At 65.4% G+C, this 56,997-nt stretch carries 53 protein-coding genes and 1 pseudogene (2 of these 54 running past the window's edge); 45 read left to right on the top strand and 9 right to left on the bottom strand.

All coding sequences use genetic code 11. The features are described 5' to 3' along the window. The 12 genes from ACCQ15_RS07145 to bamA all read left to right on the top strand — a co-directional run. Positions 1-224, top strand: the 3' portion of a protein-coding gene (locus ACCQ15_RS07145) for a hypothetical protein (RefSeq protein WP_031421854.1). It extends 109 nt beyond the left edge of the window; 224 of the gene's 333 nt are visible here — the last part of the coding sequence; the start codon falls outside the window, past its left edge; it ends in the stop codon at positions 222-224. A gap of 2 nt (positions 225-226) precedes the next feature. Then, positions 227-952, top strand: a complete 726-nt coding sequence (locus ACCQ15_RS07140; protein WP_057680907.1) for a fimbrial biogenesis chaperone — start codon at positions 227-229, stop codon at positions 950-952. Between the two features lie 383 nt (positions 953-1,335). Beyond that, positions 1,336-2,133 carry a 30S ribosomal protein S2 gene (gene rpsB, locus ACCQ15_RS07135; protein ID WP_011346896.1) on the top strand — a complete coding sequence of 266 codons (798 nt, stop codon included), beginning with the start codon at positions 1,336-1,338 and terminating at the stop codon, positions 2,131-2,133. A gap of 169 nt (positions 2,134-2,302) precedes the next feature. Continuing rightward, positions 2,303-3,181, top strand: coding sequence for a translation elongation factor Ts (gene tsf / locus ACCQ15_RS07130; RefSeq protein ID WP_014089751.1), 879 nt, complete (start codon positions 2,303-2,305; stop codon positions 3,179-3,181). A 277-nt stretch (positions 3,182-3,458) separates the two neighbouring features. Then, positions 3,459-4,982: a sensor domain-containing diguanylate cyclase gene (locus ACCQ15_RS07125; protein ID WP_109298606.1), complete on the top strand. Its 1,524-nt coding sequence runs from the start codon at positions 3,459-3,461 to the stop codon at positions 4,980-4,982. A 106-nt stretch (positions 4,983-5,088) separates the two neighbouring features. Next, positions 5,089-5,811: a UMP kinase gene (pyrH, locus tag ACCQ15_RS07120; protein ID WP_005911727.1), complete on the top strand. Its 723-nt coding sequence runs from the start codon at positions 5,089-5,091 to the stop codon at positions 5,809-5,811. 186 nt (positions 5,812-5,997) lie between these two features. Beyond that, positions 5,998-6,555 carry a ribosome recycling factor gene (gene frr, locus ACCQ15_RS07115; RefSeq protein ID WP_005921623.1) on the top strand — a complete coding sequence of 186 codons (558 nt, stop codon included), beginning with the start codon at positions 5,998-6,000 and terminating at the stop codon, positions 6,553-6,555. 17 nt (positions 6,556-6,572) lie between these two features. Beyond that, a complete protein-coding gene (uppS, locus tag ACCQ15_RS07110; protein WP_372381369.1) occupies positions 6,573-7,331 on the top strand; it encodes a polyprenyl diphosphate synthase in 759 nt (252 codons plus the stop codon). Further along, positions 7,328-8,155 carry a phosphatidate cytidylyltransferase gene (locus ACCQ15_RS07105; protein ID WP_011346893.1) on the top strand — a complete coding sequence of 276 codons (828 nt, stop codon included), beginning with the start codon at positions 7,328-7,330 and terminating at the stop codon, positions 8,153-8,155. The genes uppS and ACCQ15_RS07105 overlap by 4 nt, the downstream gene beginning before the upstream one ends. A 2-nt stretch (positions 8,156-8,157) precedes the next feature. Then, positions 8,158-9,348 (top strand): 1-deoxy-D-xylulose-5-phosphate reductoisomerase, encoded by a 1,191-nt coding sequence (locus ACCQ15_RS07100; protein ID WP_031421851.1) that lies wholly within the window; start codon positions 8,158-8,160, stop codon positions 9,346-9,348. 26 nt (positions 9,349-9,374) lie between these two features. Beyond that, entirely contained in the window at positions 9,375-10,721 is a 1,347-nt protein-coding gene (gene rseP, locus ACCQ15_RS07095) for an RIP metalloprotease RseP (RefSeq protein ID WP_372381368.1), read from the top strand. Positions 10,722-10,804: 83 nt separating this feature from the next. Further along, positions 10,805-13,171, top strand: a complete 2,367-nt coding sequence (bamA, locus tag ACCQ15_RS07090) for an outer membrane protein assembly factor BamA (RefSeq protein WP_008578281.1) — start codon at positions 10,805-10,807, stop codon at positions 13,169-13,171. A gap of 76 nt (positions 13,172-13,247) precedes the next feature. On the opposite strand, the gene ACCQ15_RS07085 is transcribed toward bamA, so the two are convergent. Then, entirely contained in the window at positions 13,248-13,439 is a 192-nt protein-coding gene (locus ACCQ15_RS07085; protein ID WP_005911715.1) for a hypothetical protein, read from the bottom strand. A 127-nt stretch (positions 13,440-13,566) separates the two neighbouring features. On the opposite strand from ACCQ15_RS07085, the gene lpxD reads away from it, so the two are divergent. From lpxD to ACCQ15_RS07040, 9 genes and pseudogenes are all read left to right on the top strand, one after another. Further along, positions 13,567-14,580, top strand: coding sequence for a UDP-3-O-(3-hydroxymyristoyl)glucosamine N-acyltransferase (lpxD, locus tag ACCQ15_RS07080; RefSeq protein WP_008578280.1), 1,014 nt, complete (start codon positions 13,567-13,569; stop codon positions 14,578-14,580). Then, positions 14,577-15,035, top strand: a complete 459-nt coding sequence (fabZ, locus tag ACCQ15_RS07075; RefSeq protein WP_003485378.1) for a 3-hydroxyacyl-ACP dehydratase FabZ — start codon at positions 14,577-14,579, stop codon at positions 15,033-15,035. Before lpxD ends, fabZ begins: the two co-directional genes overlap by 4 nt. 25 nt (positions 15,036-15,060) lie before the next feature. Further along, positions 15,061-15,852: an acyl-ACP--UDP-N-acetylglucosamine O-acyltransferase gene (gene lpxA / locus ACCQ15_RS07070; protein WP_011346889.1), complete on the top strand. Its 792-nt coding sequence runs from the start codon at positions 15,061-15,063 to the stop codon at positions 15,850-15,852. A gap of 29 nt (positions 15,853-15,881) precedes the next feature. Next, on the top strand, positions 15,882-17,168 hold the full coding sequence (gene lpxB, locus ACCQ15_RS07065) for a lipid-A-disaccharide synthase (RefSeq protein ID WP_372381367.1): 1,287 nt from the start codon (positions 15,882-15,884) through the stop codon (positions 17,166-17,168). Then, entirely contained in the window at positions 17,165-17,902 is a 738-nt protein-coding gene (rnhB, locus tag ACCQ15_RS07060) for a ribonuclease HII (RefSeq protein WP_051876393.1), read from the top strand. Before lpxB ends, rnhB begins: the two co-directional genes overlap by 4 nt. 217 nt (positions 17,903-18,119) lie before the next feature. Continuing rightward, on the top strand, positions 18,120-21,710 hold the full coding sequence (gene dnaE / locus ACCQ15_RS07055) for a DNA polymerase III subunit alpha (RefSeq protein ID WP_218502186.1): 3,591 nt from the start codon (positions 18,120-18,122) through the stop codon (positions 21,708-21,710). A gap of 190 nt (positions 21,711-21,900) precedes the next feature. After that, on the top strand, positions 21,901-22,860 hold the full coding sequence (locus ACCQ15_RS07050) for an acetyl-CoA carboxylase carboxyltransferase subunit alpha (RefSeq protein ID WP_008578271.1): 960 nt from the start codon (positions 21,901-21,903) through the stop codon (positions 22,858-22,860). Positions 22,861-22,917: 57 nt separating this feature from the next. Beyond that, the gene (locus ACCQ15_RS07045) at positions 22,918-23,673 is read left to right on the top strand and encodes a tetratricopeptide repeat protein (protein ID WP_218541693.1); all 756 of its coding nucleotides are present in this window, start codon (positions 22,918-22,920) and stop codon (positions 23,671-23,673) included. A gap of 24 nt (positions 23,674-23,697) precedes the next feature. Further along, positions 23,698-24,212 (top strand): annotated as a pseudogene (locus ACCQ15_RS07040) (hypothetical protein). Positions 24,213-24,416: 204 nt separating this feature from the next. Here ACCQ15_RS07040 and ACCQ15_RS07035 read toward each other — a convergent pair. Continuing rightward, positions 24,417-24,863, bottom strand: a complete 447-nt coding sequence (locus ACCQ15_RS07035; protein ID WP_008578268.1) for a HemJ family protein — start codon at positions 24,861-24,863, stop codon at positions 24,417-24,419. 73 nt (positions 24,864-24,936) lie between these two features. On the opposite strand from ACCQ15_RS07035, the gene ACCQ15_RS07030 reads away from it, so the two are divergent. Next, positions 24,937-25,539 carry a methyltransferase gene (locus tag ACCQ15_RS07030; RefSeq protein ID WP_031421839.1) on the top strand — a complete coding sequence of 201 codons (603 nt, stop codon included), beginning with the start codon at positions 24,937-24,939 and terminating at the stop codon, positions 25,537-25,539. Positions 25,540-25,805: 266 nt separating this feature from the next. Continuing rightward, on the top strand, positions 25,806-27,149 hold the full coding sequence (locus ACCQ15_RS07025; RefSeq protein ID WP_008578266.1) for a polyhydroxyalkanoate depolymerase: 1,344 nt from the start codon (positions 25,806-25,808) through the stop codon (positions 27,147-27,149). A 128-nt stretch (positions 27,150-27,277) separates the two neighbouring features. Here the strand turns inward: ACCQ15_RS07025 and ACCQ15_RS07020 are convergent, their stop codons facing one another. Both ACCQ15_RS07020 and ACCQ15_RS07015 read right to left on the bottom strand, forming a co-directional pair. Beyond that, a complete protein-coding gene (locus ACCQ15_RS07020; protein WP_011346882.1) occupies positions 27,278-28,195 on the bottom strand; it encodes a sensor domain-containing protein in 918 nt (305 codons plus the stop codon). Then, positions 28,192-28,554 carry a PadR family transcriptional regulator gene (locus ACCQ15_RS07015; RefSeq protein ID WP_008578264.1) on the bottom strand — a complete coding sequence of 121 codons (363 nt, stop codon included), beginning with the start codon at positions 28,552-28,554 and terminating at the stop codon, positions 28,192-28,194. Before ACCQ15_RS07015 ends, ACCQ15_RS07020 begins: the two co-directional genes overlap by 4 nt. A 372-nt stretch (positions 28,555-28,926) precedes the next feature. Here ACCQ15_RS07015 and ACCQ15_RS07010 point away from each other — a divergent pair, with 372 nt between their 5' ends. Then, on the top strand, positions 28,927-30,480 hold the full coding sequence (locus ACCQ15_RS07010) for an alginate export family protein (protein WP_008578263.1): 1,554 nt from the start codon (positions 28,927-28,929) through the stop codon (positions 30,478-30,480). 419 nt (positions 30,481-30,899) lie between these two features. Here the strand turns inward: ACCQ15_RS07010 and ACCQ15_RS07005 are convergent, their stop codons facing one another. Beyond that, complete coding sequence (locus tag ACCQ15_RS07005; RefSeq protein WP_136733869.1) at positions 30,900-32,276, bottom strand: hypothetical protein; 1,377 nt, start codon at positions 32,274-32,276, stop codon at positions 30,900-30,902. Positions 32,277-32,712: 436 nt separating this feature from the next. Between ACCQ15_RS07005 and ACCQ15_RS07000 the strand changes: the two genes are divergently transcribed. The 3 genes from ACCQ15_RS07000 to ACCQ15_RS06990 all read left to right on the top strand — a co-directional run bounded on the left by ACCQ15_RS07000 (position 32,713) and on the right by ACCQ15_RS06990 (position 36,381). After that, a complete protein-coding gene (locus ACCQ15_RS07000) occupies positions 32,713-33,387 on the top strand; it encodes a DUF502 domain-containing protein (RefSeq protein WP_011050890.1) in 675 nt (224 codons plus the stop codon). A 4-nt stretch (positions 33,388-33,391) separates the two neighbouring features. Then, a complete protein-coding gene (locus tag ACCQ15_RS06995) occupies positions 33,392-34,168 on the top strand; it encodes a queuosine precursor transporter (RefSeq protein ID WP_008578260.1) in 777 nt (258 codons plus the stop codon). A 275-nt stretch (positions 34,169-34,443) separates the two neighbouring features. After that, positions 34,444-36,381: a DUF885 domain-containing protein gene (locus ACCQ15_RS06990; RefSeq protein WP_008578259.1), complete on the top strand. Its 1,938-nt coding sequence runs from the start codon at positions 34,444-34,446 to the stop codon at positions 36,379-36,381. A gap of 80 nt (positions 36,382-36,461) precedes the next feature. Here ACCQ15_RS06990 and mmuM read toward each other — a convergent pair whose 3' ends face one another. From mmuM to ACCQ15_RS06970, 4 genes are all read right to left on the bottom strand, one after another. Continuing rightward, entirely contained in the window at positions 36,462-37,427 is a 966-nt protein-coding gene (mmuM, locus tag ACCQ15_RS06985) for a homocysteine S-methyltransferase (protein WP_008578257.1), read from the bottom strand. Beyond that, positions 37,424-38,821 carry an S-methylmethionine permease gene (gene mmuP, locus ACCQ15_RS06980; RefSeq protein ID WP_372381366.1) on the bottom strand — a complete coding sequence of 466 codons (1,398 nt, stop codon included), beginning with the start codon at positions 38,819-38,821 and terminating at the stop codon, positions 37,424-37,426. Before mmuP ends, mmuM begins: the two co-directional genes overlap by 4 nt. A 140-nt stretch (positions 38,822-38,961) precedes the next feature. Then, positions 38,962-39,387, bottom strand: coding sequence for a hypothetical protein (locus ACCQ15_RS06975; protein WP_372381365.1), 426 nt, complete (start codon positions 39,385-39,387; stop codon positions 38,962-38,964). 56 nt (positions 39,388-39,443) lie between these two features. After that, the gene (locus ACCQ15_RS06970) at positions 39,444-40,124 is read right to left on the bottom strand and encodes a hypothetical protein (RefSeq protein WP_071117422.1); all 681 of its coding nucleotides are present in this window, start codon (positions 40,122-40,124) and stop codon (positions 39,444-39,446) included. Between the two features lie 625 nt (positions 40,125-40,749). Between ACCQ15_RS06970 and gloA2 the strand changes: the two genes are divergently transcribed. From gloA2 to ACCQ15_RS06880, 18 genes are all read left to right on the top strand, one after another. After that, positions 40,750-41,139: an SMU1112c/YaeR family gloxylase I-like metalloprotein gene (gene gloA2, locus ACCQ15_RS06965; protein WP_008578253.1), complete on the top strand. Its 390-nt coding sequence runs from the start codon at positions 40,750-40,752 to the stop codon at positions 41,137-41,139. A gap of 202 nt (positions 41,140-41,341) precedes the next feature. After that, positions 41,342-41,887: a hypothetical protein gene (locus tag ACCQ15_RS06960; RefSeq protein ID WP_071117421.1), complete on the top strand. Its 546-nt coding sequence runs from the start codon at positions 41,342-41,344 to the stop codon at positions 41,885-41,887. Beyond that, complete coding sequence (locus ACCQ15_RS06955; RefSeq protein ID WP_029819011.1) at positions 41,877-42,440, top strand: hypothetical protein; 564 nt, start codon at positions 41,877-41,879, stop codon at positions 42,438-42,440. The genes ACCQ15_RS06960 and ACCQ15_RS06955 overlap by 11 nt, the downstream gene beginning before the upstream one ends. 89 nt (positions 42,441-42,529) lie before the next feature. Then, positions 42,530-42,979 (top strand): DUF2147 domain-containing protein, encoded by a 450-nt coding sequence (locus tag ACCQ15_RS06950; RefSeq protein WP_003485424.1) that lies wholly within the window; start codon positions 42,530-42,532, stop codon positions 42,977-42,979. 246 nt (positions 42,980-43,225) lie between these two features. Continuing rightward, positions 43,226-45,310, top strand: coding sequence for a methionine--tRNA ligase (metG, locus tag ACCQ15_RS06945; protein WP_372381364.1), 2,085 nt, complete (start codon positions 43,226-43,228; stop codon positions 45,308-45,310). A 366-nt stretch (positions 45,311-45,676) separates the two neighbouring features. After that, on the top strand, positions 45,677-46,267 hold the full coding sequence (locus ACCQ15_RS06940; RefSeq protein WP_008578249.1) for an HAD family hydrolase: 591 nt from the start codon (positions 45,677-45,679) through the stop codon (positions 46,265-46,267). A gap of 1 nt (position 46,268) precedes the next feature. Beyond that, the gene (gene rnfB, locus ACCQ15_RS06935) at positions 46,269-46,697 is read left to right on the top strand and encodes an Rnf electron transport complex subunit RnfB (protein ID WP_008578248.1); all 429 of its coding nucleotides are present in this window, start codon (positions 46,269-46,271) and stop codon (positions 46,695-46,697) included. A 609-nt stretch (positions 46,698-47,306) separates the two neighbouring features. After that, positions 47,307-48,095: a hypothetical protein gene (locus tag ACCQ15_RS06930; RefSeq protein WP_033479578.1), complete on the top strand. Its 789-nt coding sequence runs from the start codon at positions 47,307-47,309 to the stop codon at positions 48,093-48,095. Between the two features lie 85 nt (positions 48,096-48,180). Beyond that, positions 48,181-48,549 carry a hypothetical protein gene (locus ACCQ15_RS06925; RefSeq protein ID WP_008578245.1) on the top strand — a complete coding sequence of 123 codons (369 nt, stop codon included), beginning with the start codon at positions 48,181-48,183 and terminating at the stop codon, positions 48,547-48,549. Between the two features lie 58 nt (positions 48,550-48,607). Next, complete coding sequence (locus ACCQ15_RS06920) at positions 48,608-49,171, top strand: sigma-70 family RNA polymerase sigma factor (RefSeq protein ID WP_008578244.1); 564 nt, start codon at positions 48,608-48,610, stop codon at positions 49,169-49,171. Further along, a complete protein-coding gene (locus tag ACCQ15_RS06915) occupies positions 49,168-50,001 on the top strand; it encodes an anti-sigma factor (RefSeq protein WP_372381363.1) in 834 nt (277 codons plus the stop codon). The genes ACCQ15_RS06920 and ACCQ15_RS06915 overlap by 4 nt, the downstream gene beginning before the upstream one ends. Positions 50,002-50,223: 222 nt before the next feature. Next, on the top strand, positions 50,224-51,222 hold the full coding sequence (locus ACCQ15_RS06910) for an acyl-CoA desaturase (RefSeq protein ID WP_372381362.1): 999 nt from the start codon (positions 50,224-50,226) through the stop codon (positions 51,220-51,222). Continuing rightward, positions 51,219-52,469, top strand: coding sequence for an NAD(P)/FAD-dependent oxidoreductase (locus tag ACCQ15_RS06905; protein ID WP_057680919.1), 1,251 nt, complete (start codon positions 51,219-51,221; stop codon positions 52,467-52,469). The genes ACCQ15_RS06910 and ACCQ15_RS06905 overlap by 4 nt, the downstream gene beginning before the upstream one ends. Beyond that, entirely contained in the window at positions 52,469-53,353 is an 885-nt protein-coding gene (locus tag ACCQ15_RS06900; protein ID WP_008578240.1) for a DUF1365 domain-containing protein, read from the top strand. The genes ACCQ15_RS06905 and ACCQ15_RS06900 overlap by 1 nt, the downstream gene beginning before the upstream one ends. Beyond that, the gene (locus ACCQ15_RS06895; RefSeq protein WP_008578239.1) at positions 53,350-54,645 is read left to right on the top strand and encodes an SAM-dependent methyltransferase; all 1,296 of its coding nucleotides are present in this window, start codon (positions 53,350-53,352) and stop codon (positions 54,643-54,645) included. The genes ACCQ15_RS06900 and ACCQ15_RS06895 overlap by 4 nt, the downstream gene beginning before the upstream one ends. Next, positions 54,642-55,187, top strand: a complete 546-nt coding sequence (locus ACCQ15_RS06890; RefSeq protein WP_008578238.1) for a DUF2878 domain-containing protein — start codon at positions 54,642-54,644, stop codon at positions 55,185-55,187. The genes ACCQ15_RS06895 and ACCQ15_RS06890 overlap by 4 nt, the downstream gene beginning before the upstream one ends. Further along, positions 55,184-55,966 (top strand): DUF1295 domain-containing protein, encoded by a 783-nt coding sequence (locus ACCQ15_RS06885; RefSeq protein WP_372381361.1) that lies wholly within the window; start codon positions 55,184-55,186, stop codon positions 55,964-55,966. The genes ACCQ15_RS06890 and ACCQ15_RS06885 overlap by 4 nt, the downstream gene beginning before the upstream one ends. Positions 55,967-55,983: 17 nt before the next feature. Next, positions 55,984-56,997, top strand: partial view of an SAM-dependent methyltransferase gene (locus tag ACCQ15_RS06880; protein WP_372165619.1) — the 5' portion only. The gene runs 57 nt beyond the window's last position; only the first 1,014 of its 1,071 coding nucleotides appear in the window; the start codon lies at positions 55,984-55,986; the stop codon falls past the right edge of the window.

Below are 56,997 nucleotides of genomic sequence, written 5' to 3'. Positions count from 1 at the left end.
GGCCGGAAAATTCCACCCTCCACATCGGCCTGCGCCTGCTCAGCGGTTGCGAACTGCGTACCGCGCCGCCGCGCGCCAGTTGCTCCAGGGGCACGCCGATGGCGATCGCCGAGCCGCCCAGCAGCAATGAGGCACCCGCCGTCACCAGCACCGGCCAGGACGCCAGCGCGCTTGCCGGGCCGCTGCCCGCCGGCAGCGCGCGCATCACCACCATTGCGTTCTGAGCATGGCCACTGCTCGCCACCTTCGCGATCTGTTGGCCCGGGTCCTGGCCCTGGGCTGTATGGCAGCAAGCGGCGCCGCCAGTGCTGCCGAGATCGCCATCGCGCCGACCACCGCGCACATCCCGGCCGACAGCGACCAGGCAACGGTCTGGCTCTACAACCAGGCCGCGCAACCATGGCGTGCCGACGCCAAGCTCTACCGCTGGCGCCAGGACGGTGAGCGCGAACTCCTCGAGCCAGCCACCGGCGTCACGATCAGCCCGTCGCACTTCGAAATTCCGTCGCAAGGCCGGCAGCTGTTGCGCGTGATCCGCCTCGGCCCCAGCCCCACGCAGGCCGAAGACAGCTACCGGCTCGTGGTGACCCAGCACGCGATCGGCAACGAGACCGACCTGCTGCGTTATTCCACCCCGGTGTTTGCACAGCCCAGCCAGGCCAGCGCAGCGCAACCGGCGTTGCACGCCAGCCTGGCCGGGCACGGCAGCCAGCGCGCGTTGCGTATCCACAATTCCGGCTCCAGCCATGCGCGCCTGGCCGACCTGGCCTATATCGATGCCGGCGGCACCCGCCGCAATATCCGCGGCGACCTGGCCGGCTACGTCCTCCCCGGCCAGACCCGCCAATGGGCCCTGCCCGCCAACCTGCCCGCAGGCAGCGGCCGCTTCGTGGCGCGTATCAACAGCGATATCGAAAGCACGTTGGCGCTGGAGCCGGGAATCGGGAATTGAGAATTGGGAATGGGTCAAGCCGATTGCGCTAGCTGATCGTGGGCTGGTGAAGGCCCAAGCGAACCAGGCTCTCCGATTCCCGATCCCGATTCCCGATTCCCGCCAATTGCGCCACGCCCACTCGCCAGCTATACTCCGCCGGCTGTTTTGCGTCTCTTGCGCATTGCGTCGTCCACGTCGGACGTCACCGACGAATTCACACCTGCTGCCGCCATCCGCGCCGGGGTGCCCTCACACAGGGTTCGTCGCGGAGGCAACAGGGAAGCCCAACCCCGGAATCGTGTGCGTTTTGATGCGAGCCCCTCGCAACAGCCCGCACATCCATGTGCGGATTTTTCAACAATAAGCCGCGCACGGCGATTCCGCTATCAGGAGTTTTTTCAATGCCCCAAGTCACCATGCGTCAGATGCTGGAAGCCGGCGTCCATTTCGGCCACCAGACCCGCTACTGGAACCCCAAGATGGCGCCGTACATCTTCGGCGCGCGCGGCAAGATCCACATCATCAACCTCGAGAAGACCGTTCCGCTCTTCAACGACGCGATGAACTTCCTCTCCTCGGTTGCGCAGAAGCGCGGCACCGTGCTGTTCCTGGGCACCAAGCGCAGCGCGCGCGAGTCCATCAAGGAAGAAGCCGAGCGTTGCAACATGCCGTTCATGACCCAGCGCTGGCTGGGCGGCACGCTGACCAACTTCCGCACCGTCAAGCAGTCGGTTGCCCGCCTGAAGGAACTGGAAGCCGCTGAAACCGACGGCACCTTCGACAAGCTGGTCAAGCACGAAGTGCTGGGCCTGCGTCGCGAGCGCGAGAAGCTGGACGCCTCGCTCGGTGGCATCAAGGAAATGAACCGCCTGCCCGATGCGATCTTCGTGATCGATATCGGCCATGAAGACATCGCCATCAAGGAAGCCAAGAAGCTCGGCATTCCGGTGATCGCCGTGGTCGACACCAACTACGATCCGGCCCTGGTCGACTACGCCATCCCGGGCAACGACGACGCCATCCGCGCCGTGCAGCTGTACGCACGCGCCGCTGCCGACGCCGTGCTGGAAGGCAAGGCGGCTGCGCCGAACTCCGCTTCGGTGCGCGAAGAAGAGTTCTCGGCCGAGTCCGCCGACGAAGGCAAGGGCCGTCGCGCTCCGGCCAAGAAGGGCGACAAGAAGGCTGACGCCGCCGAGTAATCGGCGTGCAATGCGGCCGCACCATGCTGTGCGGCCGCAGTCCCGACGGCGCCCTCGCGCTCCGTCGCTGAGGCTACTGCATACATCTACGGGGGCGGCGGCATGCCGCACCGTCTCCTACTGGCGGAATCGCTTCCGCCGCACGCATTCGTCCATATGAGGTAATTCCATGGAAATCACTGCTTCCCTGGTCAAGGAACTGCGCGAGCGCACCGGCGCCGGCATGATGGAGTGCAAGAAGGCACTCGTCGAAAACGCAGGCGACATCGACGCCGCGGCCGAGTGGCTGCGCAAGTCGGGCCTGGCCAAGGCCGACAAGAAGGCTGACCGCGTCGCCGCCGAAGGCCGCATCGCCACCGCCCAGGCCGGCGGCAAGGCCGTGCTGGTCGAAGTCAACTCCGAGACCGACTTCGTCGCCAAGGACGAGAACTTCCTGGCCTTCACCGAGGTCGTGGCCAATGCCGCACTGAACTCGAACGCTGCCGATGCCGAAGCGCTCAAGAGCGTCAAGCTCGACAGCGGCGAGACCATCGAAGAGCGTCGCGCTGCGGTGATCGCCAAGGTCGGCGAAAACCTGCAGGTGCGTCGCCTGGTCCGTATCGACAGCGCCAACAACGTCGCGGCCTATGTGCACGGCGGCCGTATCGGCGTGCTGGTCGAACTGAAGGGTGGCGACATCGAGCTGGCGCGCGGCATCGCCATGCACATTGCGGCGATGAACCCGCCGCACGTCAAGGCCTCCGACGTTCCGGCCGAATTCGTTGCCAAGGAAAAGGAAATCGAACTGGCCAAGATGTCCGAAAAGGACAAGGCCAAGCCGGCCGAGATCCTGGAAAAGATCATCAGCGGCAAGATCAGCAAGATCGTCAACGAAGTGACGCTGTACGGCCAGCCGTACGTGCTCAACACCGACCAGACCGTCGAGCAGGCAGTCAAGGCCGCCGGCGCCGACGTGATCGGCTTCCAGCGCCTGGCCGTTGGCGAAGGCATCGAGAAGGTGGTGGAAGACTACGCCGCCGAAGTGATGAAGCAGGCCGGCCTGGCCTGATCTTCCCCGCTCGGAAAAAGCCGCGGCATGCCGCGGCTTTTTTTTTTGCCTGTCGCTCGCGCATCCGCACACTGGCGCGAACCTGAAGCGAACGCATCCGGCACGGCGGCAAGCGGCCTCAACTCTACAGATGTCATCGGCATTGCCGTTACCTGAAGATGCCGACCAGGTTCTGGCGTTCCATCACGCATGTTTTGTGGCGCGGCGATGGCGGAGCATGGCGCGCCCTACTCAACGACCGCAGCTGTATGCTTGTGGCCACTGTTGGCGATGACTCATGCAACCAGATCTCCAGGCCGCCCTGCACTACTGCCGTAACCTGCCCTCGCCGCCCGGCGTTGCGTTGCGCATCATCGAACTTGCGCAGGATCCGGACGTGGACATGACCACCACGGCCAAGGTCATCGGCATGGACATGGCATTGAGCGCACGTATGCTGCGGGTGGCCAATTCGCCGCTCTACGCCAGTCGCCGCCGCATCGACAATCTCGGCCAGGCGCTGACCATGCTCGGCCTCAACGCGACCTTGAGCCTGGCACTGGGCTTTTCGATGGTGCACGGCGTGCGCAGCACCTTCATCGCCCACCCCTTGCACGAGCGCATCTGGCGCCGCGCCGGCCTATGCGCGCTGGCCAGTCGCATCCTCGGCCAGGCCTACGGCATTCGCAAACCCGAAGAATTGATGCTGGCGGGCCTGCTGCAGGACATCGGCAAGCTGGCCCTGCTGCAGGGCGCGCCCGATCTGTACGGGCCGCTGCTGGAACAGGCCGCCGACAACACCGCGCTGCTGGTTGCCGAACGCGAACAGCTGGGCGCCACGCATGCCGAAATCGGCGCCTGGCTGGCGCATCAGTGGCAGCTGCCGCCGTATCTGCAGAATGCGATTGCGCAGAGCGAAGAAGAACCGGCAGGCCTGGAACCGTTCATGGCCTGCGTGGCGCTATCCGGGCGCCTGGCCGATATCTGGCTCTCGGCCAGTGCGGTCACTGCAACCGAACATGCGCAGCAGCAGGCGCAGGACGTGCTGGAGCTCGATGCCGAACGCTTCGAAAAAGTGATCGAACGCATCGCCGAATCGCTGCCGGAACTGGAGGCGCTGTTCGACATCCGCGTGCCGCAGCCCGAGCACATCCAGATGATCTTCGAGCAGGCGCGTGAACTGGCGATGCTGCGCAGCCTGCGCGAATTGCAGGACGTGGCCGAAGCGCGCCGGCATGCCGACGAATCGGAAAACCGCATGCGTCACCTGGCCGAACAGGCCAGCCGCGATGCGTTGACCGGGGTATTCAATCGGCATCAGCTCGGTACCGCGCTGACGCATGAGTTCGAACTGGCCTCGCGCCAGGGCTGGCCGCTGTCGATCGCCTTCATCGACCTGGACGAGTTCAAGCGCGTCAACGATGCGCACGGACATCTGGTCGGCGATGAAGTGTTGCGCAATTTCGCGCAAACGCTGCAACGCATGGTGCGCACCAGCGACCTGGTGGCGCGCTACGGCGGCGAAGAATTCCTGGTGATCCTGCCCAATACACCTGCCGATGCGGCGCTGATGGTGATCGAACGCATCCTGGCCGAAACCGCGCGTACGCCGATGGCGCAACTGCAGGGCGGCCCATTGCACATCACCTTCTCTGCGGGTCTTGCCACGCACGGCGGTGCCGAGCGCCAGTTCGACAGCATCGACCATTTGTTGCAGGCCGCCGACAGCACGCTGTATCGCTCCAAGCATCGCGGCCGCAACCGCGTCACCGCGTACGATGCGACCGATGTACCAACGCCGCCGAACCCGCGCGCGCATTGAGCAACCGGTCACGCCACTGCCAACAAAGGAATTTTTACCACGCCAGGTGACAGGCTTCCGCTAGAATTGCCGGCGTTTGCCGATCCCCCACCCCCGAGGTTTCCCCATGTCCGAACTTTCCTATCGCCGCATTCTTCTCAAACTTTCCGGGGAGGCGCTGATGGGGGACGGGGATTACGGCATCGACCCCAAGGTCATCAATCGCCTGGCGCATGAAGTGATCGAAGCCCAGCAGGCCGGCGCGCAGGTGGCGCTGGTGATCGGCGGTGGCAACATCTTCCGCGGCGCCGGCCTGGCTGCCAGCGGCATGGACCGCGTCACCGGCGACCACATGGGCATGCTGGCCACGGTGATCAACGCGCTGGCGATGCAGGATGCGCTGGAAAAGCTCGGCGCCAAGGTGCGCGTGATGAGCGCCATCAAGATCAACGATGTCTGCGAAGACTTCATCCGTCGCCGTGCGATCCGTCACCTGGAGAAGGGCCGCATCGCGATCTTCGCCGCCGGCACCGGCAACCCGTTCTTCACCACCGACTCGGGCGCAGCGCTGCGCGCGATCGAGATCGGTGCCGACCTGCTGCTCAAGGCAACCAAGGTCGACGGCGTGTACGACAAGGACCCGAAGAAGCACACCGATGCGGTGCGCTACGACAGCCTGACCTACGACCAGGTGATCCTGCAGGGCCTGGAAGTGATGGATACCGCCGCCTTCGCACTGGCGCGCGACAGCGACCTGCCGCTGCGCATCTTCGGCATGAGCGAACCGGGCGTGCTGCTGCGCATCCTGCACGGCGAGCAGATCGGCACGTTGGTGCAGGGCCGCAGCTGAGGTCGGGAATCGGGATTGGGGAATCGCAAGAGCGCACGGCCGCAGGCTGCACAGCGATCTCCAACCCGGCGCCCGGCGTGAAAAGGGCGCCAGGTGAACCGGCTGCGCGGGTGCTGACGGCCCGCGAGTCGTGAAACCCCAGTCCCGGCTATAATCCCCGGATTCAGCTCCACACGGATTCCGGCGATGCTCACCCAGATCAAACAAGACGCGCAGACGCGCATGACCAAGAGCATCGATGCTCTGCGCCATTCCCTCACCACCATCCGCACCGGCCGTGCCTCGCCGGCGCTGCTGGACGGCATCAAGGTCAAGGCCTACGGCGCCGATACGCCCCTGAATCAGGTTGCCAGCATCAGCGTGTCCGAAGGCCGCTCGCTGGTCATCAGCCTGTTCGACAAGGGCATGATCAAGGACGTGGAAAAAGCCATTTACGCTTCGGATCTTGGCCTGACCCCGACCGTGGTCGGCACCGTGATCCGCCTGAACCTGCCGCCGCTGACCGAGGAGCGCCGCAAGGAGCTCAGCAAGTCCGTGCATGGCGAGGGCGAAGACAGCAAGGTCGCCATTCGCAACATCCGCCGCGACGCCAACCAGCAGGTCAAGGATCTGCTCAAGGACAAGGCCGTCACCGAAGACGAAGCCCGCAGCGCCGAGGACGATATCCAGAAGCTCACCGACAAGGCCATCAAGGACGTGGATGAGGTCGTCAAGGGCAAGGAACAGGAATTGATGACGGTCTGATCGTGGCATCGCCTGCCATGCATCCAGTCCCTTCTGCTGCTGTGCCGCGCCACATCGCCATCATCATGGATGGCAATGGGCGTTGGGCGCAGCGTCGGCGGCGTCCGCGCATGATCGGCCATCGCGCCGGCGCGCGCGCGGTCAATCGCACGATCGATTTCTGCCTTGAAAAAGGCGTGTCGGCGCTGACCCTGTTCGCGTTTTCCAGTGAAAACTGGGGCCGTCCGCAGGATGAGGTCGACGCGCTGATGAAGCTGTTCCTGCATGCGCTCGACCGCGAGGTCGAAGAACTGCAGCGACGTGGCGTGCAGGTGCGCTTCATCGGCGACCGCAGCCGCTTTGCCGCACTATTGCGCGAGCGCATGGCCGGCGCCGAGCGCAGCACCGCAACGAACTCGCGGCTGGTGCTGAGCATCGCAGCCAGCTACGGCGGCCGCCAGGACATCGCAGCGGCTGCCCGCGCATTGGCCGAAGACGTCGCTGCAGGCCGCCTGCAGCCAGAGCAGATCGACGAAGCGCTGCTGTCCAGCCGGGTCGCCCTGGCCGACCTGCCCGCACCGGACCTGTTCATCCGCACCGGTGGCGACACCCGCATCAGCAATTTCCTGTTGTGGCAGCTGGCTTACACCGAGCTGTGGTTCACCGAAACCCTGTGGCCGGAGTTCGATGCCGGCGTGCTGCAGCAAGCGCTGGACGACTTTGCCGGGCGTGAACGCCGCTTCGGCCTGACCAGCGCACAGATCGCCGACAAGGCGACGGAGAGCTCCTCCGCATGACCAAGACTCGCGTGATTGCCGCGCTGATCATGGCGCCGCTCGCGATTTGCGCGATCGTGCTGCTGCCCACCCAATGGCTGGCAGCGCTGGCGGCGGTCCTGTTCCTGACCGGCCTGTGGGAGTGGCTCAAGCTCTCCGGGATCGACGACAGCCTGCCGCGCACCGTGCTTTTGACGCTCAACCTGCTGCTGATGGTGCTGATGGTGTGGGCCTCGGCCGGCTCGATGGTGCTGTTCCAGATTGCGTCGCTGGTCGGCGTGGCGTGGTGGCTGTTGGCGCTGCTGTGGCTGCGCTTTTTCACCTTCGGCGCCGATCATGGCAACGGCCAGGCGCGCGCACTCAAGCTGGCCGCCGGCACCCTGGCGGTGCTGCCGGCATGGGCAGCGCTGGTGCTGCTGCATGCCAGCCCGGACAAGGGCAACCTGTGGTTGCTGACCGCGCTGACCATGGTGTGGGCGGCTGACTCCGGTGCCTACTTCGCCGGCCGCGCGTTCGGCAAACACAAGCTGGCGCCGCGGGTCAGCCCCAACAAGACCATCGAAGGGTTGCTCGGAGGCCTGCTCGCCGGCATTGCGGTTGCCTGCGCGTTCGGCTGGCTGGCCGGGCTGACGCTGGCACATGTGCCGCAGCTGGTGCTGGTCTCCGCACTGGCGGTGCTGGCATCGGTGCTGGGCGACCTGTTCGAAAGCCTGCTCAAGCGCCACGCCGGCGCCAAGGACTCGGGCACGCTGATTCCGGGCCATGGCGGCGTGCTGGACCGCATCGATGGCGTGCTCGCTGCCCTGCCGGTGTTCGCACTCGGCAAGGAAATTCTCGGATTCTAGGCATGGCTGGCTCCTCTCTCCGTCAGGTCGCCGTGTTCGGCGCCACCGGCTCGATCGGCGCATCGGCACTGGACGTGATCGCGCGTCACCCCGAGCGGCTGCGCGCCAGCGTGCTGTCGGCCGGCAGCAAGGTCGATGAGCTGCTGGCGCTGTGCGCCACCCACCGGCCTGCGCATGCGGTGATTGCCGATGCAGCGCTGTATCCCGCGCTGCGCGATGGCCTGCGCGCGCTGGGCGTGGCGACCCAGGCGCACGCCGGCGCCGAGGCGTTGGACGCACTGGCGAGCGGCGATGCGTGCGACACCGTGGTGGCGGCGATCGTGGGTGCGGCCGGGCTGCCGTCTACGCTGGCGGCAGCGCGCGCCGGCAAGCGTCTGTTGCTGGCCAACAAGGAATCGCTGGTGCTGGCCGGCGAGCTGCTGACCCGCACCGCAGCCGCCGCCGGCGCTGAAATCATTCCGATCGACAGCGAACACAGCGCCATCTTCCAGTGCCTGCGCTCCTGCGACGCCAGCCGCGGCGTGCGCCGGGTCATCCTGACTGCCTCCGGTGGCCCGTTCCGCGGCCGCGACCGCGCGGCACTGGCCGCAGTCACGCCCGCGCAGGCAGTGGCGCATCCCAAGTGGTCGATGGGCCCGAAGATCTCGGTGGATTCGGCAACCCTGATGAACAAGGGCCTGGAAGTCATCGAGGCGCATCACCTGTTCGGACTGCCGGGCGAGCAGATCGATGTGCTGGTGCATCCGCAGAGCCTGGTGCATTCGCTGGTGGAATTCGTCGACGGCTCCACGCTTGCCCAGCTTGGCCTGCCAGACATGCGCACCACCTTGGCGGTAGGCTTGGCCTGGCCGGAGCGGGTCGACTCCGGCGTCGGCGGGCTGGACCTGCTTCGCCAGGGCCGGCTGGATTTCGAGGCCCCCGACACCGCCGCGTTCCCATGTCTGCGCCTGGCCTGGGACGCGTTACGGGCCGGCGGCACCGCCCCGGCAATCCTGAACGCGGCCAATGAAGTGGCTGTTTCAGCCTTTCTTCAGGGCCAGGTGGGTTTCCTAGCGATCCCTGCGTTGGTCGAACACACACTGACAACGCTCCCGCGGCACAATGCCGATTCCCTCGACACCCTGCTTTTTGCCGATGCGCAAGCCCGGCAAATCACTGAACGCGCCCTCGCCCACCACGCCCTTCATGCCTGATCGTTCCACGCACGCGAGCTGCACACATGGGTGATTTCATCGGTTCGGTCTGGTGGATGATCGTCAGCCTGGGCGTGTTGGTGACCTTTCACGAATTCGGGCATTTCTGGGTCGCGCGGCGCTGCGGCGTCAAGGTGCTGCGCTTTTCGGTGGGCTTCGGCAAACCGCTGTGGATGCGCCGCGACCGCCACGGCACCGAGTTCGTGGTTGCCGCGATTCCGCTGGGCGGCTACGTCAAAATGCTCGACGAGCGCGAAGGCGACGTGCATCCGGCCGAGCAGGACCAAGCCTTCAATCGCAAGACCGTGTGGCAGCGCATCGCGATCGTCGCAGCCGGTCCCATTGCCAACCTGTTGCTGTGCATGGCGATGCTGTGGGCGATGTTCGTGGTAGGCAAGCAGGATTATTCGGCAACCATTGGTCGGGCCGATGGCCTGGCCGCCGAGGCCGGGCTGGGCCCGGGCGAGCGCATCGTGCGCATCGACGGTCGCAGCGTGAGCAGCTGGAGCGATGCCAGCATGCAGCTCACCACTGCGGCAATGGACAGGCGCGATGTCCGCGTCCTGACCACCTCTGACACTGCGGGCAGCAGTAAGCACACCTTGCGCTTGTCGCAGCTGCCGCTCGGTTTCGACGAACGCCGCGTGGCCGCACTGGCCGGCATCGGCTGGCAGTTCATGCTGCAGCCACCGGTGATTGCCGAAGTGGTGAAGGGCTCGGTGGCCGATGGCCTGCTCAAGCCGGGCGACCGCATCGTGGCCATCGACGGCCAGCCGATCCGCTCGGCCGAAGACATCATTCCGCAAGTGCAGGCGTTGGGCGCCCACGGCGGGCCGGGCATGATCGAGGTGGCGCGCGGCGAAGACCGGCTGGCGCTGGAGATTGCCCCGCGCAAGTCGCCGCAGGGCCAATGGATGATCGGCGTGCGTCCGGCCGCCGCGCCGGCTCCGGAATACGACAGCCGCCAGCAGTACGGGCTGTTCGCCGCCGTGCCGGCTGCGATCCGCGAAACCGGTCGGATGACCGCCGACTCGCTGGGCATGATGAAGCGCATGCTGACCGGCCAGGCCTCGGTCAAGAACATCTCCGGCCCGGTCACCATTGCGCGTGCCGCCAACGCCTCGGCCGAACGCGGGCTCGACTGGTTCCTGTACTTCCTCGGATTGCTGTCGCTCAGCCTTGCGATCATCAACCTGATGCCCATCCCGATCTTGGACGGTGGGCATCTGCTGTATTACCTTATCGAGTTGATCAAGGGCAGCCCGATCAGCGAACGGGCCATGATTGCCGGACAATACGTCGGCCTGGCGGTCCTGGCCGGGTTGATGGGACTGGCGTTCTACAACGACATCCTCGGCCTGGTTCCACGATGAAGCTGCTCCACTCTTTCCGCCTGTTGTCGTCGTCATACGCCGGCATCCAGCAACACCCGAATACGACTCCAACCGGATGTGACATGACGCGTCTTCCCACTCGCCGCCTGCTTGCCCTCGCTCTTGCCGCCGGCCTCAGCCTGCCGGCCGTTGCTCTGGCCGTCGAGCCGTTCGTTGCCAGCGACATCCGCGTCGACGGCCTGCAGCGCATCGCCTCCGGCACCGTATTCACCTATCTGCCGGTGAACCGCGGCGACACCGTGGACGATGCCAAGGTGGCCGACGCGATCCGTGCGCTCTACCGCACCGGCTTCTTCGAGGACGTGCAGCTGGACCGCCAGGGCAACATCCTGGTGATCACGGTCAAGGAGCGCCCGGCGATCAACAAGCTCACCGTGACCGGCAACAAGGACATCAAGTCCGAGGAACTGCTCAAGGGCCTGGGTGACATCGGCCTGTCCGAGGGCGGCACCTTCGATCGCCTGAGCCTGGACCGCGTGACCCAGGAACTGACCCGCCAGTACAACAACCGCGGCAAGTACAACGTGGAAATCACCCCGACGGTGAGCCCGCTGGACCGTAACCGCGTCGACGTGGCCATCGCGATCAAGGAAGGCAAGGCGGCCAAGATCCGCCACGTCAACCTGATCGGTACGGAAAAGTTCGCCAACGAGGACATCCTGGACAACTGGGAATCCAAGGAGCACAACTGGGCCTCGTGGTACCGCCGCGACGACCAGTACTCCAAGGAAAAGATGTCCGGCGACCTGGAAAAGCTCAACTCCTGGTACCTGGACCGCGGCTATGTCGACTTCAGCATCGACTCCACCCAGGTCTCGATCAGCCCCGACAAGCGCGATATGTTCATCAGCGCCGGCGTCACCGAGGGCGAGCAGTACAAGATTTCCGAAATCAAGGTGACCGGCGACACCGTGCTGCCGCAGGCCGACATCGAGCGCCTGGTGATCCCCAAGGCCGGCGACATCTTCTCGCGTGCATTGCTGGAGTACACCTCCGATGCGATCACCAACACGCTGAGCAACGTCGGCTACGCGTTCGCCAAGGTCAACCCGATCCCGACGCCGAACCGCGAAGACCGCACCGTGGCAGTGAACCTGCAGGTGGTGCCCGGCCCGCGCGTGACAGTGCGCCGCATCCTCTACAAGGGCAACAGCCGCACCTCCGACGAGGTCTTGCGCCGCGAAATGCGCCAGTTCGAAAACACCTGGTATTCGCAGGCGGCGATCGACCGTTCCAAGATCCGTCTGCAGCGGTTGGGCTACTTCGAAAGCGTGGACGTGGAAACACCCGCGGTGCCTGGCAGCAACGACCAGGTCGACGTGGTCTACAACGTCAAGGAGACCACCTCCGGCAGCTTCGTGTTCGGCCTGGGCTACTCGCAGAGCTTCGGTGTGACCACCTCGGTGCAGTTGTCGCAGAACAACTTCCTGGGCGGCGGTAACCGCGTGGCAGTGGAGGCTTCGCGCAGCAGCTATCAGCAGCGCTACGCGTTCTCCTACACCAATCCGTTCTTTACCGACGACGGCGTGTCGCTGGGCTACAACCTGTCCTGGCGCGCGCTCGATTACTCGGACTTCAATACCGCACAGTTCAACAGCAAGAATGGCTCGGCGCAGGTGGTGTTCGGCGTGCCGATTACCGAAAACGACACCGTCTCGGCGATGGTGGGTATCGACAGCAACCAGATCACGACCTTCGCGGGCACCACACCGCAGGCGATCATCGACTACATCAATGCGATCGGCACGCGCACCTTCCATGCCTGGCGCACGGAGCTGGGCTGGGCACGCGACACCCGCAACGACTTCTTCATGCCGACCCGCGGCATGTACCAACGCGTGGGCCTGGAGACCACCCTGCCCGGCTCCACGGTCGAGTACTACAAGCTCAATTACCAGATCTCCAACTACTGGCCGATCATTCCGGCGCTGGTGTTGAACACGCGCTTCGAACTGGGCTACGGCGACAGTTACGGGAAGGACAGCACCCGCGTGCTGACCAACCCGGATGGCAGCACCCGCACGGTCACCGCCACCGGCCTGCCGTTCTACGAGAACTTCTACGCCGGCGGCACCAATTCGGTCCGTGGCTTCGAAGACAACACCCTGGGCCCGCGCTCGGAAGCGATCAATGGCTTTACCCGTGGCCAGCCGCTGGGTGGCTCGTTCAAGACGGTGGGCTCGGTGGAAATGTATTTCCCCAAGCTGTTCGACAGCCCGTCGGCGCGCGTTTCGGCATTCGTCGACTTCGGCAACGTGTACAACGGGGTGGACAACTTCAAGGCCAACGAGTTGCGCGCCTCTACCGGTGTGGCGCTGTTGTGGCGCGCGCCTGTCGGCCCCATTTCGATCAGCTATGCATTCCCGCTGAAGAAGGAAGACAACGACGAGATCGAGCGTCTGCAGTTCACCTTCGGCGGCCAGTTCTAAGATTGGCACGCGAAACAATGGCGGCCCGGACGCCCGGGCCGCCATTGTTGTTTGAACACCCTGGTATGAAACAGCTTTAGAAGTAGTTGTTCCAGACATTGCCCAGGCAGGTGGCGGTGGCGCCCCAATCGGATGCGTCCACGCATTGCACCTGCTGGTCCCAGAAGCTCAGCGCGTTGGTGCGCTGCTGCGCGAAATCGTCGGCCGATGCACTGGTGACTGCGCCCAGCAGGATCACGCTACCGAAAATGGAGAGAACAGTTTTCATATGTTTCTTCCTGGGTTAGCCGCATCGTTGCGGCCCGGCAAGCAATACGCTCGACTGTTTAGCCAACTTTTGGCGACGTTTCCCCCTGTTAAACCAGCCACTTACCGTTTACGCGAGGTTTACCCTGATGCGATTGACCGCCAGTGCGATTGCCGAACAATTCGGGTTGACCGTCGTCGGTGACGGCACCACCGAAGTCAGCGGCGTCGCCACCCTGGCCCATGCCGGCGCAGGCCAGCTGAGCTTCCTGTCCAACCCGCGCTATCGTCCGCAACTGGCCGACACCCAGGCCGCCGTCGTAGTGCTACGCGCCGACGATGCCGACGCCGCCAAGGGCACCGCGCTGGTCGCCAAGGATCCGTATACCGCATTCGCCAAGATCGCCGCGCTGTTCGACGTGGCACCGGTGCGCGAACCGGGCATCCATGCCTCTGCGGTGATCGACCCGACCGCCCAGGTGTCGCCTGGCGCGCATGTCGGTCCGTTCGTCAGCATCGGTGCGCGTAGCCGCGTGGGCGATGGCTGCGTGATCGGCACCGGCAGCATCATCGGCGAGGACTGCGTGGTGGACGAGGGCAGCGAACTGCTCGCCCGCGTCACCCTGGTCACGCGCGTGCGGTTGGGCAAGCGCGTGCGCATCCACCCCGGCGCGGTGATCGGCGCCGACGGCTTCGGCCTGGCCATGGATGCCGGGCACTGGATCAAGGTGCCCCAGCTCGGCGGTGTGGTGATCGGCGACGACTGCGAAATCGGTGCCAATACCTGCATCGACCGCGGTGCGCTGGAAGACACCGTGCTGGAAGAAGACGTGCGCGTGGACAACCTGGTGCAGATCGCGCACAACTGCCGCATCGGCGCGCACAGTGCGATCGCTGGCTGCACCGGCATTGCCGGTAGCGCCAAGATCGGCCGTTATTGCCTGCTGGGCGGGCATGTCGGCGTGGTCGGCCACCTGGAGATCTGCGACAAGGTGGTGATCACCGGCAAGTCTGTCGTGCGTAATTCCATCCATGAGCCGGGCGAGTACTCGTCCGGCACCCCTCTCACCGACAATCGCACGTGGCGCAAAAACGCCGCGCGCTTCAAGCAGCTTGATGTGCTCGCTAGGCGCATCCTGGCTGTGGGCAAGGAGAAAGAATGAGCCACCACGTTTACGAACTGCCGATCGACGTCAGTCAAATCCAGACGCTGCTCCCGCACCGTTACCCGTTTCTGCTGGTCGACCGCATCCTCGAACTCGATCTTGAAACCAAGTGGATCGTGGCGCAGAAGAACGTCAGCATCAACGAGCCGTTCTTCCAGGGCCATTTTCCGAACCGCCCGGTGATGCCTGGCGTGCTGATCATCGAGGCGCTGGCGCAGGTCGGCGGCGTGATGACCCAGCTCGGTCTGGGCCGCGATGCCTTGTCGCAGCTGTTCTATATGGTCAAGGTGGACAAGGCCCGCTTCAACAAGCAGGTGGTCCCGGGTGACGTATTGATCATGGAAGTGCAGATGAAGCGCCTGATCCGCAACGTGGGATGCTTCTACGGCGAAGCCAAGGTCGATGGCGAAGTGGTGGCCAGTGCCGAGGTGATGTGCGCCGGCGCCAGGTAATCACCCGCTTTCGGAGTAAGACACGATGCGCGATTCAACACCTTTGATTCATCCGACGGCGGTCATCGATCCATCGGCAACGCTGGCAGACGACGTCCGCGTCGGCGCCTTCTCGTTGATCGGCGCCGATGTGCAGATCGGGGCGGGCACCGAGGTGGGGCCACATTGCTCGATCCACGGCCCGACCCGGATCGGTCGCAACAACCGCTTCATCGGCCACGCCGCGATCGGCGGCGAACCGCAGGACAAGAAGTACGCTGGCGAGCGCACCGAACTGGTGATCGGCGACGGCAACGTGATCCGCGAATTCGTCACCATCAATCGCGGCACCGGCGGCGGCGGCGGCGTCACCGTGGTCGGCAACGACAACTGGATGCTGGCCTATACGCACGTGGCGCACGACTGCCATGTAGGCAACCACTGCGTGTTTTCCAACAACACCACGCTCGCCGGCCACGTCACCGTGGGCGACTACGTAATCATCAGCGGCTTTGCCGGCGCGCATCAGTTTTGCCGCATCGGCGCGCATGCCTTCCTGGGCATGGGCGCGCTGACCAATGGCGACGTCCCGCCGTTCACCATGGTGGGCAGCGACTCGCTGGGGCGTCCGCGCGGCATCAATAGCGAAGGGCTCAAGCGTCGCGGTTTCGACGCCGAACGCATCACCGCGATCAAGCGCGCCTACCGCACGCTGTACGTGGCCGGCCTGCCGCTGGCCGATGCCAAGCTGCAGCTGGCCGAACAGGCCAAGAGCAGCGAGGATGTGCGCGGCATGCTCGAGTTCATCGAAGCGGCAGAACGGCCGTTGTTACGATGAAGGGAATCGGGAATCGGGAGTCGGGAATCGTGGACGGTCAGCGCAACGGCGCGTCGGTCGGCAGCGACCCGACTGCGCTGCCGATTCCCCATTCCCCACTCCCCATTCCCGGCGCGCATGCGCGCCCTCCCCGCATCGCGCTGATCGCTGGCGAGGCCTCTGGCGACATCCTGGGCGCGGGACTGATCGAGCAGCTGCGGCTGCGCTATCCGAATGCCGAATTCGTCGGCATCGGTGGCGATGCGATGCGTGGGGTCGGTTGCCAGACCTGGTTCGATGCCAGCGAGCTGGCGGTGATGGGCCTGACCGAGGTGCTGCGGCATTTGCCGCGCCTGCTCAAGCTGCGCAGCGCGTTCCGCGAGCGGGTGCTGGCGTGGAAGCCGGACGTGTTCATCGGCATCGACGCGCCGGATTTCAACCTCCCGGTGGAACGCTGGCTCAAGCAGCGCGAGATCAAGACCGTGCACTACGTCAGCCCGTCGGTGTGGGCGTGGCGCGAGAAGCGTGCCGAAAAAATCGGCGTCAGCGCCGATCTGGTGCTGTGCCTGTTTCCGATGGAACCGCCGATCTACGCCAGGCATGGCGTGGACGCCCGTTTTGTCGGCCACCCGATGGCCGACGATATCGCCTACCAGGCCGACCGCGCAGCGGCGCGCGCAACGCTGGGCCTGTCCGCCTCCAGCACCGTCCTGGCAGTGTTGCCGGGCAGCCGGCACGGCGAAATCAGCCGGCTCGGCGACACCTTTTTCCAGGCCGCATGGCTGGTGTCCGAGCACCTGCCCAACCTGCACGTGCTGGTACCGGCCGCCAATCCGGGCTGCAAGCAACTGCTGGCCGAGCAGCTCTCACGCTCGTCGCTGCCGGTGATGCGCTCCCACCTGCTCGACGGCCAGGCACGCACTGCGATGCTGGCCGCCGACGTGGTGCTGCTGGCCTCCGGCACCGCCACGCTGGAAGCGATGCTGGTCAAGCGCCCGATGGTGGTGGGCTACAAGGTCGCACCGCTCACCTACCGCATCGTCAAGCTGCTGGGCCTGCTCAAGGTCAACCGCTACGCCCTGCCCAATATCCTGGCCAATGACGACCTGGCGCCGGAACTGATGCAGGACGACTGCACCCCCGAGCGCCTGTGCGTGGCGCTGCTGGACTGGTTCAAACACCCCGACAAGGTCGCCGCCCTGCAACCGCGCTACCTGGCCCTGCATGCGCAGTTGCGCCGCGACGCGTCGGCGCGGGCAGCGGATGCGGTGGCCGGGCTGCTGGAAGGCAGGGATTCGGAGGTCGGGATTGGGGATTCGGCAGGAGCGAAGGCATGAAAATCATTGCTTTAGGCACCCAAGCCGATAGCGCCGACGCTGAGGCGCGCCAGTCGCCCTTGTTTGACCAATCCCAAATCCCGAATGTCGAATCCCGGCGTTTGATCGCCGGCGTCGACGAAGCTGGCCGCGGCCCGCTGGCCGGTCCGGTGGCCGTGGCGGCCGTGGTGTTCGACCCCGGCAAACCACGCATCAATGGGCTGGACGATTCCAAGCAGCTCACGGCCGAGCGGCGCGAGCAGCTGTATGCGCGCATCGTCGACCGGGCGCTGGCGTGGTCGGTGGTGTTGATCCACAGCGAAGAGATCGACCGCATCAATATCTATCAGGCGACTATGCTCGGCATGCGGCGCGCGGTGGAAGGCGTGGCGCATGTGGCCGGGTTCGCGCGCATCGATGGCAACCGTGTGCCCAAAGGCCTGCCCTGCCCGGCCGAGGCATTGATCGGTGGCGACGCGCTGGACCGCGCCATCATGGCCGCCTCGATCGTGGCCAAGGTGACGCGCGACCGGCTGATGCACGAACTGCACACGCGGCACCCGGAATATCGCTTCGATCAGCACAAGGGCTACAGCACGCCGGTGCATCTGGCCGCGTTGCAAACCCACGGGCCATGCCCCCAGCACCGGCGCAGCTTTGCGCCGGTGCGCCTGGCGCTGGAAGGCCGCAACCCGGGGCCCGGGACCCGGGACCCGGAACAGCTGCAGGTGGGCCGGTTGGTGGTGCCGCTTTAGAGGTCGGGACCCGGGACCCGGAAAAGCACCAGCACAGCAACAGCAAAGAAACGACGAGTGGCGTCCCGCCACGTCTTCCCGCTTTGCTTTCCCGGGTCCCCGGTGCCAGGTCCCGGCTCCTCAAGCCTGTCAGGTCCCCAGGTCCCGCCCCCAGCTGTCAAGCCTTGTTCGCCCCCGCCCCCGCCGGTACCCTGACCGCGCATTATTCCGGTCCCGCATGTCCACTTCCCGCTTCGTCCATCTGCACGTCCACACCGAGTTCTCGCTGGCGGATTCCACCATCCGTGTGCCCGAGAAACCGGATCAGGCTGACCCGAAAAAGGCCAAGCAGGCCAACCTGCTGAGCCGGGCAGTCGAACTCGACATGCCCGCGCTGGCGGTCACCGACCTCAACAACCTGTTCGCGCTGGTCAAGTTCTACAAGGCGGCCGAAGGCGTGGGCATCAAGCCGATCGCCGGCGCCGATGTGATGATCGCCACCCCGGACATGACGCCCTGGCGCATGACCCTGCTGTGCCGCGACCGCGAGGGCTACCTGAGCCTGTCGCGGCTGCTCACCCGCGCCTGGATGGAAGGCCACCGCCCCGAAGGCGGCGTGGCGATCCATCCGGAATGGCTGCAGGCCGGGCACGCCAACCTGTTTGCGCTGGCCGGCCGCGACAGCCTGGCCGGGCGCCTGTTCAACGAGGGCCGCGCGGACCTGGCCGAGCAACAGCTGGCCGACTGGCAGCGCGTGTTCGGCGATGGCCTGCACCTGGAACTGACCCGCACCGGGCGCGAGGGCGAAGAACGCTTCAACCAGTTCGCCCTGCACGCCGCGGGCGTGCGCGGGCTGCCGGTAGTGGCCAGCAACGACGTGCGTTTTTTGTACGCCAGCGACTTCAATGCGCACGAAGCGCGCGTCTGCATTTCCTCTGGCCGCGTGCTCGACGACCCCAAGCGCCCGCGCGAGTACAGCGATCAGCAGTACATGAAGTCCAGCGAGGAGATGGCGGCGCTGTTCGCCGACATCCCCGACGCCATCGACAACACCCACGCGCTGGCGCAGCGCTGCAACATCGAGATGCGCCTGGGCACCTACTTCCTGCCCGCCTACCCGGTGCCGGAAGACGAGACCCTGGACAGCTGGATCCGCAGCCAGTCGCGACAGGGTCTGGCCGCACGCCTGGAAAAGAACCCGATCGCGCCGGGCAAGACCCGCCAGGACTATGTGGACCGGCTCGAATTCGAGCTGGACACCATCATCAAGATGGGCTTTCCCGGCTACTTCCTGATCGTGGCCGACTTTATCCAGTGGGGCAAAAACCAGGGCATTCCGATCGGCCCGGGCCGCGGTTCCGGTGCCGGCTCGCTGGTGGCCTGGGCGCTGCAGATCACCGACCTGGACCCACTGCCCTACAACCTGCTGTTCGAGCGCTTTTTGAATCCAGAGCGCGTGTCGATGCCCGACTTCGACATCGACTTCTGCATGGACCGCCGCGACGAAGTCATCGACTACGTGGCGCGCAAATACGGCCGCGAACGCGTCAGCCAGATCATCACCTACGGCACCATGGCCGCCAAGGCGGTGGTGCGCGATGCCGGGCGCGTGCTGGGCTTCTCGTATGGGCTGGTGGACAGCGTGGCCAAGCTGATCCCCAACATCCTGGGCATCACGCTCAAGGACGCGATGGGCGAAGGCAAGGACTCGGAGATGGCCTCGCCGGACCTGATCCAGCGCTACCAGGTCGAAGACGACGTGCGCGACCTGATGGACCTGGCGCGCCAGCTCGAAGACCTCACCCGCAACGCCGGCAAGCACGCCGGCGGCGTGGTGATCGCCCCCGATCCACTCTCCGAGTTCTGCCCGCTGTTCGCCGAACACGACGAAGATGGCCGCGGCAAGAACCCGGTGACCCAGTTCGACAAGGACGACGTCGAAGCGGTGGGCCTGGTGAAGTTCGACTTCCTCGGCCTGCGCACGCTGACCATCATCGATTGGGCGGTCAAGGCGATCAACGTGCGCCACGCGCGCGCCGGCATCGACCCGGTCGACATCACCGCCATTCCGCTCGACGACGTGCCCACCTACAAGGGCGTGTTCGCCTCGGGCAATACTGGTGCGGTGTTCCAGTTCGAATCCTCGGGCATGCGCCGCCTGCTCAAGGACGCGCGCCCGGACCGCTTCGAGGACCTGATCGCGCTGGTGTCGCTGTACCGTCCCGGCCCGATGGACCTGATCCCGGACTTCAACGCGCGCAAGCACGGCCAGCAGGAGATCGTCTACCCCGATCCGCGCACCGAAGTCATCCTGAAAGACACCTACGGCATCATGGTGTATCAGGAGCAGGTGATGCAGATGGCGCAGATCGTCGGCGACTATTCGCTGGGCGGCGCCGACCTGCTGCGTCGCGCGATGGGCAAGAAGGTGCCGGCCGAAATGGCCAAGCACCGCGAAATCTTCCGCGAAGGTGCGGCCAAGGGCGGCGTGAGCGCAGCCAAGGCCGACGAAATCTTCGACCTGATGGAGAAGTTCGCCGGCTACGGCTTCAACAAGTCGCACGCCGCCGCCTACGCGTTGGTCAGCTACCAGACTGCGTGGCTGAAACGGCATTACCCGGCCGAATTCATGGCCGCCACGCTGTCCTCTGACATGGACAACACCGACAAGGTGGTCGGCTTTCTCGATGAAGTGCGCAACCTCGGCCTCACCGTCAAGCCGCCGCGCGTCAACGAGTCAGCGTACATGTTCGAGGCCGCCAGCCCGGACACCATCCAGTACGGCCTGGGCGCGATCAAGGGCGTCGGCCAGGGCGCCTGCGAGGCGATCGTCGAAGAACGCCAGCGCGGCGGCCCCTACACCACGCTGCTGGATTTCTGCACGCGCGTGGGCACCGCAAGGCTCAACCGGCGCACGCTGGAAGCGATGATCAATGCCGGCGCGATGGATGGGCTGGGCAAGAACCGCGCCTCGCTGATGCTGCAGCTGCCCGAGGTGATGAAGGCCACCGAGCAGATGGCGCGTGAACGCGCCTCCGGGCAGAACTCGCTGTTCGGCGGGCCGGACCCGAGCGCCCCGGCAATGCGCCTGGACCTGCCCGAAAGCAAGGAATGGCCGTTGGGCCAGCTGCTCACCGGCGAGCGCGAAACGCTGGGCTTCTATCTCAGCGGCCACCCGTTCGACCCGCACCGCGAAGAAGTCCGCGAGCTGGTTGGCTGCGACCTGGGTGCGCTGGAAAAGATCCTGGCCTCACAACAACGTGGCGGCGGTGGGGGCGGTGGCGATGGCGAAAAACGCGCCTGGCGGCCGGAAGTGAGCGCGATCCTGGCCGGCCAGGTGGTCGGCGTACGCCGCAAGGGCGACAGCCAGGTGTTCGTGCAGCTCGAAGACGGCCGCGGCCGGGTCGAATGCAGCGCGTTTTCCGATGCGATGGCCGAATTCGGCCACCTGCTCACCCGCGACCGCATCCTGATCGTCAAGGGCGGCCTGCGCGAGGACGAATTCAACGGCGGCTACAGCCTGCGCATCCGTCAGTGCTGGGACTACGAGCAGATCTGCGCCGACCACGCGCAGCGGCTGTCGCTGCGCCTGGACCTGCGCGAAAAGCAGGCCTTCAAGCGCATCGACGCCCTGCTGGCCAAGCACCGCCCCGGCAAGACGCCCCTGCGCCTGGACTTGCTGCTACGCGCGCCCAGCGGCGGCGTGGCCGGCATGCTCGACCTCAACGGCAACCACTCGGTGCGCATCGACCAGCAGCTGATGGACGGCCTGCGCGCAGACCCGGCGGTGCGGACGGTGAAGATCAAGTACAGCCCGCCGTGGGCGTGAGGGGCCGGGATTGGGGATTGGAGATTGGGGATTGGGGATTTGTAACGGCAGTCTACTGGCACGTCGAAGCCGCGATAGTGCTCTTGCGAATCCCGGATCCCCAATCCCGGCCATGCAACCGCACGGCTGCGTACGGGCCAGCCACACCGCTTCAGCTACACTCCCCGCCTTACGTTGACGACGCCATTGCATGAATCCTAACTACCTCGACTTCGAGCAACCCATCGCCGATCTGGAAGCAAAGATCCAGGAACTGCGCAAGGCCAGTACCGGGCCTGCGGTCAACGTGGAGACCGAAGTGCGGGCGCTGCGCGACAAGCTGCGCGTGCGCACCGCGCAGATCTTCCGCGATCTGTCGGCCTGGCAAGTCTCGCAGCTGGCGCGTCATCCGCAGCGCCCGTACACGCTGGACTACATCGACACCATCTGCGACGAATTCCAGGAGTTGGCCGGCGACCGCGCCTATGCCGACGACAAGGCCATCGTCGGTGGCCTGGGCCGCATCGACGGGCGCCCGGTGGTGATCATCGGCCACCAGAAGGGCCGCGACACCAAGACCAAGGTGGCGCGCAACTTCGGCATGCCGCGCCCGGAGGGCTACCGCAAGGCCTTGCGCCTGATGAAGCTGGCCGAGCGCTTCCGCCTGCCGCTGCTGACCTTCATCGACACCCCCGGCGCCTACCCTGGCATCGGCGCCGAAGAGCGCGGCCAGAGCGAGGCGATCGCGCGCAACCTGCTGGAAATGGCCGAGCTGAAAATTCCGGTGATCTGCACCGTCATCGGCGAAGGCGGCTCCGGCGGCGCGCTGGCCATCGGTGTGGGCGACCGCACCCTGATGCTGGAATACGGCACCTATTCGGTGATTTCGCCGGAAGGCTGCGCCTCGATCCTGTGGAAGGACGCGGCCAAGGCCAAGGACGCCGCCGAACAGCTCGGCCTGACCGCCAAGCGCCTGAAGGGCCTGGGCCTGGTCGACAAGGTGATCCGTGAACCCACCGGCGGTGCGCATCGCAATCCCGAACAGATGGGCAAGCGCCTGAAAGCGGTGCTGCTCAACGAGCTGGACGCGCTGGAAAAGATTCCAGTGGATGCGTTGCTGCAGCAGCGCTACGAGCGCCTGCGCAGCTATGGTGCCTACGAAGGGCATTGATTCGCACGATGGCCGGCCGCGCCCAGTGCGCGGCCATGGAAAGGACGCCACACCCGCATGTCTCCGCTCCTGCTGATCTCGCTGCTGCTGCAAGCCGCCTGCTGCGTCCACGTCGTGCGCAGCGGGCGGCCCCTGTACTGGATCTTCCTGCTGCTGGCGTTTTCGCTGCTGGCGGTGCTGGTCTATGTGTGCGTGGCGGTCATCCCCGATCTGCGCAACGACCCCAATGCACGCCGTCGCCTCAAGCGCGTGCGCAGCACCCTGGATCCGCAACGCGAACAGCGCGATGCCTCGCGCCGACTGGATGTGGCCGACACTCCGGAAAATCGCCGCCAGCTCGCAGAGACCTTGCTGGCGCGCGGCGATTACGCCCGGGCCGCCGAGCATTACCAGGGCGCGTTGCGCGGCTTGTATCGCGATGATCCGCACCTGATGCTCGGTCTGGCCAAGGCCCAGTTCGGGCTGGGCCAGCCACAGCAGACGCGGCAGACCCTGGATGCCTTGATCGCGGCCAATCCCAGCTTCCGCTCGCATGACGGGCATCTGCTGTATGCACGCGCGGTCGAAGGCAGCGGCGACACCGAGGCTGCGCTGCACGAGTACGAAACGCTGGCCCAAGGCTATCCGGGCGAAGAAGCGCGCGTGCGCTATGCACAACTGCTGCAGCGCATCGCACGCAATGACCAGGCCAGGGCGGTGTACGAACAGGTGCTGCGTCACGCCGCCGCCTCGCCCAAGCATTACCAACGCGAGCAACGCGCCTGGGTCGACCTGGCACGCAAGGGCCTGCGCGAGCTGGACACCAGCGCCTGAGGGCCGCCGACAAGACGCTCGCAGCTGCAGGTCACATGCATTGAATCGCTCGGCAACGAATCGCTCGGCACCTGATCAAGGCCATCAACGTGCAAAGGAAGCCTGAAATCGAGGCAGTTCTGAAAGCCGAGATCGATCATCTGCTGGAGCAATCCACACAGCGGTTTCGCAGCGGCGCCCTGGCGGAATCGCTCGCCCTGGGATTACAGGCGTGGGCGCTGATCCCCGAACCCAAGGCGAACTGGGACTATTACCCGCAAAGCCTGTCTGCAAGTTTCGTCAAGGATTACGCCGACCTGCACGATCAGGAAAACTTGCATCGATGGATCGAGGTGATGGCGCTGATGTACGACGACCCAGACCACACCGATCATCTTGTGCTGATGACCGAAGGCGAGGCGATGCTGCAGCTCGGCGATGAGGCACGTGCCTGCGCTGCCTTCGGCAAAATTCACGCGCTGTACGGCAAAAAGGGATTTGCCGGACACCAGAAACGGTATCTGGAGATGCTGCTCAAGCCACACCCGACCGGCGCATGAATTCATATGCGCCCTAGCGCGGCCTGCCGGATTCATCGACCCTTGCCCCGGTGCGCACATCGCGACGTCACTGGCCGTCCCATCATGAAGCACCGCAGGCATTCGCGGTGGGACACCGGAATGCCCCGCATTTTTAGCAGTGGCAGCTGTGGGCACCTGCGCGCCGAAGCCGTCGGGCGTACGTAGATGCGGTGCGCAATGCGCTCAGAACGGCTTGGCCAGCACCAGCCAGATCACGCCGACCAGCAGGATCACCGGTGCTTCATTGAACCAGCGCAACGCCCGCCCGCTGGGCACTGCACGCCCCTGTTCGGCGCCTTTGACCCAGCGGCCGGACACGATGTAGTGGGCCAGAATCAAGGCCACGGCAAACAGCTTGGCGTGCAACCAGCCGCCAGCGACCATCGTCGGGAAATCCGGAATGACCCGGTAGCCCTGCCATAGCACCGCGCCCAGCAGCAGCGCCAGACCGAGCATGCTGTGGCCGAATGTGTAGAGCCGCCGCCCCATCAACACCAGGCGCGCGCGCACCGCGGTGTCGCTGCCGGCTTCGGCGATGTTGACCAGAATGCGCGGCAGGTAGAACACCGCGGCCATCCAGGCGATCACGAACAACAGATGGAAGGTCTTGATCCACAAATACAGGGTCATGCGCTGGCTCCGCTGGCTCGCGTAGGATGGCCCGCATTTTCACCTATCCGCGCGCGCGAAAGCAGCCAAGCCCATGCAGCAGTCCGCCTCCAAACAATACGACGCCCACTATTTCCGCCGCTGGTATCGCGATGCCGGCCTGGCCGATCCCGCGCGCCTGCGACGCAAGGTCGCACTCGCCGTCGCACAGGCCGAGTACTACCTGGAACGACCGATCCGCAGCGTGCTCGACGTCGGCTGCGGCGAGGCCGCGTGGCGCGCGCCGTTGTTGGCGTTGCGGCCGAAGCTGAGCTATCTGGGTTTCGACAGCAGCGCCTATGCGGTGCAGCGTTATGGCCGCAGCCGCCAGATCCACCCCGCCCGCTTCGGCGACTTCGCCTGGTTGCGCCCGTGCGCACCGGTGGACTTGCTGATCTGCTCGGACGTGCTGCATTACGTGCCCACCCGCGAATTCAACCAGGGCCTGCCTGGATTGGCCGAGATGTGCGCAGGCGTGGCGTTTCTGGAAGCCTTCGCCGAAGAAGATGCGTTCGAGGGCGATCACGACGGTTTCCAGGCGCGACCGGCGCGCTGGTATCGCAAGCGCTTCGCCAGCGTGGGCTTCGCTGCGCTGGGGTCGCACTGCTGGCTGTCGCCGCAGCTGGCTGACCAGGCATCGGCGCTGGAGCGCGGCTGAGCGGGATGGTGGCTGCCAGCGAGCAGCGCGTGGGGGTATCGCGTCGCCTGGAGCCATCGCTGCGTCGATCGCCCAGCACCTTCTCCCCCGCTCCGCGCCCTGCCCGCGCTTGCGGCGGGGCGCTCAAGGTACGCGTCAGGTGGTGCGCAAGGCCTGTCGTCGCGCCCCGCAGTCAAGGCGCTCGCCTTCCAGAAATCGCTGCCACAGCGCTGTGACAGCCTCAACCGTCCGCAGCCCCATTAAGGTGCAAATGCGCCAAAACCGGTATGCTGCGCGGCAGCAAAACCGCACGGATGGGTGGAATGCTTTATCAACTGCATGAGCTGACCCGCAATCTGCTAGCCCCCTGGGTGCATCAGGCCCAGGCGAACGCCAAGATGTTTTCCGACCCCGACAGCCTGTGGGCCTCGCTCCCGGGCGCCGAGCGTATGGCCGCCAGCAACGAGCTGTTCCATCGTCTGGGCAAGGAATACGAAAAGCCGGCCTGGGCGCTCGACGATGTCGAGGTCGACGGCCATTCGCTGCCGATCATCGAACGCGAAGTGCTGAGCAAGCCGTTCTGCCGGTTACTGCGCTTCAAGCGTTTCAGCGACCACGTCGAACTGATCGGCAAGATGAAGGAGCAGCCCGCCGTGCTGGTGGTTGCGCCGTTGTCCGGCCACCACGCCACGTTGCTGCGCGACACCGTGCGCACCCTGCTGCGCAACCACAAGGTCTACGTGACCGATTGGGTGGATGCGCGCATGGTGCCGCTGGAGGCCGGCGCGTTCCGGCTCGAGGACTACATCACCTACATCCAGGAGTTCATCCGCCACATCGGCGCCGAGCGCCTGCATGTGGTGAGCGTGTGCCAGCCCACCGTGCCGGTGCTGGCGGCAGTGTCGCTGATGGCCAGCAACGACGAGCCCACCCCGCGCTCGCTGGTGATGATGGGCGGTCCGATCGATGCGCGTCGTAGCCCCACCCAGGTCAACAACCTGGCCACGGAAAACGGCATCGAGTGGTTCCAGAACAACCTGATCCACACGGTGCCGTTCCCGTATCCGGGCCATGGCCGCCAGGTGTATCCGGGCTTCCTGCAGCACGCCGGCTTCCTGTCGATGAACCCCAACCGGCACGTGATGTCGCACTGGGATTTCTACACCGACCTGGTCAAGGGCGACCTGCAGGATGCGCAAGCGCACCGGCAGTTCTACGACGAATACAACGCCGTGCTCGACATGCCGGCCGAGTATTACCTGGACACCATCCGCGTGGTGTTTCAGGAGTTTTTGCTGCCCCAGGGCAAGTGGAAAGTGGACGGCCAACTGGTCAAGCCATCGGCGATCCGCAATACCGCGCTGCTGAGCATCGAAGGCGAACTGGACGACATCGCCGGCCTCGGCCAGACCGAGGCGGTGCACGATCTGTGCACCGGCATCGATGCGGCGCATCGTCGTCACCTGGTCGTGGAAGGCGCCGGTCACTACGGCATTTTCAGCGGCCGCCGCTGGCGCGAGGTGGTGTATCCGCAGGTGCGCGAATTCATCGCGCGCTACGATGCGGATCCGGTCGGTAGCCGCGACCTGGCCACCGTGACCCCGATCCGCAAGCGCGGCAAACGCGCCTGAGGTACCCAAGAAAATCCCCGGCAATGCCGGGGATTTTCATCTTGATCTGCGTGCAACCGCCACAGCGCGTCATGCCAGCGGCAAGTACCACCATCGACCTGCGCACGCTGACATCTAGGCAAGGCGCATCACGCAGCCGCCTCTCCGCTCCTGACCAGCAGTTGCTTGGCGAACATGCCGTGCAGCTTGCCGAACGCGCGTGCCAGATGCAGCGTAACGAACAACAACAGCACGCCCACCGCGAACAACGGCAGCGTCAGCCAGGCGCTGGTGATGTCCAGGCCATCCCACGTCAGCACGGCGACCTGGTCGAACAACGCCGCGATCGGTGAAGCGGCCAGGCCCAACGACAGCGATAGCAGCGTGCAAAACACGGTGAAATACACAATGCCCAGCGGCAGCATCAGCAGGAAGTACAGCATCGTGCTCCAGGTCCGCGCGTCGGTGAACATCGCGCCGATGCGCTGCAGCCAACCGCCTTGCAGGCCCGGGTGTTGGGGGCGACGCGGCATGCGCACGCCCAGCAACGTCTCGACCACGCGGCCTTCCACCAGCGACAACACCCGCACCGAGCCGAAGAACAACACCAGCAGCGGCACGCCGATGATCAGGATCAGCATCCCCACCGACAGGCTGGCGCCGGTCACGACCCAGGTGAAATAGAACACCCCGGTGAGCAGTGACAGCAGCATGTAGAACAATGCGCCATAGGTGCGCGGGTCGGCAGCCACACCGAAGAACGTGCCGATCCACGATGCCCGCTGCGGTGGCACCGGGGGGCGCAGTGCGCGTGCCACGGTCACTTCGGTTTCGCGGTAGATCTCTGCCACTTCCTCCGGGGCGCCGTAGCTGCTGGCCACGCCGGCAATGACCTCGGCCTCGCTCTTGCCTTGCTGTTCTGCCAGTTCGGAACGCAGATACTCTTCGGCGTCGTACAGCGCGTCCTGGATCATTGCCGGATCTGCCCCGGACAGCGCCTGGCGCAGCTGCAGCAGATAATCGCCAATGGTGGTCGGCAACGGGTGTGCCTGTGCAATTGTGTTCATGAGTGGGTCCCCTCCAGCACGGAATCAACGGAATCTCGGGTGGCACGCCAGGCGGCGGTCCAGTCGCGCAGGCAGTCACGCCCGCTGTCGGTGATGCGGTAATACCGCCGCGGCGGCCCGGAGGCCGAGGGTTCGACATGGCTGTGCAGCAACCCGGCCCCCTCCAGATTGCGCAGCACCGGGTACAGGGCACTCTGCTTGCCGCTAAGCACGCCCTCCAGACGCTCGAGCCGCTTGGCGATGAGGTAGCCGTACAGCGGTGCATCGGCCTGCGCCAGGACGGCCAGCAAGGCCAACGACACGGTGCCCGCACTCAGTTCCTTCTGAAATTTGCGTAGGTGGATATCCGGCTCGCTCATCGGCCATCTCCGCTAGGTTGAAGGTAATGCTATGTAGAACCTAGCTATAGTGAATGTGCCGGTAGTCACGGGCGGGATTGGGGAGTCGGGATTGGAGATTCGCGAAAGCAAGAACAAAGGCGTGGTCGCCAGCTTGTGTGAGTAATTGTCAGCATCGCAGCGAACTCCACCGCAAAACGCAGCGCCGCCGTTGCGAATCCCCAATACCGAATCCCGACTCCCCGCCCCGCTAGCGCCCGCCTGCGTAAACCCAGTGCGTTCATGAGCTTAGAACCTTTGGGTTACTGCCTTTCTGGCACGGCTTTACTACAGTCGGTGTCCCCCCTGCCGATACCTTTCGCCTAGGGGTTTTCACTTTCGACGGGGAATACGATGCAAATGACACGCTTGGCGCAGCCGGCCATGGCTGATACTTCCTTTGGTGCCACACGGCGCCTGTGCCTTGCGATCGGGTTGGCGCTGCCGGGCCTTGGCCTGGCGCAGGTACAGCCGGCGCCGACCAATGCCGAGCAGGCGGTCGCCGAGCCGGCCAAAGCGCCGGTCACCGCCGCACCGGCAACCGCCAAGGGCTATCCGCTCGAAGCGCAGGGTTGGGGTGCCAAACAAGGCGGCAACATGTGGCAGGTGCGCTGGGCCGAAGACTGGTCGTATCTGAAGGACCCGTCCAAGCGCAAGAGTCCGTTCGATCCGCTCAAGTACATTCCGCTCAACGACGACGGCGATGTGTACGTGTCGCTCAGCAACGAGTTGCGCGTGCGCAGCAATACCATCACCAATCCGGGCCTGATTCCCGGCAGCCATTCTCAGCAGCAATATCTGCTGCGCGCCTTCTTCGGCGCCGACTTCCATGTAGGCGAGCACTTCCGTCTGTACACGGAATTGGCGCATGGCAGCCTGGACGGGCGCAACGAAGGCACCAAGACCGGCACCCAGGAAAACAACGCGATCCTGCAGCAGGTGTTCTTCGACGTGAAAGGCCGGATCGGCAGCGCCGACACCGGCTTGCGCGTCGGCCGCCAGGTGTTCGTCGATGGCCCGACCACGCTGATGGCGCTGCGCGACAACACCGATATCTTCGTGACCTTCAACGGCGCGCGCGCCTGGGCAATTGGCGACAGGACACGTGTTGACCTGTTCGATTTCAATTTCAACATCGATGGCACCGAAGGCCTCGGCGATGATCGCATCGACCGCTCGCGGCACTTCCGCGGCGTGGTCGGTGGCTACCGCCTGGCGACTGCCAAGCCGATGTACCTGGAGCCGTTCTTCTATCAGTTCCGCAACGACAACCAGGTGTGGGGACGCCAGACCGCGGAAGAAAACCGCAATTACTACGGCCTGCGCCTGTGGGGCAATGTGGGCAAGCTGCGCACCGATTCGTTCGTGACCGTGCAGCGCGGCAGCTTCGGTGGACGCGACCTGCGCGCCTACATGGCCAGTACCTCCAATGCCTGGTCGTTGAGCGAATCGGGCTGGAAGCCGCGCCTGGGCTTCCATAGCGAAATCGCCTCTGGTGGCGGCGGCACCTCCGGCACCGGCACGTTGCGCAACAACAACTTCCTGTACGGCAACACGATCTACTTCAGCTGGGCCACGTTCTTCGGCCCGGTAAACCTGGTCACGGCTGCACCGACGTTGACGTTCTCGCCGACCTCCAAGCTCACCGTGAACCTGGAGTGGGAAACGCTGTGGCGCCAGACCACCAGCGATGCGATCTACAACAACCAGGCACGCGCCTACGCACGCACCCAGAACACCGGCGAGCGCCGCATCGGCACCATGCCGCGCATCAACGCCACCTGGAACATCGACCCGAACTGGTCGGTGACCTTCCGCGCCGAACATCTGATGGCCGGGCCGGCGTTGGAGAAGGCCGGCTACGGCGATTCGACCTTTGTGATGGGCTGGTTGAACTTCCGCTTCTGACCACAGCCGTTGGGTGCGCCATGCATCCCCAATAGGCAGTGGCATCATCACATGCCGCGTCCCAAGGACGCGGCATGTTGTTTTTTACGTGCGGGCATGCCGATGACAGCGAACAAGGCAGACACAGACGCGCGCGCTGTATTCAAGGCGTAAGGTCGTCCTAAACTCCGGCCGCTTCAGGCAACCAACGCACCACTGCGTAGATGCCAGGCAGCGTGGCCGATGCTTCGCATCGGCATTGCACGCACGGTAATACATGCGCGCCTCCGAGCTCACCTGGCGACTGCTCGATCCGTTTTAACGGCTGTTCGTCGGTGGTCGTCAGGCAGCCGCTGCGGATGCAAGCATTGCGCATGCAAGCGCAGACCGCCTGCACCAGCGCTGCGAGCTGCGCCTGGCAGCGCAGAAGGCGTCTTGTTTTAGTGAGCCGCTGAGGCTGCCTGTGTGGCCGCGATCGCACTGCCTGGCAACGGCCAGCGATCATTGCCCGCCACGCCCTCCGGTCGTGCGTACTGCCGAAGCGTCAGACTCTTGCCGTCGTTTCCGGCGCCTAGCGGGCGCACCTGTCCACGCAACGCAGGCGGTAGCGCGGCGATCCGCTGCGCCAGCGGCGTTGTCGGCGCAGGATGGTCGCGCAACCACTGCAGCGCCGACAGCGCGCGCAATGCAGCGGCGGTGTCCTGCATCTTGTGCTGATAGTTGACGTAGTCCGGATGCGACACGCTCGCCAGCAAACACCCGGTTGCATTGGCGATGCAGGCCACCGATGCGGTCTGGGGCAGCGGGATCAGCGTTTGCGGAACCGGCCGATCCTGCGCCAGCAAGGTCCGCACCGGCGCGCTGCAGGCCCAGGTAAAGGTGGGCGCTAGCAAGGCCTGGGTGCGTTCGTCGTCCAGCAACCGTAACGGGAAGCGGTCTTGCCAGGACGATTGGCTGCCTTGCGTCAACGCATCCTCCTGCAGCATCGCAAACACCATCCGCGATTCACCGTGCAATGCGTGACACAGCGCGATCTCATCCACCGGCAGCGGCGCAAAGGCAGCGGCGCATTGCGCGGGCAGCGGATGCTGCGCCGGCAATTCGGCCAGCATGTCGGCAAACAGGTGCGCATTGCCGCGCAACATCGCCGCGCCGATCATCGTGATCGCCAGATTGTCGCTACTGCGCATCAGGACACGGGCCACCTGCGCATCGGTGCAGACACCGGACAAGGCCTGGGTGGTGCGCCCCTGGACAAAGTCCAAGGCGCTGGCCGTCATCGACAAGGACATGCGCGGCAGTTCGGGCAACGGCGTATCGGCGCGTGGACGGAACGGGCTGCGGTAGTCGGCGTGTTGCGCCAACGCCCGCATCCGCGCCAGCATCGGTGCCTGTGCGGCCAGCGCAGCGGCATAGGCCTGCGGTTGTTCGCGCACGCGCTGCAAGCATCCGCCAGCGCTGGCCATGCATAGCGCAGGCGCGCCGGATGGCCAACCTGGCAAGCGCCGATAGCCTGCAGCGGCGCTTTGGAATGCCGCATGCTCCGGCAACCGATTGAATCGCGCGAGGTCTTGCGCCAGCACTGTCTCGCGCTGCGCCTCGGGAATCGCGTACGACAACGACCACAGCGCCCCGAACATGTTGCTCCCGCGCAACGGTGGAAGCGGCTGGCGCAGCTGCGCCAACGCCTCACGCTGCGATTCGGGAATCGGCCAATGCCTGGAGACCGTATACAGCGACAGCACCGCGGCGATCAGGATGCAGACACCGAGCAAGGCGGCTTTGAGAAATTTGGCGAGCACGTGCGAAAGATCCATCCCTGGGAGCTGCGCATCTTAGTGCCATCTGCGCAGGCCTGCGATGGGCATAGACGCATCGCGTGCCTTGGGGCTACAGGCCATCGGCAACCGTGTGTCTGGCGGCCCGCGCAACGTTGGGCAACGACACCGCGCGCTGGCGATGGGCGGTGGTCTCGGTAAGTGGTTGAAAGAATCCGGGTGCTGGCAGACGTCGCCCCACCCTTCATCCGCACTGCGCGCCATGGTTGCCAACGGCAGGAGGGCTGTACGAGCCGTACGGGTTGCCCGCTGCCGCTGGGCTGCGGGTGCCGCCAGGTCTGTGTCGAGGTGAGTACAGGAATCATGGGATTGCAGCGGATCGCGGCACGCGAAACACTCTTGCCAATCGCGAATGCCTGCTGCCAAACCCCGCCCCCAGCTCCACCGAGCGTGGCCGAATGCCTACACTATGGCGATGTCCGAATCCCCCACTCCCCACGTCCGCCCTTCCCTGCAACGGGTCTTTCTGACCGGGTTGCTCACCTTGCTGCCGGTCTGGTTGACCTGGGTGGTGGTGAAGTTCGTTTTCTCGCTGCTTTCGGGCATCAGCAGCCCGTGGGTGGTGCCGCTGTCCGAACGCATCGCTGCCTCGTTCCCCGATTACCTGGGCTGGTTCAAGGCGCTGTGGGTGCAGAACACCATCGCGTTGATCGCCACGGTGGCAGTCATCCTGTTCGTCGGGATCCTGAGCCGGCGCGTGATCGGCCAGCGCTTGCTGCGCTGGTTCGAGGCCATCATGCGGCGCATTCCGCTGGCCAGCGTGGTCTACGACAGCGCGCGCAAGCTGCTGGACATTTTGCAGACCCAGCCCGGCAGCACCCAGCGCGTGGTGCTGATCGATTTCCCACATCGCGACATGAAATCGGTGGGCCTGGTCACCCGCGTGATCAAGGAACAGGGCACCGGCCGCGAGCTGGCCGCGGTCTACGTGCCCACCACGCCCAACCCCACCTCCGGCTACCTGGAAATCGTGCCGGTGGAACTGCTCACGCCCACCGACTGGAGCGTGGATCAGGCAATGAGCTTCATCATTTCCGGTGGCGCCGTGGCGCCCGAATCGGTTCCCTTCACCCGGACTGCGGATCGCTGACACCATGTCCCATGTGCGCACCCTCGACGATCGTGCGGTCCGCCTGTTCATCGCACTGGCGGCCTTCTTCTGCGTCAACGCGGCGCTGGCCGAGTTCATTGGCGTCAAGATCTTCGCGTTGGAAGACACGCTCGGCATTGCGCCACTGAACTGGAATCTGTTCGGCCAGCGCGGCTCGCTCAGCTTCACCGCCGGCACCTTGCTGTGGCCGATCGTGTTCATCATGACCGACACCATCAACGAGTTCTTCGGCAGCCGCGGGGTGCGTTTCATCTCGTGGGTGGCGGTGGTGCTGATCGGCTATGGCTTCGTGTTCGCCTTCGCGGCCATTGCGCTGGCGCCGGCGGGCTGGTGGGTCACTGCGGCGCAGAGCCAGGGGGTGCCCGATTACCAGGCCGCATTTGCGGCAGTGTTCGGACAAGGGCTGTGGACCATCGGCGGCTCGCTGGTGGCATTCCTGTTCAGCCAGTTGATCGATGTCTCGGTGTTTCACCGCATCCGTCGCGTCACTGGCGAAAAACACGTGTGGCTGCGCGCCACCGGCTCCACTGCGGTCTCGCAGGTGGTGGACAGCTTCGTGGTGATCTATATCGCCTTCGTGCTCGGCCCGCAGCATTGGTCGATCGACCAGTTCCTGGCGGTGAGCACGCTCAACTACATCTACAAGATGGGCTTTGCGATCTTGCTGATCCCGCTGCTGTATCTGGCACGCCGCGGCATCACCGCGTACCTAGGCGCCGAGCGTGCCGAGCAGCTGCGCGAAGAAGCCGCTGCCGACTGAGCCGGGCTGTCTCCCAGCCAGGGTCATCGCAACGCAATGGGTTGCGGCGGCAACGTCTGGCCGCCAGTGGTCCTGATCGCAGCGCTGCGAGCCAGCCCACCGCGGTGTGACTTGGACGCAGCCTTGCCGGTCATGTCGCAGCGCACCACATCACCCCAGGCGCAGCACCGCGCCCATGCGCCGCATGAATTGCCGATAGGCGGTATGCCCCCAATGGGTGGCCGTAACCGTGCGGATCGGGCAAGCTCCCCGCTCGCTTGTTTCCGGAGCCGGTAATGCCCCTCAGCTTTTCCCGCCTGCTGTCCCTGGCCATGGCCGCCCTCGTGAGCCTGTCGCTGGCGGCGCCGGCCGATGCGGCCAAGAAGAAGACCGCCAAGGCACAGACCACGCAAACGCGCGCGAAGGCGAGCAAAGGCAAGAAGACCGCCAAGCCGGCAGCCAAAAGCACCAAGGGCAAGGGCAGCAAGGCCGCCAAGGTCAGGCCACGCACGGTGGCCGCGCCGGTGGTGCTGACCAAGGCGCAGCAGCTCAACCTGCTGTACGACCAATACTGGGACGCCTCGCTCAAGCTCAACCCGCTGCAGGCCACCTTCCAGGGCGAGAGCCGCTACAACGACCAGTTGCCGAACTTCCTGTCGCCGGCATTCCGCCAGCAATCGCACGATTTCACCGTACTGTGGCTGGGCAAGGCCGAGGCGCTGGGGCCCGATGGGCTGAGTGGGCAGGACCTGCTCAGTTACCAGATCTTCGTGCGCGATGCGCGCAGCGCACTGGCCGCCGAGCAGTTTCCCAGCTGGATGCTGCCGATCAACCAGTTCTACAACATCGCCAGCATTGCGGTGGTGCTGGGCTCGGGCACCGGCGCGCAGCCGTTCAAGACGGTCAAGGATTACGACAACTGGTCGCGGCGTGCGCTCGGCATTCCCGACCTGTTCGAGCAGGCCATCGCCAACATGCGTGCCGGCATGCAGGCCGGCGTGGTGCAGCCCAAGGTGCTGATGCAGAAGGTGCTGCCGCAGCTGGACGCGATCATCGCGCGCAATGCCGAAGACAGCCTGTTCTGGGGGCCGGTGCGCAACCTGCCCGCCGACATGCCCGAGGCCGACAAGCAGCGCATCACTGCCGAGTACAAGCGCATGATCGAAGTGCGCATCATGCCGGCCTACCGCGCGTTGCGCGGCTTCATCGCCACCGAATACCTGCCCGCCTGCCGCGATAGCGATGGACTGGCGGCATTGCCCAATGGCGCGGCGTGGTACGCCTATGACGTACGCCAGAGCACCACCACGGATTTGACCCCGGAACAGGTGCATCAGATCGGCCTGGATGAGGTCGCTCGCCTGCAGGGAGAAATCCAGGCAGTGGCCAAACAGGTCAAATTCCGCGGCAACCTGCCCAAGTTCTACAAGTTCATGCAGACCGACCGGCGCTTCGGCTTCCGCAGCGACACCGAGTTGCTGGGCACGTACCGCAGCCTGCAGGGCCGCGTGCAGCTGGCGGTGCCGCGGCTGTTCAACACCCAGGGCATGCCGGCGCTGGAAGTTCGTGCGGTGGAACCGCAGCGTGCGCAATCGGCCGCCAGCGGCTCGTACATGCGCCCAAGCGGCGACGGCAGCACGCCGGGCATCTTCTACGTCAACACCTCGGACCTGCCTTCACGCAAGACCTGGGAGGCCGAGAGCCTGTACCTGCACGAAGCGGTGCCCGGCCACCACTACCAGCTGGGGTTGCAGCAGCAGTTGACCGACCTGCCCAAGTTCCGCCGCCTGGGCGGTGAGACCGCCTACATCGAAGGCTGGGGCCTGTATGCCGAATCGCTTGGCCGCGAGCTAGGGCTGTATGACGACCCCTACAACTACTACGGCTATCTGCAGAACGCCTTGTGGCGCTCGATTCGCCTGGTCACCGACACCGGCCTGCACAGCAAGGGCTGGACGCGTAGCCAGGCCATCGACTACATGGTGGACAACTCCGCCATGAGCCGTGCCGATGCCGAAGCCGAGGTCGACCGCTACATGGCCATCCCCGGCCAGGCGCTGGCCTACAAGGTGGGCGAGATGAAGATTGCGCAATTGCGCGAGCAGGCGCAGCGCGAGCTGGGCCCACGCTTCGATGTCCGCGCCTTCCACACCGAAGTACTCAAGGACGGCTCGGTGCCGCTGGATATCTTGCAGGACAAGATCCAGCGCTGGATCGCCACGCAGAAGGGATAAAGCGTACGGCTACGGTAGTTGGACGCTGCTGACCCGTTACTGCGGGTAGGCCTTCGATGCGCGCGCGTTCGCAGGTCGGGTCAGCCCAGCGCACGCGCCGCCGCCAGCGCGGCGATATCGCGCGGTGCGGTGCGGCAGCAGCCACCGATCAAGCGCGCGCCAGCCGCCAACCAGTGCGCATGCTGGTCGGCCAACGTGAGCGCAGCCCCGTGACCGGCGTGCCAGCGCTTGTCGCTGGCGTCGTAGTGCTCGCCCGAGTTCGGATATACCACCAGCGGCAGCGCAGTCAACGCCGCAAGGCTGTGCAATGCAGCGCTCGCCTGATCCAGTGCAATGCAGTTGATGCCCACCGCAATCACCTGCGCGCAGGCATCCAGCGCCGGCACCACCTGCGCCAGCGGCGTGCCGTCGCTCAGATGCGCCGCATCGCGCAAGGTGAAGGAAAACCAGGCATGGAGCTGCGGAAATTCGTGTTGCAGCAACTGCCGCAGGGCCACGATTTCGCTGGCCGATGGCAGCGTCTCGCAAGCCAGCAGATCCACGCCCGCCTCGGCCAGCGCGGCGATGCGCGGGCGATGGAAATCCATCAACTGCTCGATCGGCAGCACGTAGTCGCCACGATATTCCGAGCCATCGGCCAGATACGCGCCATACGGCCCCACCGAGCCGGCCACCCACAGCGGCGCCGCATACGGGTGCAGGGTCAGATGATCGGCACGCGCCTGCGCCGCCAGCGCCACGCTGCGAGCGATCAACGCCTGCGCTTGCGCAGCATCCAGTCCGCGTGCGGCAAATCCCAGCGGCGTGGCCTGATAACTGGCGGTGATCGCGCATTGCGCACCGGCAGCGAAGTAGTCGCGATGCACCTGATAGATCAGCTCCGGCTGCTCCATCAGCACGCGCGCCGACCACAGCGCATCGTTGAGATCGCAGCCGCGCTGTTCCAGCTCGGTGGCCAGCGCGCCATCCAGCACCACATAGCCATCGTGCTGCAAGGCCTGGCTGAAAGGTGCGTTGGCGCGCGGCTGGCGTGGAAGAATCGTCATGCGTGCAGTCTCCGGGCCGCAAGCCATTGAGTCAGTGCGTAGGCGCCATAGCACAGCGCGACGAACGGAACACCGCACCACAGCGCAATGCGCTGCTGCGGATCAAATGCCAGGCCGATGCAGGCGAGCAGACACAGCGAAAAGCCCAGAATTGGGGTCCATGGGTACCACGGCGCGCGATACGCCAACGTTTCCAGCGCAGCGCCATCGCGCAGCAGTTGGCGACGGAAACGGTAATGCGCCGCGCAGATGCTCAGCCACACCACCACGACCGCGAATCCCGAGACCGCCGAGATCGCAACGAACACCGTCTCTGGCGCATACACGCCGGTGAGCAGCGCCAGCAAGCCGCCCAGCATGCTCAGCGACACGGCACGCAGTGGAATGCCGCGGCCGGTCAGGCGCGCCAGGCCGCTCGGCAACGTGCCTTCGTTGGCCAACGACCACAGCATGCGCGCGGCCGCATACAGACCGGAATTGGCCGCCGACAGGATCGCGGTGAGGATCACCGCATTCAAGATGTCGGCTGCATATGGAATGCCCAACAGCTCGAAGGCGCGCACGAACGGGCTGGTTTCCACCGCCGCTTGTTTGGCGGGAAGCAGCGCCGCAAGCACCAGCACCGTGCCGACGAACAGCACCACCAGCCGCACCAGCGTGGTGCGGATTGCCAGCGGAATCGCGCGTGCAGGCTGGGCGGTTTCGCCGGCCGCCACACCGATCAACTCGGTGCCGGAAAATGCGAAATTCACCGCCACCATCGTCATCAAGATCGGCAGCGCGCCATGCGCAAACCAGCCCTCGGCGCGCAGATGGCGCAGCCCCGGTGCGGGCGAACCATCGGCCAACGGCAACAGACCGATCACCGCCGCGCCGCCAAGCACGATGAATACCAGGATGGTGACCACCTTGATCAACGAAAACCAGAACTCGCCTTCGGCAAACCAGCGCGCCGAGACTGTATTCAGGCCGAAGATCAGCGCGCAGAACAGCAGGCACCAGGGCCACGCCGGACTGTGCGGAAACCAGTACTGCATGCAGAACGCTGCGGCAGTCAGGCTCGAGCCCAATGCCACCGTCCAGGTCAACCAGTACAACCACGCCACCACGTAGCCGGTCGCCGGGCCGAGGTAACGCGCGGCATACACGTGAAACGCACCGGTTTGCGGCATCGCCACCGCCAGCTCGCCCAGGCATTGCATCACCAGGTACACCACCAGTGCGCCGATCAGATACGCCAGTACCGTGCCAAGCGCGCCGGTGCTGGCAATGATGTACCCGGTGTTGAAAAACAGGCCGGTGCCGATCACGCTGCCCAGCGACAGCATCACCAGATGGCGCACCTGCATGCTGCGCTGGAACTGCGGCGCGGTGGCAGACGACGATTCGGGCATGGGTGCATCTGATCGGGGGGAAGCTTTATCCTGCCACGCGCAGCCAGACGGGCACAGCCGTGCGCAAGCCAGCCGTGGGCGAGGGCCCGCCTCTGACTGGCGGGCGGTGATGCTGCCGATCGGTTCGTTCGCCGTGCCGGTCAGGGATCGAGCCGGCAATAGGCGCCCGGTATGTAGCCGAAGCTCTCGCTCATCGCTTTGCGAAACTCGGCGAATGTGAAGTCGGTCGCCACTCGCATCAACACGCCGGCATAGGCACCGCCGGTTTTGCCGTTGCTGCCGGTGCCCCACTGCACCTGCCAGGTTGCGTAGGTATTACCGTCGTGGGCCTGCGCGCGCTGCAGGTCCACGCGCAGGCCTTTGACCAGTTCCATGCCCGAAATCACGCCTTCGCTGTTGGCGTAGTTGGCGGGGATTTGGATCACGGTACCGTCGTTGACATCGCTGCGGCGGATGCCGAGATGGTTGGCGATCTTCGCCGCCAGGTAGTCGTCGAGCACATGCTTGCGGATCGCGTTGCTGGCACTGCCGAACGTGCCGGTGCCGTTGTTGGTGTAGGTGGTCATGGAGAAAGTCCTCTGGTGTTGGGTGGATGACCGGATGGGCGACGGTGCCGGGCCGGTCAGAGTTGGTGCAGGCGTTCGATGAACCGCGTGCGGTCCTCGATGCGCTGGTCGGTGGCGATCAGCGGCCTGCCCTGCCAGGTCGCCTTGCCGACGCGGGCGAGGGTTACCTGGGCATCGGTGAGATCGGCGGCCTTAACCTCCACGCTCTCGGTCAACTGCGCATAGCGGATCAGCAACCGATCACGTGCGATGTAGACCACCTGGCTGGACGTCGCCGTGCCCATATTGATCTCGATCTGCTCCACCAGCGCCGGCAACCGGTGCGATGTCAGCAGTTCGAGGCGATTGACGCTGCAGATGCACGACCAGCCGGCAAACATGCCGTCCTCGGTGAGCAGGGGAGCAAATTGCGGCAGCCAGGCCAGCGAAAAGCAGCTATCGACGACCAGCGCCGGCGTGCGGATGCCGATGGTGACCAGATCCTCGATGAAGCTCGTGACCTTTTCGACACCTGTGCAGTCGTTTAACTTGGTCGGTGCTCCTTGGTTGTCGACATCGCCGTGGCCGCCGCCGATCCACAGCGTGTCGTAATGCAACTGCGGCGTGCCCTGCTCGGTGCGCGGCAAGGCCGCGAAGATGGCGTCGCGATCGGGCAGCGTGCCGGCCGGGTGCCGGATCACATGCACGCCCTGGGGGATGGATTTGAGATGCTGCGGCTGGAACGCAAGAATGGACATGGGCAGGCTCGGTTGGCATGGAAGGACGATGCCGCGGCGGCGTCATGCAAACGCACACCGGTACGACATCGGTGTCCAGCATCGGCGGCGGCGACAGTGCAACCCATCGGCAAACCCCTGACATCGGCCTGCCACGCGGAGGATGTGGGCGGACAGCGCCGCGCTGCCCTTCCGCATCTGCGGCCAGGAATCGCGCATGCGGCACTGCAGGTCCGTGCAGGGGCCGTTGGCAAATCAGCCGTGCTGTCGTCCTTGATGTGCACGCACGGGCGCCGCGTTACGCGCATTGCATCGCTCCCGCCGGATTTCGATTCGGCCATCCTGCGACCGTGCGCAAACGGGCACAGCCGTGCGCGCGCCGTGAACCAGGGCCTGCGGCTAACGAGCGGGCGGTTATGCTGCCGATTGGTTTCTGCTGGTCCTCTGACATGCCGCACCATTACCTTCCATCTGCGCAAGCATCCGTGCACTGCCTGCCCACAAATCCGCCAAGGCCACAGCACGCTGCGTGCGATAGCGGTGCTGCGTCCTGCATCGCGGACGGGCGCCTGCCATCTGCATGCGAGGCGCCGTCGAGCGCGCCGGCACTGCCCGGCCGGTCAACGTCAATGCGCCGGAGCGCGGCATGATGCTCGCCGGCATCCACCATGTGGCGATCATCGCCGGCGACTACGCGCGTTCCAAACGGTTCTATTGCCAGATCCTGGGCCTGCGCGTGCTCGACGAGCATTACCGACAGGCGCGCGATTCGTGGAAGCTGGATCTGGCGCTGCCCGATGGCGGACAGATCGAGTTGTTCTCGTTCCCCGCTGCCCCGGCACGCCCCAGCCGCCCTGAAGCCCAAGGGCTGCGCCACCTTGCGTTTCGCGTCGCAGATCTGGACAGCGCGGTTGCGCACCTCAATGCATCCGGCGTGGCCACCGAAGACATCCGCATCGACGAATACACCGGCCGCCGCTTTACCTTTTTTGCAGATCCGGACGAGCTGCCGCTGGAGTTGTACGAGGTCGGCTAGCGTATGCCTGACGGAACCGTAGTGCAGCGAGGCACGCGTACCCGTTGAGTCATACGCCGACCTTCGCCTCGCAAAGGTATCGACCGCGTGACTCAAGCGCAGGGACGAGCGGCCGTTATCAAGAGGCTGGCGTCATGTCGCCGCGGTGGCGTCGCAGGCATGGATGCGGCACAGACAACGTACGCCATGCCGGACCTGACGCATGTTTCATTTCATCTTGCGCATCGTTGTAGCCGTGGCGATCGTACTTGCCGGCTGCGGTTTTCTTTTCCCCAAGCGCTATGTCGCGCCAAAACCTGGCGAGCCGTTCGCCACCCTGTCGCTGGCCAAGCCCACCAGGCCCAACCCGATACCCATCGAGCCGGTCCAATACTTCGATGTTTTCGACGATGCCAGCTGCGCAAAGGGTGGCCATGGCGGATTTCTGGGCGCACTGACGCCGCCCGTCAACGGCGTGCTCGGGAAGTTAAGCAACAATCAGTCTCGCGAGGCGTATTCGGTTGTCCCCGACAGACAGCTGTTTTTACGTGCACGAATGGTGCAAACGCTCGACTCGCGTCGTCGGAGCCTGACCACAAACAATTGCACCAACCTGGTGACATTCAAGCCCGCGCCTGGCGAGCACTATGTCGCTAGCCAGCTCTATGATGATCAACGCTGCCTGCTTACCGTCATCGACGAAAAGACCGGCCTTGCCCCGGCAGATTTGGAAGTTGTTCCGATTTCAGGCGAGTGCCATGCCGACTAGACGCATCCTGATCACGGCACTGGTCGCGCTTCTGGCCGGTTGTGGGATGACGCGCAGCGCGTCGATTTCCTTGTCGACCTTCGATGAGCCACGCGATGGGCCGCGTGCGCGTATCCGCTTGGTCACCGAACGACCCGCACCCGTGCTTTATCCAAACCGCACATGCGTCGGCGGAGCGATCCGTGGCGCCGGAATTGCGCCAAGCTCGCGGCCCGGTCCATTCGGCACGGGCGCAGGGCAGAAGATAGGGATACCTGCCGTTGCCGTCAGCGGAGGACGCTACGTGACTGAAACGCAGGTCAAGGCAGGCGAGCCGCTCACCCTGTCGCTGTCGGCAGGTGGCTGCATGGACAACCGCTGCGTAGTGAACGCACCGCTATGTACCGTAAGCCGCAGCTTTGTCCCTGAGGCCGGCCAGGATTATGTCGCCACCCTCCTGTTGCAAGGGCAGGAGTGCGAGGTGGAGATGTTCCGCATCGTCACCCAGCAGGGACGAACACGCCTCATGGCCGAGCAGACGGTGGCGGCATCGCGTTGCCCCGTTTCAAACTGAACGCCCTGACTTTCCCGCACCATACCCCACGGTATACATTCGCGATCAGGCCGCCGACGGCGGCCCTAGCAAACCCTGGGAGGGGAACCATGCGCAAGACCTTCAAGACCCTGTTGCTCGCGCTGCCGCTGGCGGCCGCTTCGCTGATGGCCCATGCGGCCGATTCGCCGGTGGGCCGCTGGACGACCATCGACGATGAAACCGGCAAGCCCAAGTCGGTGGTGCAGATCGAGCAGGCCGCCAATGGCACGCTGAGCGGCAAGGTGGTCGAGATCCTGCAGTCGTCCAAGGGGCCCAACCCGGTCTGCGACAAGTGCGACGGCGCACTCAAGGGCAAGCCGATCAAGGGCATGACCATCCTGTGGGGCCTCAAGCCCGACGGCACCGCAGTGTGGAGCGGTGGTTCGGTACTCGACCCGGCCAAGGGCAAGACCTACAAGTCCAAGATCACCCTCACCGACGGCGGCAAGAAGCTGCAGATGCGCGGCTACGTCGGCATCGAAGCGCTGGGCCGTACCCAGACGTGGGTGCGTGAGTAATCGGGATTCGAGATTGGTGATTCGGGATTTGCAAGAGCGGGCGTCCTTCGGGGCGCCCTTTTTTGTGCACAGGCGCATTTTGGGGCTTGCCTGCAAGCAGGATCAACGGCTGCCGCTGCTGCAGAGATGGCTAACGCCGCGCGGCTCGACAGGCAGGCGGCTTGATCCTGCTTTGACGAATCCCCAATCCCCAATCCCGGCTCACGACTAATGCGATAATCGCGCGTCCCCCGCATTACGCCCGCCATGACCCGCACCGCACTCGTCACTACTGCCCTGCCCTACGCCAACGGCCCGCTGCATCTTGGCCATCTGGTCGGCTACATCCAGGCCGATATCTGGGTGCGCGCGCGCCGGTTGCGCGGCGACAAGACCTGGTTCGTCTGTGCCGACGACACCCATGGCACGCCGATCATGCTGGCTGCAGAGAAGGCCGGGGTGACCCCGGAAACCTTCATCGCCAACATCCAGGCCAGCCACGAGCGCGATTTCGCCGCGTTCGGCGTGACCTTCGACCATTACGATTCGACCAATTCGCCGGTCAATCGCGAGCTCACCGAAGCCTTCTACGCCAAGCTGGAGGCCGCCGGCCACATCAGCCGCCGCTCGGTGGCGCAGTTCTACGATACGGCCAAGGGCATGTTCCTGCCGGACCGCTACATCAATGGCATCTGCCCCAACTGCGGCAGCCCCGACCAGTACGGCGACAACTGCGAAGTGTGCGGCGCCACCTATGCGCCCACCGAGCTGAAGGAACCGAAGTCGGTGATTTCAGGTGCCACCCCGGAACTGCGCGATTCGGAACACTTCTTCTTCGAAGTGGGCCACTTCGACGGCTTCCTGCGCGAGTGGCTTGCCGGCGATGTGGCGCTGCCCGGGGTCAAGGCCAAGCTCAAGGAATGGCTGGATGCCGAGGGCGGCCTGCGCGCCTGGGACATTTCGCGCGATGCGCCGTATTTCGGCTTCCAGATTCCCGGCCAGCCGGGCAAGTATTTCTACGTGTGGCTGGATGCGCCGATCGGCTACCTGTGCAGCTTCAAGACGCTGTGCGCGCAGATGGGCGAGGACTTCGCCTCGCATCTGGTGGCCGGCACCCAGACCGAGTTGCATCACTTCATCGGCAAGGACATCGTCAATTTCCACGGCCTGTTCTGGCCGGCGGTGCTGCACGGCACTGGCCACCGCGCGCCGACCCGCCTGCACGTCAATGGCTACCTGACGGTGGACGGCGCCAAGATGTCCAAGTCGCGCGGCACCTTCGTCATGGCGCGGACCTTCCTGGATGTGGGCCTTGAACCGGAAGCGCTGCGTTACTACTTCGCGGCCAAGTCTTCCGGCGGCGTGGACGACCTTGACCTCAACCTGGGCGATTTCATCGCGCGGGTGAATGCGGACCTGGTCGGCAAGTTCGTCAACCTGGCCAGCCGCTGCGCGGGCTTCATCGGCAAGCGCTTCGACGGCAAGCTGGCTGATGCGCTACCCGATGCCGCCCAGTACGACCGCTTCGTCGTCGCGCTGGCGCCGATCCGCGAGGCCTACGAGCGCAACGACGCGGCCAGCGCGATCCGCCAGACCATGGCGCTGGCCGACGAGGCCAACAAGTACATCGACGACACCAAGCCGTGGGTGATCGCCAAGCAGGACGGCGCCGATGCGCAGCTGCAGTCGGTCTGCACGCAGGGCCTGAACCTGTTCCGCATCCTGGTGGCCGCGCTCAAGCCGATCCTGCCGCGCACCTGCGCCGAAGCCGAAGCCTTCCTGTCGGCGCCGATGACCAGTTGGGAAGACGTGGTCCGCCCGCTGACAGCGCACACGATCCAGCCCTACACCGCCCTGTTTACCCGTATCGACCCCAAACTGATCGACGCCATGACCGACGCTTCCAAAGACACGATGGCCGCACCTGCGGCACCGGCTGCAACCACCAAGCCCGCACCGAGCAGGGCCGACGCAAAGCCTGCCGCCGTTGCCAATCCCGAATCCCAAAGCACCAATCCCGGCTTCATCGGCATGGATGACTTTGCCAAGCTCGACCTGCGCATCGGCAAGGTGCTGGTGTGCGAATTCGTGGAAGGCTCGGACAAGTTGCTGCGTTTCGAACTGGACGCCGGTGAACTGGGCAAGCGGCAGATCTTCTCCGGCATTCGCGCCAGCTACGGCGAGCCGGACGCACTGGTCGGCCGCAGCGTGGTGTTCATTGCCAACCTGGCCCCGCGCAAGATGCGTTTTGGCATCAGCGAAGGCATGATCTTGTCGGCCGGCTTCGACGGCGGCGCGCTGGCGCTGCTGGATGCCGACAGCGGCGCACAGCCGGGCATGCCGGTCAGGTGATGGGAATCGGGAATCGGGAATCGTAAAAGCGGAGTCTGCAAGGTTTGCTGATTGCGAGCTTGAGAATCGCCGCACCCGACATCCACACACCGATGTGAGCTTGAGAGGCTGGCAAAACATATTGGAAACATGAACTGATGAGGGATGCGCGAACAGCGCGCTCTCAAGCCCCTCTCCTGCGGGAGAGGGGTTGGGGTGAGGGTACGGGGCGAAGCTCTGGTGTGGTTGTCACTGCACGTGGCTTCGCTCGTACCCTCATCCGCCCCTGCGGGGCGCCTTCTCCCCCATGAAGGTGGACAATGTCCCGGTGGGAGAAGGGACATCCGGCACAGCTTCAACCAACTCCAATCCACCATCCACGCCCCAATGCACCTGGCCCTGTTCGACTTCGACCACACCATCACCACCTGCGACAGCTATGGCCGTTTCCTGCGCAAGGTGGCAACGCCGGCGCAGGTTGCCGCGGCCAGATGGCAGGCGGGGCCATGGGTACTGGGGTTCCGGATGGGCGTGGTGTCTGCCGCCGCACTGCGCGCGCGGGTGACGCGGCTGGTTTTCAGCGGCCGCTCGCTCGATGAGATGGACGCGCATGGCGCCGAGTACGCGCGCACCGCGCTGCCAGGCATGCTGCGCGGCGAGATGATGCAACGCATCGACTGGCATCAGGCGCAGGGACATGAAGTGGTGCTGGTGTCGGCATCGCTGGATCTGTATCTGCAACCGTGGTGTACCCAGCATGGGTTGTCGCTGATCTGCAATCGGCTGGAACACGCTGCAGGTGTACTGAGCGGGCGCTATGCCGACGGCGATTGCGGGCCGCACAAGGTCGCGCGGATTTGCAGTCAATACGACTTGCATCGGTACGACTGCGTGCACGCCTATGGCGACAGCCGCGAAGACAAACCGATGCTCGCGCTTGCGCAACAACGCTGGTATCGCGGGCATCTGCTGCACTGAAATGGCCGCGACGTCCGCCCCTGCACCCGATCTGGTCGAACGCCTCGACCGCCTGCTGCCGCAGACCCAATGCGGGCAATGCGGGTATGACGGCTGTCGTCCGTACGCGCAGGCGATGGCAGATGGCCAGGCGACGATCGATCACTGCCCGCCCGGCGGCGATGCCGGGGCACGCGCCTTGGCGCAGGTGCTGGGCGTGCCTGCACGTCCCTACGATCGCAGTCGCGGCGCACACAAACTGCCGCAGGTGGCCTGGATCGTGGAAGCCGACTGCATCGGCTGCACCAAGTGCATCCAGGCCTGCCCGGTGGATGCCATCGTCGGCGGCGCCAAGCATATGCACACGGTGATCGCACCGTTGTGTACCGGTTGCGAACTGTGTCTGCCGGCGTGCCCGGTGGATTGCATCGAGTTGCATCCGACCGGCTGAGGCGGCGGTCAGCGCGATACCGCGTCCAGTCGATGCCTGCATGCTCATGGATTGGCGCGCAGTCCAGCATGACCACCAGCTGCGAAAGGCAGATTTCGAACTGCGCGACAGGCAGGCGATGCCCCGATCGATCAGTGGCCTGCGCATGCAGGTTGGAAGGCCGGCACCAAGAACATCGACACCGCCGCAAGCGGGTTGGCATTGATCCGAATCTCCGGGTTACAACCGCGTTTGGCTGCGCGCCAGTCGCATGCGCATGCAAGCGTGTGCCACCGACATGTCGATGCGCCACGCTGCGGACCGGTGGCCGCGAGCCACCGCGGACTGCGCGACCTGATCGCGCTGCGCGCGCATGCGCCCACCGTTGGAAACGTTGCACCACGCGCGCGCCGTGGCATATGCCACCACGCTTGCCGTCACTCTCGCTCCCATGGCGGCAAGACCACCGGTTGCCACACGAGGCCGTGCCGCTGCAGCACCGTCGCTAACCACTCCCAAGTCAGCCACGCCAGCGCCCACCACCGCGCCGTCAGGAACGTCCTGACGCAGCCAGCGCATCCGTGCTGCGGCCGCGCCCGTATTGGTAGGCACCCCATCGAGGATCTGCCGATGCGTCCACTTGCCGCCACCCTCGCCGCGCTCACCGTCCGTTGCCGGCCGATTCGGCCGTTGTTGCTGCTGGTACTCGGCAGCCTGCCGCTCGGCGCAGGCGCGGTGACGCGGGTGGACGGCGATGCCTTCGATGGCGACAACGGCGCGTTGCGGTATCGCGAGTCGCACTGGTTGCTCGACGATGGCGGGCGGCTGGTGCTGTACCGCTGCCCGGACGGGCGGGCGTTTGCGCGCAAGCAGGTCGACGGCGGCGGCAGCTCGCCTGATTTCAGCCTGATCGATGGACGCGACGGATATCGCGAAGGCGTACGCCAACGCGACGGCGTCCGCGAAATGTACCAGCTCGCCCCGGGCAAACCCGAACGCCGCACCACGCTGCCGTCTGGCGGCGGCGCGCGGGTGATCGATGCCGGGTTCGACGCCTACCTGCGCGAGCAGTGGGACGCCATTGCGCGTGCGCCGCAACAGGTGGACTTCGTGCTGCCCAGCCTGCAGCGGCAGTTGGGCTTCCGGGTCGAACGCCTGGGCGATGCTGCCGGCCAGCGGCGCTTCCGCATCAGCCTGGATGCCTGGTACGGCGCGGCAGTGCCATCGCTGGAGGTGCGTTATTCGCTCGCCGACAAGCGGCTGCTCGAGTTCCGCGGGGTCGGCAATCTGCGCGATGCGAACGGCCGCTATCCGCGCGTGCGCATCGTCTTTCCGGACACCCCCGCGCGGGCGGCCAGTGCCGAGGAATTGCGCGACGCGCGCGAGCAACCGCTGGCCACCTCGTGCAGCGCCCCATGAAACACGCCCGCGCCATCTTCACGTCCGACCACGCGCGCTTGCGTACAACGGCCCGGGCACCCATTCCCCCTACAGGAGCACCGCCGTGGCAAAAGCCTATCTCTGGATCAATGCAGTGCTCTACGTCGTCCTGGCGGTGTGGTGCACGCTCTCTCCGGCCAAGACCGCAACGGCAGTGGGCTATACCCAGCTCTCGCCGGCCGGGCAATCGGAGTATCTGGTCATCTACGGCGGGCTGCAGCTGGGCATGGCGTTCCTGTTCGGCTACTTCGCCTGGATCGACCAAGCCCGCACCGGCCTGGTGGTCGCCCTGGCGTTCTATGTTCCCATCGTGCTGTTCCGCAGCGTCTCGCTCTCGCGCTTGTGGCCGGTCTCCGCACCCACTGTTGCGCTTGCCGGGGTGGAGATCCTGTTGTTGCTCGCCGCGGTGCTGCTGTGGTTCCAGCGCAAGTGAAAGACACGCTCGGCCCAGTCCGGTAGCATCGCCCCCACCTCACCCAACGCCCGACCGCATGAGTGCCATTCCTGGCCACGACGACGATGAGACCGGACGCCTGCTGACCGCCACCGCGGGCGGCGACCGGCATGCTTTCGAAGCGCTGTATCGGCAGACCTCCGCCAAGCTGTTCGGCGTGTGCCTGCGGATGATCCCGCAACGTGCCGAAGCCGAAGAGGTGCTGCAGGACGTGTTCACGCTGATCTGGCACAAGGCCGGGCAGTTCGACCCGAACCGCGCACGCGGGCTCACGTGGCTGGCGATGATCGCGCGCAACAAGGCCATCGACCATCTGCGCGCCAACGCGCCGCAGCGCCGCAACGTGGCGCTGGACGATGCCGGCGAACTGCGATCCAGCGATGCCTCGCCGCTGGATCGCACCGAGCGCGCCAGCACGCGCCGGCGCATCGATCACTGCCTGGCCGAACTGGAACCGCCACGCAGCGAGTTGATTCGCACGGCGTTCTTCGAAGGCATCACCTACGAAGAACTCGCCGCGCGCACCGATACGCCGATCGGCACGGTCAAGAGCTGGATCCGTCGGGGTCTGGCCAAACTCAAGGCATGTCTGGAACGATGAGTACGCCCTTTCCCATCGACCAGGAACCGCCACGCGACGTGCTGGCTGGCGAATACGTGCTTGGCCTGTTGAGCGCAGAAGAACGCCTGGCGGCCGAACAACGCATTGCCACCGACGGCCAGTTCGCCCAGGCAGTGCTGCAGTGGCAGGAACTGCTGGCGCCGCTGCTGGAGGAAATCGTGGCGCAGACGCCACCGGATCAGGTGTGGGTACGCGTACGCCAGGCGCTGGGCTTCGATACGCCCTTGCGCGCGGTGCCGTCTGCAGCGCCGGTCAGCACGACCGCGCCCGCGGCCCCGTTGTGGAACAACGTGCGGTTCTGGCGCTGGGCCAGCGTCGGCGGCCTGGCCACTGCCGCGGTCTGCGTGCTCGCCCTGCTCAACGTGCGCACGCCGCCGGCACCGGTGCAGCCGCCGTCAACCGGCGAAGTGGTGCAGACCCCGGTCACCCCGCCTGCGACCAATCCGCCTGTCGCGACCGGGATCGCCATGACCTCGACCCTGGCCACCGAAGACGGTCGCCCGGGTTATGTGGCCTTGATGGACGCCGACAAGCACACCATCACGGTGACGCCGCTGGACCGCACCGCCACCGCCGACAAGGTGCCGGAGCTGTGGCTGATCACCCCCGACGGCAAGGCGCATTCGATGGGCACCTTCGACGATCAACGTGCACGCCGTGCGCAGATTCCCGATCAGTTGATGCCCATGTTGAGCAACGAGGCCATTCTGGCCGTCACGCTGGAGCCGCCGGGTGGCGCGCCCGGTGGCGTTGCCACCGGCACCGTGGTGGCCAAGGGCGGCATCAGCACGCTGGCGATGGCTCCCTGATCCAGCGCGCCTAACCTCGCTTGCGTGCACTCGCAGGCGGGGCTCTCCAAAACAGCCTCATCCGCGCCGGACGTCCCTGGCGCGGGCAATGTGTGCGCAGCTGCGCGATTCATTCGCGACGCCAAGCGAACCCCACCCATGCGTGCGACGATCAAGCGGGCTGGTGCATCTGTTTGCCGGCAGCGTCCGTACTGGGTCACGACTACCTATGGAGAATCACGCGTGCCGAGCACTGGCCTGGACCCTCACGCCGCAGCGCCCCAGCCCGCCACCGCACCACCGCGTGGCGGCCTGGCCGCACGCGTCGGCAGTCTGCGTCGCTGGGTGGATTCGCAAGCCGACGAGCCCCTGGACGAAGCGCGTGCCGATCGCATCGACTGGCTACGTGCCGTGCCCTTCATCGCCCTGCACCTGACCTGCCTGGCGGTGTTCTGGGTCGGTGCATCCTGGTTCGCGGTGGGCATGGCAGTGGCGCTGTACGCGCTGCGCATGTTCGCACTCACCGGCTTTTATCACCGCTACTTCTCGCACCGCGCGTTCAAGACGTCGCGCGTACTGCAATTCGTCTTTGCCGCCATCGGGGCCACCTGCGTGCAGCGCGGGCCGTTGTGGTGGGCGGCGCATCATCGCAACCACCATCGGCATACCGACACCGGCCGCGATCCGCATTCGCCGGCGCAGCACGGCTTCTGGTGGAGCCATACCGGCTGGTTCCTGACCCCGCGCAATTTCCGCACCGACTGGGAAGTGATCCCCGACCTACGCCGTTTCGCCGAACTGCGCTTTCTGGACCGCTTCGACATCGTGATGCCGGTGCTGCTGGCGCTGGGGCTGTACCTGCTCGGCGACTGGCTGGCAGTGGCTGCGCCCGCGCTGAAGACCAGCGGTGCGCAGTTGCTGGTGTGGGGCTTTGTGATCTCCACCGTGGCGTTGTTCCATGCCACCTTCACCATCAACTCGCTGGCGCATCGTTTCGGCAGCCGGCGCTTCGACACCCGCGACGACAGCCGTAACAACTGGCTGCTGGCGTTGCTCACCTTCGGCGAAGGCTGGCACAACAATCACCATTTCTTTCCCGGCTCGGCGCGTCAGGGATTGCGATGGTGGGAATACGACGCGACCTGGTACGGACTCACCGCGATGTCGTGGGTGGGGCTGGTGTGGGACCTCAAGCCGATGCCGAAGCTGCTCACCCAGCGCGCCGAACGGGTGAAACGATGAACGAGGGCAGGATTGCCGTGGTCGGCAGCGGAATCGCCGGCCTCGGCGCGGCGTGGCTGTTGTCGCGGCGCTACGAGGTGACCCTATTCGAGGCAGCCGATTATCTGGGCGGGCATACGCACACGCACGACATCGAGCTGGAGGGGCAGCGTTACGCGGTGGACAGCGGCTTCATCGTGTTCAACCCGCAGCATTACCCGCTGCTCACGCGCATGTTCGCCGAGCTGGACGTGGCCGCGCAGCCGACCACGATGAGCTTTTCGGTCCACGACGCGCGCAGCGGGCTCGAATACAACGCCGGCACCTTGAACGGGTTGTTCTGCCAGCGCCGCAACCTGCTCAGCCCGCGCTTCTGGGGCATGCTGGCCGACCTGCGCCGCTTCTATCGCCAGGCACCGGCGGTGCTGCACAGCGACGAGCGTTTCAGCACGTTGGGCGCGTATCTGCAGCGGCACGGCTATTCGGATGCATTCCGCGACCAGCACCTGGTGCCGATGGCGTCCGCGCTGTGGTCCTCGCCTTCGCAGACCATTCTCGAATTTCCCATGGGCCAGTTGATCGGCTTCATGGCCAATCACCACATGCTGCAACTGAGCGGGCGCCCGCAGTGGCAGGTGGTGCGGGGCGGGTCCAACAGCTATGTGCGTGCGCTGCGGCGGCGCTGGCAGGTGATCGAGCGCCTGTCCACGCCGGTCCAGGCAATCCGCCGCACGCCCAATGGCGTGGTGCTGAAGGCCTCGCGTTGCGAGGAACATTTCGACCACGTGGTGCTGGCCTGCCATGCCGACGATGCGCTGGGTTTGCTCAGCGACGCCACGCCGGCCGAACGCCACATCCTCGGTGGCATCACCTACCAGGACAACGACACCGTGCTGCACACCGATGCCAGCGTGCTGCCGCGCGACCGGCGCGCCTGGGCAGCATGGAACGCGCACGTGCCGGCCGACCCGGATGCCGCCTGCACGGTGAGCTACTGGATGAACGCACTGCAGTCGATCGCGTCACCGCAGCCATTCATCGTCAGCCTCAATCGCAATCACGAGATCGACCCGGGCAAGGTGCTGCGGCGCATGCGCTATCGCCACCCGGTGCAGAACGCCGCAGCAGTGGCAGCACAAGCGCGCAAGGCCGAGATCCAGGGTGTGCAACACACCTGGTTCGCCGGGGCCGCATGGGGCTTCGGTTTCCACGAAGACGGCCTGCGCAGCGGCGTGGACGTCGCGCATGGCCTGGGAGTGCATTGGTGATGCAGTTGCTGCGCGACGCCCACCACGACGCGGTGCCGTTGCCCCCTGCCGAGGGCAGCGGCGCCGGTCGCGTGGAGGCGCCGTTGCGCAGCGCGATCTACACCGGCTGGGTGCGGCACCGGCGCTTCATGCCCAAGGCGCTGCACTTTCGCCATCGCCTGTTCCTGATGTACCTGGATCTGTCCGAGCTGGATCAGGTGTTCGCACGACGCTGGTTGTGGTCGGTGGGGCGCGCCAACCTGGCGCAGTTCCGGCGCAGCGACTATCTGGGCGATGCGCGCATTCCGCTGGACCAGGCCGTGCGCGACTGCGTGCAGACGCACACCGGCGAGCGCCCCGAGGGCGCGATCCGGCTGCTGACGCATCTGCGTTACTTCGGCCACGTGTTCAACCCGGTCAGCTTCTACTATTGCTTCGATCGCCACGACGGCCTGCGCTGGATCGTGGCCGAAATCACCAACACCCCCTGGCAGCAGCGCCACACCTACGTGCTGCCGGTCGCGCAGGCGCGCACGCATCGCGACGTGCATGCGTGGCGCTTCGACAAGCGCTTCCACGTTTCGCCGTTCATGGGCATGCAACACCGCTACGACTGGCGCTTCAGCGTGCCGGATGCGCAGTTGCGCGTGCACATGGATGTGCTGGACGCCGTTGGCGACGATGCTGGCGGTGCCCTCGACAACAGCGGCACGCGCCGCTTCGACGCCACCCTGGTACTGCAACGTCAACCGCTCACCGCGCGCAACCTGGCGCGCACGTTGCTGGCTTATCCGTTGATGACGGTGTGGGTGGTGATTGCCATCCACTGGCAGGCCTTGCGCCTGTGGCTGCGCGGCAACCCCGTCCACGACCACCCTCACCCGCCTGTGCGAGAACCCCGATGAACGCCACGTCCCTGCCCGATCATGCTGCGCCGCGCGCGGCCTCCTGGACGGACCGCCTGCTGCGCAAGCGCCTGCTGGCCACGCTTGGGCAATTGCGTGACGGGCAGCTGCAGCTGCATGAAGCCGGCACCGTCACCACGCTTGGCACGGCCACGGGCGCGCAGGCCTTGCAGATGCAGCTGCGCGTGATCGACCCCGGCTTTTATCGCCAGGCGGCGCTCAACGGCAGTGTCGGTGCAGGCGAGTCGTATATGGACGGGCAGTGGCAGTGCGACGACCTGGTGGCGTTGATGCGGCTGCTGCTGCGCAACCGCGAGCGGCTGGACGCGATGGAGACCGGCACCGCACGTCTGGGCGGCTGGGCCATGCGCAGCCTGCATGCGTTTGCGCGCAATACCCGCAGCGGCAGCCGGCGCAATATCGCCGCGCACTACGACCTGGGCAACCCGCTGTTCAAGCTGTTCCTGGATGAAAACCTGATGTACTCGTCGGCGATCTTTGTCGACGGCGAAGAGGCGCAGGGGGAGGCGGCACTGGAGCGCGCGGCGACCCGCAAGCTCGAACGCATCTGTCAGAAACTGCGCCTGGCGCCGCACCATCATGTGCTGGAGATCGGCACCGGCTGGGGCGGCTTTGCGCTGCACGCCGCACGCGAACACGGCTGCCGCGTCACCACCACCACCATTTCGCGCGAGCAGTTCGAACTGGCCAACCAACGCATCGCCGCGGCAGGCCTGAGCGATCGGGTGACGGTGCTGTTGCACGACTACCGCGACCTGGAAGGCCGCTTCGACCGCGTGGTCTCGATCGAGATGATCGAAGCCATCGGCCACCAGTATCTGGACACCTACTTCGCCAAGGTCGGCAGCCTGCTGGCCGACGATGGCGAAGCGCTGATCCAGGCCATCACCATCGAAGACCACCGCTACAAGCAGGCGCTGCACTCGGTGGACTTCATCAAACGGCACATCTTCCCGGGCAGCTTCATTCCTTCGGTTGCGGCGATGACCGGCGCGATCGCGCGCGCCAGCGATCTGCGCCTGTTCAATCTGGAAGACATCGGCCCGAGCTATGCGCTGACCTTGCGCGCGTGGCGCCAGCGCTTCATGGCGCAGTTGCCGCAGGTGCGTGCGCTGGGCTACGACGAGCGCTTCATCCGCATGTGGGAGTTCTATCTGGCCTATTGCGAGGCTGGCTTTCTGGAACGCTCGATCGGCGATGTGCATTTGTGGCTGAGCAAACCCGCTGCACGCCCGCCGCAGTTCGTGCCTGGCCTCACTGCCGGCGCATGAAGCAGCTCGGCAACTACCTCGGCCTGCAGGTGCTGTGGCTGGTCGCGGTCGGTTCCGCTGCGCATGCGCGCATCTGGCCGACGCTGCTGGCGCTGGCGGTCTTCGCGCTTTACCAGCTGTGGCCTTCGCGACGCGCGCCCGGCGACGTGCAGTTGATGGTGGCGGCCTTGTCGCTGGGATTGCTGCTGGACACCACGCTGGCAGCGGGCAATTGGGTGCGCTACGCCGCGCCGTGGCCGGGCAGCCTGCTGGCGCCGCCGTGGATCCTGGCGTTGTGGCTGGGCTTTGCGCTCACCCTCAACCATTCGCTGGCCACGGCAATGCAGCGGCCGTGGCTGGCGGTGCTGCTGGGCGCGATCTTCGGGCCGTTTTCGTACTGGCTGGCGCAACGCAGCTGGCACGCGGTGGAATTTCAATCGCCTTACCTGCATGCCGTGCTTGCCGTGGGCATCGGCTGGGGCGTGGCCTGCGGCGTGTTGTCGCTATATGCACGCCGGCTGGCGCGACCATTACCCGATGACCCCACTGGAGAACTGCAATGAATGCCTGGCCGCTGCTGCATGTGGGCGTGTTCGCAAGCGTGGTGATGGTGATCGGCTGGCTGTGGCAGCGTCGCAGCGGCAACGCCGGCCCGGTCGATGTGTTGTGGGCGGGCTGCCTGGCGGTGGCTGCGCCGTACTGTGCGTGGATGTCCGAGGGCGCACTGCTGCCGCGCATGCTGGTGGCGGTGCTCGGGGGCGTGTGGGGCGCGCGTCTGGCGCTGCACCTGGGCGTGCGCGTCTTCGGCGACCCGCATGAAGACGGCCGGTACCGCGCGTTGCGCGAACATTGGAACGGCAGCCAGAGCAAGTTCCTCGGTTTTTTCCTGGCACAGGCCGGGGTGGTGGTGCTGTTCGCGGTGCCGTTCCTGGCCGCGGCGAGCAACCCAAACGCGGAATGGAGCGCATGGACAGCCATCGCGATCGTCGTGTGGTTGATCGCGGTCGGTGGCGAGGCGTTGGCGGACCGGCAGTTGTCGGCGCACAAGGCCAACCCGGCCAATCGCGGCAAGACCTGTCGCGCCGGGCTGTGGCGTTATTCGCGCCACCCCAATTACTTTTTCGAGTTCGTGCACTGGTTCGCGTATCTGGCGCTGGCCGTCGGTGCCGGCCCGTGGCCGGTGGCGCTGTGCGCGCTCGGGCCGGTGGTGATGTTCGTGTTTCTGTATCGCTTCACCGGCATTCCTTACACCGAGCAGCAGGCGCTGCGCTCGCGTGGCGAGGACTATGCCCGGTACCAGCGCAGCACCAGCGCGTTCTTTCCGCTTCCCCCTTCGTCCTGATTTGCCTGGAGAGTTGCATGTCTACCGTTATCGTCCCGCCCTCCGCGCAGCCCGAAGAAGCCTTCTCCACGCGGCTCGCCGAATCCGGTGTGCTGCCCGATGCCGTCTTGCGCCACGGCATCCGTCGACTGTGCGCGCAGCGCCTGCGCGATGAGCGAGGCAACGATGCCGATGCCAACGGCGAGCGGCAGCGCGCCTTCATCGACAGCCTGCGGGCCAGTGCGATCGCGATCGAAACCGATGCGGCCAATCGCCAGCATTACGAATTGCCGCCGCAGTTCTTCACCCTGTGCCTGGGCCGCCGGCTCAAGTACAGCAGCTGCTACTGGGATGCCACCACGCCCAATCTGGATGCCGCCGAAGAACGCATGCTGGCGCTGTACGGCGAGCGCGCCGAACTGGCCGATGGTCAACGCATCCTGGAACTGGGCTGCGGCTGGGGCTCGTTGACCCTATGGATGGCCGAGCGCTATCCGAACGCCAGCATCACGGCGGTGTCCAACTCGCGCCCGCAGCGCGCACATATCCTGGAGCAGTGCCGCGTGCGCGGCCTGAGCAACGTGCAGGTGATCACTGCCGACGTCAACGCGCTGACCCTGCCACCGGGCGACTTCGATCGCGTGGTGTCAGTGGAAATGTTCGAGCACATGCGCAACTACCGCGACCTGCTCGCACGCGTCGCCAGCTGGCTGGCACCGGGCGGCAAGCTGTTCGTGCACATTTTTTGCCACCGCGACCTGGCCTACCCGTTCGAAGTGGCCGGCGAAGACAACTGGATGGGCCGGCATTTTTTCACCGGCGGGCTGATGCCGGCGGCCGATACCCTGCTGCACTTCCAGCAGGATGTGGTGATCGAACAACGTTGGCTGCTGTCGGGCGAGCATTACGAGAAGACCGCCAACGCCTGGCTGGAAAACCAGGACCGCCACCGCGACCAGATCATGCCGCTGTTGAAGCAGACCTACGGCGACGACGCGCAGCGTTGGTGGCAGCGCTGGCGGATGTTCTGGCTGGCCTGCGCGGAATTGTTC

Origin of the sequence: Xanthomonas sp. NCPPB 1754, from assembly GCF_041475725.2 — a bacterium.
Classification (GTDB): domain Bacteria; phylum Pseudomonadota; class Gammaproteobacteria; order Xanthomonadales; family Xanthomonadaceae; genus Xanthomonas; species Xanthomonas euvesicatoria.
Note: the sequence above shows the minus strand (reverse complement) of the source record. Positions and strands in the feature narration are given on the sequence as shown.

Bases quoted from the DNA above. Each gene is read 5' to 3' on its own strand.
- ACCQ15_RS07140 (WP_057680907.1), top strand. From the start codon at position 227: ATGGCCACTGCTCGCCACCTTCGCGATCTGTTGGCCCGGGTCCTGGCC.
- rpsB (WP_011346896.1), top strand. From the start codon at position 1,336: ATGCCCCAAGTCACCATGCGTCAGATGCTGGAAGCCGGCGTCCATTTC.
- tsf (WP_014089751.1), top strand. From the start codon at position 2,303: ATGGAAATCACTGCTTCCCTGGTCAAGGAACTGCGCGAGCGCACCGGC.
- ACCQ15_RS07125 (WP_109298606.1), top strand. From the start codon at position 3,459: ATGCAACCAGATCTCCAGGCCGCCCTGCACTACTGCCGTAACCTGCCC.
- pyrH (WP_005911727.1), top strand. From the start codon at position 5,089: ATGTCCGAACTTTCCTATCGCCGCATTCTTCTCAAACTTTCCGGGGAG.
- frr (WP_005921623.1), top strand. From the start codon at position 5,998: ATGCTCACCCAGATCAAACAAGACGCGCAGACGCGCATGACCAAGAGC.
- uppS (WP_372381369.1), top strand. From the start codon at position 6,573: ATGCATCCAGTCCCTTCTGCTGCTGTGCCGCGCCACATCGCCATCATC.
- ACCQ15_RS07105 (WP_011346893.1), top strand. From the start codon at position 7,328: ATGACCAAGACTCGCGTGATTGCCGCGCTGATCATGGCGCCGCTCGCG.
- ACCQ15_RS07100 (WP_031421851.1), top strand. From the start codon at position 8,158: ATGGCTGGCTCCTCTCTCCGTCAGGTCGCCGTGTTCGGCGCCACCGGC.
- rseP (WP_372381368.1), top strand. From the start codon at position 9,375: ATGGGTGATTTCATCGGTTCGGTCTGGTGGATGATCGTCAGCCTGGGC.
- bamA (WP_008578281.1), top strand. From the start codon at position 10,805: ATGACGCGTCTTCCCACTCGCCGCCTGCTTGCCCTCGCTCTTGCCGCC.
- ACCQ15_RS07085 (WP_005911715.1), bottom strand. From the start codon at position 13,439: ATGAAAACTGTTCTCTCCATTTTCGGTAGCGTGATCCTGCTGGGCGCA.
- lpxD (WP_008578280.1), top strand. From the start codon at position 13,567: ATGCGATTGACCGCCAGTGCGATTGCCGAACAATTCGGGTTGACCGTC.
- fabZ (WP_003485378.1), top strand. From the start codon at position 14,577: ATGAGCCACCACGTTTACGAACTGCCGATCGACGTCAGTCAAATCCAG.
- lpxA (WP_011346889.1), top strand. From the start codon at position 15,061: ATGCGCGATTCAACACCTTTGATTCATCCGACGGCGGTCATCGATCCA.
- rnhB (WP_051876393.1), top strand. From the start codon at position 17,165: ATGAAAATCATTGCTTTAGGCACCCAAGCCGATAGCGCCGACGCTGAG.
- dnaE (WP_218502186.1), top strand. From the start codon at position 18,120: ATGTCCACTTCCCGCTTCGTCCATCTGCACGTCCACACCGAGTTCTCG.
- ACCQ15_RS07050 (WP_008578271.1), top strand. From the start codon at position 21,901: ATGAATCCTAACTACCTCGACTTCGAGCAACCCATCGCCGATCTGGAA.
- ACCQ15_RS07045 (WP_218541693.1), top strand. From the start codon at position 22,918: ATGTCTCCGCTCCTGCTGATCTCGCTGCTGCTGCAAGCCGCCTGCTGC.
- ACCQ15_RS07035 (WP_008578268.1), bottom strand. From the start codon at position 24,863: ATGACCCTGTATTTGTGGATCAAGACCTTCCATCTGTTGTTCGTGATC.
- ACCQ15_RS07030 (WP_031421839.1), top strand. From the start codon at position 24,937: ATGCAGCAGTCCGCCTCCAAACAATACGACGCCCACTATTTCCGCCGC.
- ACCQ15_RS07025 (WP_008578266.1), top strand. From the start codon at position 25,806: ATGCTGCGCGGCAGCAAAACCGCACGGATGGGTGGAATGCTTTATCAA.
- ACCQ15_RS07020 (WP_011346882.1), bottom strand. From the start codon at position 28,195: ATGAACACAATTGCACAGGCACACCCGTTGCCGACCACCATTGGCGAT.
- ACCQ15_RS07015 (WP_008578264.1), bottom strand. From the start codon at position 28,554: ATGAGCGAGCCGGATATCCACCTACGCAAATTTCAGAAGGAACTGAGT.
- ACCQ15_RS07010 (WP_008578263.1), top strand. From the start codon at position 28,927: ATGCAAATGACACGCTTGGCGCAGCCGGCCATGGCTGATACTTCCTTT.
- ACCQ15_RS07005 (WP_136733869.1), bottom strand. From the start codon at position 32,276: ATGGATCTTTCGCACGTGCTCGCCAAATTTCTCAAAGCCGCCTTGCTC.
- ACCQ15_RS07000 (WP_011050890.1), top strand. From the start codon at position 32,713: ATGTCCGAATCCCCCACTCCCCACGTCCGCCCTTCCCTGCAACGGGTC.
- ACCQ15_RS06995 (WP_008578260.1), top strand. From the start codon at position 33,392: ATGTCCCATGTGCGCACCCTCGACGATCGTGCGGTCCGCCTGTTCATC.
- ACCQ15_RS06990 (WP_008578259.1), top strand. From the start codon at position 34,444: ATGCCCCTCAGCTTTTCCCGCCTGCTGTCCCTGGCCATGGCCGCCCTC.
- mmuM (WP_008578257.1), bottom strand. From the start codon at position 37,427: ATGACGATTCTTCCACGCCAGCCGCGCGCCAACGCACCTTTCAGCCAG.
- mmuP (WP_372381366.1), bottom strand. From the start codon at position 38,821: ATGCCCGAATCGTCGTCTGCCACCGCGCCGCAGTTCCAGCGCAGCATG.
- ACCQ15_RS06975 (WP_372381365.1), bottom strand. From the start codon at position 39,387: ATGACCACCTACACCAACAACGGCACCGGCACGTTCGGCAGTGCCAGC.
- ACCQ15_RS06970 (WP_071117422.1), bottom strand. From the start codon at position 40,124: ATGTCCATTCTTGCGTTCCAGCCGCAGCATCTCAAATCCATCCCCCAG.
- gloA2 (WP_008578253.1), top strand. From the start codon at position 40,750: ATGATGCTCGCCGGCATCCACCATGTGGCGATCATCGCCGGCGACTAC.
- ACCQ15_RS06960 (WP_071117421.1), top strand. From the start codon at position 41,342: ATGTTTCATTTCATCTTGCGCATCGTTGTAGCCGTGGCGATCGTACTT.
- ACCQ15_RS06955 (WP_029819011.1), top strand. From the start codon at position 41,877: ATGCCGACTAGACGCATCCTGATCACGGCACTGGTCGCGCTTCTGGCC.
- ACCQ15_RS06950 (WP_003485424.1), top strand. From the start codon at position 42,530: ATGCGCAAGACCTTCAAGACCCTGTTGCTCGCGCTGCCGCTGGCGGCC.
- metG (WP_372381364.1), top strand. From the start codon at position 43,226: ATGACCCGCACCGCACTCGTCACTACTGCCCTGCCCTACGCCAACGGC.
- ACCQ15_RS06940 (WP_008578249.1), top strand. From the start codon at position 45,677: ATGCACCTGGCCCTGTTCGACTTCGACCACACCATCACCACCTGCGAC.
- rnfB (WP_008578248.1), top strand. From the start codon at position 46,269: ATGGCCGCGACGTCCGCCCCTGCACCCGATCTGGTCGAACGCCTCGAC.
- ACCQ15_RS06930 (WP_033479578.1), top strand. From the start codon at position 47,307: ATGCGTCCACTTGCCGCCACCCTCGCCGCGCTCACCGTCCGTTGCCGG.
- ACCQ15_RS06920 (WP_008578244.1), top strand. From the start codon at position 48,608: ATGAGTGCCATTCCTGGCCACGACGACGATGAGACCGGACGCCTGCTG.
- ACCQ15_RS06915 (WP_372381363.1), top strand. From the start codon at position 49,168: ATGAGTACGCCCTTTCCCATCGACCAGGAACCGCCACGCGACGTGCTG.
- ACCQ15_RS06905 (WP_057680919.1), top strand. From the start codon at position 51,219: ATGAACGAGGGCAGGATTGCCGTGGTCGGCAGCGGAATCGCCGGCCTC.
- ACCQ15_RS06900 (WP_008578240.1), top strand. From the start codon at position 52,469: ATGCAGTTGCTGCGCGACGCCCACCACGACGCGGTGCCGTTGCCCCCT.
- ACCQ15_RS06895 (WP_008578239.1), top strand. From the start codon at position 53,350: ATGAACGCCACGTCCCTGCCCGATCATGCTGCGCCGCGCGCGGCCTCC.
- ACCQ15_RS06890 (WP_008578238.1), top strand. From the start codon at position 54,642: ATGAAGCAGCTCGGCAACTACCTCGGCCTGCAGGTGCTGTGGCTGGTC.
- ACCQ15_RS06885 (WP_372381361.1), top strand. From the start codon at position 55,184: ATGAATGCCTGGCCGCTGCTGCATGTGGGCGTGTTCGCAAGCGTGGTG.